Genomic DNA, 48,687 nt, shown 5'->3' with positions numbered 1-48,687 from the left:
TTGCCCAGGCGCCCGTCGATCCGAACGCCCCGCCACCCCCCGACCCGAACGCCGGGCGCCTGGGCAACGCCGTCGGCGGATTCAGCTTCGTGCTGCCCCCCGGCTGGGTGGAGTCGGACGCGTCGCACCTGGACTACGGCTCGGAGTTGCTGAGCAAGACCATCGGCCAGCCGCCGATGCCGAACCAGGCGCCGCCGGTCGCCAACGACACCCGCATCGTCATGGGCCGGCTGGACCAAAAGCTTTACGCCAGTGCCGAACCCAACAACGCCAAGGCCGCCGTCCGGCTCGGCTCCGACATGGGTGAGTTCTTCATGCCGTATCCAGGCACGCGGATAAACCAGGCGACGGCGACACTGACCGGCGCCGATGGGCTCACCGGAAGCGCGTCGTACTACGAGGTGAAGTTCAGCGACCCGAGCAAGCCGAACGGCCAGATCTGGACGGGGGTCATCGGGTCAGCTACCGCGAGCCCGCCGCAGCGCTGGTTCGTGGTGTGGCTTGGCACCTCGAACGACCCGGTGGACACGAACGCGGCCACGGCGCTCGCCCAGTCGATCCAGCCCTGGACGGCCCCGCCGGCCGCCCCCGCGCCGGGCGCGCCGGGAGCTCCGGCCCCGGCACCCGCGCCCGCTCCAGGCGCCCCCGCGCCGGCCGCTCCGCCGGCCCAAGCGCCCGCGGGCGAGGCCACCCCCACGCCGGCGCCGCAGCAGACCGAATCCGCCTGAGTTCGTTACGCAAACGGGGTATACCGAAAGCACGGCCCGGTACCTGCACCGGGCTTTGCCAGCGAACGCAAGGAGACCCGGATGGACGTCATGGCAGCAACCGAATTTCTTGCCCGCTCGACAACCCTGACCAGCGTCGGCTGGATCGGCTACATCATTATCGGTGGAATCGCGGGCTGGATCGCCGGCAAGATCGTCAAAGGCGGCGGTTCGGGCATCCTGATGAACATCGTGATCGGCGTCATCGGCGCGTTGATCGGCGGGTTCCTGCTGAGCTTCTTCGTCGACACCGCCGCAGGCGGCTGGTGGTTCACCTTGTTCACCGCGATCCTCGGCTCGGTAATCCTGCTGTGGATCGTCGGGATGATCCGAAGGACCTGACCCACGACGATGCGCGCGTGGCGAGTGCGGCGGCCCGGCCCGATGGAAACCGGTCCGCTCGAGCAGGTCACCGCCGACGTGCCGCGCCCCGAGCCGTCCGAGTTACTGGTGGCCGTGCGCGCGTGCGGTGTGTGTCGCACGGACCTGCATGTGGCCGAGGGCGACCTGCCGGTGCACCGCGAGCGAGTAACGCCCGGCCACGAGGTGGTGGGCGAGGTCATAGAAGTCGGCTCAGAGGTCGGTGCGGGGGCGGCCGGTGACGGCTTCGAGGTGGGCGACCGGGTGGGCATTGCCTGGCTGCGCCACACCTGCGGCGTCTGCAAGTACTGCCGCCGGGGCACCGAGAACCTGTGTCCGGAGTCGCGCTACACCGGCTGGGACGCCGACGGGGGATACGCCGAATTCGCCACGGTCCCTGCGGCTTTCGCGCACCACCTGCCCCGCGGCTACAGCGACAGCGAGCTTGCCCCGCTCTTGTGCGCCGGCATCATCGGGTACCGCTCCCTGCTGCGCGCCGAGCTACCGCCGGGCGGCCGGCTGGGTATCTACGGCTTTGGCGGCAGCGCCCACATCACCGCGCAAGTCGCGTTGGCCCAGGGCGCCGAGGTGCACGTGATGACCCGCGGAGCCGAGGCGCAGGAGCTGGCGATGAAGCTCGGGGCCGCGTCGGCGCAAGGCGCGGCCGATCCGCCGCCGGTGCCGCTGGACGCCGCAATCCTGTTCGCGCCGGTCGGCGATCTGGTGCTGCCCGCGATGGAGGCACTCGACCGTGGCGGGACTTTGTCGATCGCCGGGATTCACCTGTCCGACATTCCGAGCCTCAACTACCAACGCCATCTGTTCCAGGAGCGCGAGATCCGGTCGGTCACGTCGAATACGCGGGCCGACGCGCGGGCCTTCCTCGCCTTCGCCGCCGAGCATCACATCGAGGTGACCACGCCGGAATACCCGCTCGCACAAGCGGATCGGGCGCTGGCCGATTTGGCCGGCGGGTGCATCGCCGGCGCCGCCGTGCTGCTGGTCTGACCCGGCGTCAGGTCGACAGGTGCCAGACCAGCGCGGCGGCCAGGGCGCCCAGCCCGTTCAGCGACCAATGCAAGGCGATCGGCGCGATCAGGCTGCCGCTGCGCCGGCGTAGCCAGCTGAAGACGAATCCGGCTGTCGCGGTGGCCAATACGGCCAGCGTCACCCCGGCCAGCATCCCGACGAAACCCCCGCCGAACACCCGCGTGAAACCGACGTTGCTGCTCGTCAGCCCCAGCGACGTCGCGACGTGCCACAGGCCGAACAGCAGCGAACCCGCCAGCGCGACTCCGCGAAATCCCCAGGCCCGGCTCAGCGCGCCGTGCAGCACACCCCGAAACGCCAACTCCTCGGGGATCACGGTTTGCAGCGGAATGATGACCATCGAGGCGATCAGCGCGCCCGAGATCGTGGCGTAGTGATTGTTCATGAACATCGGCCGGGTCATCGGCAGCAGCACACCGACCGCGATGACCGACGCGACCACGCCCACCGCGGCAAGCGCATAGCCGAGCCCGGACTTCCAATGTTCACGGCCCAGGCCCAGGTCGGCCCAGTCCAGACCGTTGGCCCGCATCAACAACGCCAGCCCGACCGCGGCGGCGGGGACGGTCGCGACGCTCGCCCAGGGCGTGGTGAAGTGCGCGATCAGGTTGGTGAGCACCAGCACCACGACCACGACGGCGATGTCGAGGTGGACCCGGAAGCGGTGCAGCGCCGAAAGCTGCGACACCACCGGATGGGTGTGGGCGGCCGTCGTCGCGTCGGGCATCGGGCAAGTTTACCCGCGGCTCGCGGCGGCCCTGCTCACTTCGATTGAGGCGACTCCCAGGTCCAGCCGGCGATCGCCGGATCGTCCTCGCCGTGCTCGCGGGTGTAGAGGCGGGCGGCAAGGCGCGCGTCCACCATCCGCTGACGAAGCACCGCGGCCCGGTTGGCCAGACCGTCCACCCGGTCGATGACATCGGTGACCAGATGGAAACGGTCGAGGTCGTTGAGCATCACCATGTCGAACGGCGTCGTCGTGGTGCCCCGCTCCTTGAACCCGCGCACGTGGATGTGGTGGTGGTTGGTGCGGCGGTAAGTGAGCCGGTGGATCAGCCACGGATAGCCGTGGTAGGCGAAGATCACCGGCTTGTCGCGGGTGAACAGTGCGTCGAATTCGTTGTCGGGCAAGCCATGTGGGTGCTCGGAGTCGGGCAGCAGCCGCATCAGGTCGACGACGTTGACCACCCGAACGGCCAGGTCGGGCAGTTCGCGACGCAGGACGTCGGCGGCGGCCAGCGTCTCCTGCGTCGGGATGTCCCCGGCGCAGGCGAGCACAACGTCGGGCTCGGCGGTGGCCGTGCTCGCCCACTGCCAGATCCCCAGCCCGCGGGTGCAGTGCGCGATCGCGTCGTCGATAGCCAGGTAGCTCAGCGCCGGCTGCTTGCCGGCGACGATGACGTTGATGTAGTCGCGGCTGCGCAGGCAGTGGTCGGCGACCGAGAGCAGCGTGTTGGCGTCCGGCGGCAGGTAAACCCGGACGATCTCGGCCCGCTTGTTGGCGACCAGGTCGATGAACCCGGGGTCCTGATGGGACGCGCCGTTGTGGTCCTGGCGCCACACGTGCGAGCTCAGCAGGTAATTGAGCGACGCGATCGGCTGGCGCCACGGCAAGTCGCGGCTGGTCGACAACCACTTCGCGTGCTGGTTCAGCATCGAGTCGACGATGTGCACGAATGCCTCGTAGCAGTTGAACAGCCCGTGCCGGCCGGTCAGCAGATAGCCTTCCAGCCAGCCCTGGCACAGGTGCTCTGAGAGCACCTCCATCACGCGGCCGTCCGGCGCGAGGTTTTCGTCATCGGGCCCGGTCTCCGAAAGCCAGACCTTGTCGGTGGATTCGTACACGGCGTCCAGTCGGTTCGACGCCGTCTCGTCGGGCCCCATGAGCCGGAAGCGGTCCGGGTTGCGGGCGATGACGTCGCGCAGGAACGTGCCCAGCACCCGGGTGGCCTCGTGCATCGCTGACGCCGGTTGTCCGACCTCCACCGCGTAGTCGCGGAAGTCCGGGAGGTCCAACTCGCGCAGCAACAGCCCGCCGTTGACGTGCGGGTTGGCGCTCATCCGGCGGTCACCGCGCGGTGCGATCGCCCGCAGCTCGGCGCGCAGCGCGCCGCTCTCGCCGAACAACTCCTCGGGGCGGTAACTGCGCAGCCACTCCTCGAGCTGCGCGCGGTGCTCGGGGTTTTCGTGCGTCGCGGCCAGCGGCACCTGGTGCGATCGCCAGGTGCCCTCGACCCGCTTTCCGTCCACCTCTTTCGGTCCGGTCCAGCCTTTGGGCGTGCGCAGCACGATCATCGGCCACACCGGCCGATCGGTCTGACCACCAGAGCGCGCCGCGCGCTGAATGGCCGCGATGTCGTCGAACGCGTCGTCGAGGGCGGCGGCCAGCTGCTGATGCACCGACGCCGGGTCGTCTCCGGCCACCGTGATCGGCCGGTATCCGTAACCGCGCAACAGGGATTCGAGCTCGGTCTGCGGGATTCGGGCCAGCACCGTCGGGTTGGCGATCTTGTACCCGTTGAGGTGCAGGATCGGAAGCACCGCGCCGTCGACGGCCGGGTTGAGGAACTTGTTCGAGTGCCAACTGGTCGCCAGCGGCCCGGTCTCGGCCTCGCCGTCGCCGATGACGCACGCGACCACCAGATCCGGGTTGTCGAACGCCGCACCATAGGCGTGCACCAGCGCGTAGCCGAGTTCACCGCCCTCGTGGATCGACCCGGGAGTCTGCGCGGCCACGTGGCTGGGGATGCCGCCGGGAAAGGAGAACTGACGGAACAGCCGGCGCAGCCCTTCGGTGTTCTCCCCGATGCCGCTGTACACCTCGCTGTAGGTGCCCTCCAGGTACGCGTTCGCCACCAGCCCGGGCCCACCGTGACCGGGCCCGGTGACGTAGATGACGTTGGCGTCGCGGTTGCGGATGACCCGGTTCAGGTGCGCGTAGATGAGGTTGAGTCCCGGCGTGGTGCCCCAGTGGCCCAACAGCCGCGGTTTCACGTGTTCGGCCGACAGCGGCTCGGTCAGCAGCGGGTTGTCCAGCAGATAGATCTGCCCGACCGACAGGTAGTTGGCAGCGCGCCAGTACTTGTCGATGAGGCCCAGTTCGTCGTCGGAGAGTTTCGTGGTCGCGGTCGTTGCGGTTTCTAGGCTCACCCGGCCGATTGTCCGCGCTTCCGATGAACGCGCGCTAGGCGGCGCTCATTCTTCGCCGCGGGCGCGGGCTTCGTAGGCGCGGCGCTGTTCGACGTCGACCTCGTCGGTGAAGACGTGCTCGCCGCCGAGCAGGCGGTTGAGGCCCTCGCCCAGCCGGCGCGGCATGAACTTCTGCGACGCGACCATCGCGCCGGCCGCCCTGGTGACGCGCACCCGCGGCCGCGGGCGAACCACCAACCCGACGATCGCATCGGCGATTTCCGAGGGCTCGGCGTTGCGGAATCCCTTGGCGCCCTTGGTGCCCGCGGTCAGCTCGGTGTTGACGAACGACGGCAACACCATCGAGAAGTGCACGCCGGCCGAGCGGTATTCGAGCCGCGCCGAGTCGGTGAACGCGACCACCGCGTGCTTGCTCGCGCAGTAGGTGGCCAGCCCGACGGCGTAGATCTCCCCGGCCAGCGAGGCGACGTTGATGACGTGTCCGGATCCGCGGGGGACCATGCGCTGGACCGCCAGCTTGCTGCCCAGCATCACGCCGTAGACGTTGATGTCCAGAATGCGGCGGGTGACCGCGTCGGGCTCGTCGATGATCCGGCCGACCGGCATGATGCCGGCGTTGTTGACCAGCACATCGATCGGTCCGAGCTGCCGCTCGACGTCGTCGAGGAACTCCGAAAACGAGTGTGGGTCGGTGACGTCGAGCTTGCCGTGGACGTCGAGGCCGAGTGCGGCGCCCGACTCCTTCACGCACACCTCGTCGATGTCGCCGATCGCGACCTTGGCGCCCAGGTTGTGCAGCGCGGTCGCGGTGGCCAACCCGATGCCCCGCGCGCCGCCGGTGATCACGATGACCTTGTCGCGAACCTTCAGGCCTACTGCGCTGTCTGCCATGTTGGTCCTCCCCAAGTTCTTAACAGGTGTCAACTATGCGATCGGGTAAGCACAGCACTCGACGCCGGGGTGCGCAATAAGCGCCTTCTCAGCGCAGGGTCAGCCAGGCCAGGCTCGCGGCGCCGACCAGGGCGCAGTAGATGGCAAACGGTGTCAGGGTGCGCGTCTGGAAGTACCGGGTGAGATAGCGCACGGCGAGGTAGGCGCAGACGAACGACGCGATGCTGCCGGCCAGGACCTGCCCGCCGATACCGCTTCCCAGGGGCCCGAACAGTTCCGGGATTTTGTAGACCCCGGCGGCCAGGATGATGGGCGTCGCCAGCAGGAACGAGAACCGGGCGGCATCTTCGTGGGACAGGCCGCGCCACAGGCCGGCCACGATCGTGATGCCGGAGCGGCTGATGCCGGGCAGCAGGGCAAGGATCTGCGCCGAGCCGATCAGCACACCCCGGCCCAGGGGCACTTCGGCCAGCCGATTGTCGATGGCCTCGCCGCTGTGCGCGGCCTCGTCGCGGTGTGCGGCCTCGTCGGCCGGTGGCGGGTCGTCGTGGGCGGGCGCCACGCGGCGGCGCAGGACCTCGCCCGCGTACAGGGCGATGCCGTTGAGGAGCAGGAACGCCGCCGCCGGAATGGGTTTGCCCAGCGTGGTGCGGAACAACTGTTCCAGCGCCAGCCCGGCCAGGCCCACGGGAATGGTGGCCAGCACGATCAGCCAGGCCAACCGCTCGTCAGGAGTGCGGATTCGGCGATACCGCAATGAGGAGAAGAAGCCCGCCAGGATGCGCAGCCAGTCGCGCCAGAAGAACACCAGCAACGCCGCGGCCGTCGCAACGTGCAGGCCGACAATGAACGCCAGGTAGGGCGATTGGGGAGCCGACACGTTGAGGTCTTCGGCCCATTGACCGCCGACCAGTGCCGGCACCAGCACCGAGTGCCCGAGGCTCGAGACCGGGAACAGTTCGGTGATGCCCTGGGCGGCGCCGACGATCACGGCTTCGACATAGCTCAAGTGCGCGCTCATGGGTTGGCGGTCTCCATCCGATCGTGGGTCGGCCTGTGACGATAGCCAAAGCCTCGTGGCTTCCCCATGGCCGATGCCCGCGGCCGGGCGGCGTCGACCCCGCGATAGGTTCATCGGGTGACCGTCGACCCCCGCACACCGGTGCTGATCGGCTGCGGTCAGGTCAACCATCGCGACGACATCGACCCGCAAACGCGATCCGTGGAACCGGTCGACCTGATGGCCGCCGCGGCGCGACAGGCCGGGGGTCCCCGGGTGATCGAGGCCGTCGATTCCATCCGGGTGGTGAACGTGCTGTCGGCGCGCTACCGCGATCCCGCGCTGCTGCTCGGCGAACGGATTGGCGCCTGCGGCTTCCGCACGCTGTACAGCCCGGTCGGCGGCAACGTGCCGCAGTCGCTGGTCAACCAGGCGTGCCGGGACATCCAGGCGGGCCGGGCCGGCGTAGTGCTGCTCGCCGGCGCCGAAACGTGGCGGACCCGACGCGGTCTGAAGGCCAAGGGCGGCAAACTCGAGTGGACGGAACAGGACGACTCCGTCCCGCTCGCCGAGGTCAGCGGCGACGACGTCCCGATGGCCGGCGACGCGGAGATCAGGATCGGCCTGGACCGCCCCGCCTACGTCTACCCGCTGTTCGAGCAGGCGCTTCGCATCGCCCGCGGCGAATCCGTCGAAGACCACCTCGACCGCGTCGCCGAATTGTGGGCGCGCTTCAACGCCGTCGCGGTCGGCAATCCCAACGCCTGGATCCGTAAGCCGGTGACCGCGGCGGAGATTCGGCGGCCCGGTCCGCAGAACCGGATGATCAGCTGGCCGTACACCAAGTTGATGAACTCCAACAACATGGTGGACCAGGGCGCCGCGCTGATTCTGACGTCGGTCGAGCAGGCGCAACGCCTGCGGATCCCGGACGACCGTTGGGTTTACCCGCATGCGGGCACCGACGCGCACGACACGCCCGCCATCGCCGAACGTGACGAGCTGCACCGGTCCACCGCCATCCGGATCGCGGGCGCCCGGGCGCTGGAGCTCGCGGGCCTGGGCATCGACGACGTCCACTATGTCGACCTGTACTCGTGCTTTCCGTCCGCCGTTCAGGTCGCCGCGGCCGAACTGGCGCTGGCCGTCGACGATCCGGCGCGTCCGCTGACCGTCACCGGCGGCCTGACGTTCGCGGGCGGCCCGTGGAGCAATTACGTCATGCATTCGATCGCCACCGTCGCCGAACTGCTGGTGGCCAATCCGGGACGGCGCGCCCTGATCACCGCCAACGGCGGTTACCTGACCAAGCACAGCTTCGGTGTCTACGGCACCGAACCTCCTTCCGAATTCCGTTGGGAGGACGCGCAATCCGCGGTGGATCGGGAGCCCACCCGCGACGGATTGGTCGAATGGGAGGGCGTCGGCACCGTCGAAGCCTGGACGACACCGTTCGACCGGGATGGGCGGGCGGAGAAGGCATTCGTTGCTGTGCGCACGCCCGACGGGTCGCGAACGTTGGCCGTGATCACCGACGGCGCCGCGGCGCAGGAAACCGTGCATGAAGACATCGGTGGCGCCAAGGTTGCCGTCGCCGCGGACGGCAGCGCCACGCTGCGGTAGCCGGCCGCGGGAATACCGCCAGGCCAGAGCCCCGTTTGGGGAGTAACAGTCGCGCAAATGACAGCGACTTGCCTATTGTCGAGGGTGACGTTGGGGGAGGTGAGCCCAGGTGCAGATCCTGGTTACCGACGCCACCGGCACCGTCGGGCGGCTGGTCGCACGCCAGCTCATCGCGGCTGGCCACACCGTCAGCGGCATTGCTGAGCGCCCGCATGCCTGCCTGGACCCAAACGTCGAATTTGTTTGCGCGCCGCTGAGCGACCCCGTCCTGCAGCAGCTGGCCGACGAGGCAGACACGGTCATCCACCTGGCCCCGGTCGACGCGACCGCCCCCGGCAGCGCGGACATCGACGGCGTCGCGCGGGTGACCCACGCGGCCGCCCGCGCCGGCGCGCGACTGCTGTTCGTCTCCCAGGCCGCGGGCCGGCCCGACCTGTATCGACCCGCCGAGGAGCTGGTGTCCACCAGCTGGGCGCCGAGCGTCGTGGTCCGAATCGCGCCGCCGGTCGGCCGTCAGCTCGACTGGATGGTGTGCCGCACCGTGGCCACGCTGCTGCGCAGCAAGGTTTCCGCACAGACCATGCGGGTGCTGCACCTCGACGACCTGGTGCGGTTCCTGGTTTTGGCGCTGAACACCGACCGCACCGGTGTCGTGGACCTGGCCACACCGGACGCCACCAACGTGATCACGGCCTGGCGGGTGCTGCGATCCGCCGATCCGCGTTCCCGGCCGTATGGGGTTCGCAGCTGGTCACAGTTGATTCCGGAGATGGATATCACTGCGGCACAAGAGGATTGGGGGTTCGAGTTCGGCTGGCAGGCAATCGAGGCGGTCGCCGACACCGCGCGCGGACTCGCCGGCCGCAAACTCGGCCCCGGCGGTGCGGTCCACCATGGGGGGCGACTGGCGCTGCCGGTGGAGGTACTCCCGCGGCACGCGCCGCCCGGTTCGCTGCGCAACGCCGCACCGGAGGGCGTGGAGGGCGAATTCGACGACATGATCGATCCGCGGTTCCCGGTTTTCAGTGCGACCGGCCTCGCCGAGGCGCTGCCCGGACCGCTGACCCCGATAACCCTGGACGTCCAGTTGAGCGGGCTGCGAACGGCCGGCCGGGTGATGGGTCAGGTGCTCGCACTCGGTGGCGTCGTGGGTGACGAATGGGGGAGCAGGGCCATCGCGGTGTTCGGTCATCGCCCCTACGTCGGGGTGTCGTCCAACGTCGTTGCCGCCGCGCAGCTCCCGGGGTGGGACTCCGGCGCGCTGGTCCGGCGCGCCCTGATCGACCAACCACAGGTCGGTGACCTGCTGCCGTTCGGTCCACCCCAGCTGGCCGGCGGGGCGGTGGGGACGGTCGCCAAGGCGGTCGCCGCGGCACGATCGCTCGCGATATTGCGTCATCTGCGGACCAACACGCGCGCCTACGGCGCCGCCGCCGCGGCGGAACACCTCGATGACGCGCAGCTGAGGCTGCTGCCCGATGCCAGCCTCGGGGTGCGGCTACGGCTGCTGCGCGACCGGATTCACCAGGGCTGGATCCTGACGGCGTTGTCGTTGATCGACACCGGCGTGACGGCGGCCGCGCTGGAACGCACCGGGGCGGGAACCAGGGTGCCGGGGCTGGGCATGATCCTCGAGGGTGGCCGCGTAGCGGCCGAGATCGCCGAGCTGGCAACGATATTGCGCGCCGACCCGCCGCTGGCCGCCCTGGCCCGGGACGGCAATCTCGACAGCATCCGCGCCCTGTCTCCGGGTACCGCCGCCGCGCTCGACGCCGCGGTCGCCCGCATCGGATACCGCGGGCCAGGGGAAGCCGAGCTGGCCAGCACGGTGTTCTTCGACGACCCGGCGATGCTGCTGGCGGCGGCCGCCGAAGCCGCCGACGCCCCCGCCGAGCCGCCGCCGCCCGAGACACTGGCCCGGCGTCTCGCCGACAATGCTCGCGTGTCGCGCGAGCTGGCTCACGACGCCACCATCCGATTCACCCATGAGCTTCGAACGGCGTTGCGCGAGTTGGGTTCTCGACGGGTGGCGGCGGACCTGATCGACGTCGTGGCCGACGTGTACTACCTGACCTGCGACGAGCTGGTCACGATGCCGGCCGATGCCCGGTTGCGGATCAAGCGCCGGCGCGCTGAGCGGGAGCGCCTGCAGGCGCAACGCCCGCCCGACGTTATCGACGGGACGTGGGTGCCCGCCGAGGCGTCAGCTCACTAGGTCGGCAAGCGGGGACTGCGGATCCGCCAGCCTGTCGGGGTCGACGGAAGTCGCGGACCTGATCAGCGCTTTGACGTCGTCGAGCACATCCCAGATGTTGACGTTCATCCCGGCCAGCACCCGGTTTTCGCCGTCGAGCCAGAACGCGACGAATTCGCGTCCGGCGACGTCACCCCGGAACACCACCCGCTCGAAGCTGGGTGCGTGCCCGACGTACTCCATCCCGAGGTCGTACTGGTCCGTGAAGAAGTAGGGCAGCTCCGCGTATTCGCCTGGCTCGCCTCGCATTCCGGCGGCTGCCACCGCGGGCTGCTTGAGCGCGTTGGCCCAGTGCTCGGTGCGAATCCGGCAGCCGAACAGCGGATGCTCGGCCGCGGCGATGTCCCCGACCGCGTAGATGTCAGGGTCGCTCGTGCGCAGCGACGCGTCGACCAGCACACCGCCGTCGCCCATGGACAACCCCGCCTGCTCGGCGAGTTCGACGTTCGGCTGGGCGCCGACGGCCACTAACACCGCATCGGCGGGGAGCGTCGACCCGTCGCGCATTTTCAGTCCGGTGGCTTTGCCGCCCTTCGTCGTGATCTCGTCGACCTGCGCCTCGAGCCGTAAGTCCACCCCGTGATCGCGATGTAGGTTGGCGAACACTTCGCCCACCGATTCGCCGAGCGCGGCCAGCAGCGGCTGTTTGGCCGTCTCGACGACGGTCACGGCGACGCCGCGCTGTCGGGCGCCGGCGGCCACCTCCAGCCCGATCCATCCGGCTCCGACCACGGCCAGCGAAGACCCCTCGGCGAGAACAGAATTCAGCGCCACGGCGTCGTCATAGGTGCGCAGATAGTGGACCGCGCCGGCGTCGGATCCGGGTATCGGCGGCCGCCGCGATGCCGATCCGGTCGCCAGCAACAGCTTGTCGTACCGCACCGCGCTGCCGTCTGGGAGTGTGACGGTATGTTCGGCGGGGGTCAGGGTCTGCACACGCGAGCCGAGTCTCACGTCGACGTCGTTGTCGCGGTACCACTCGGAATTCTGCACGGTGAAATCGGTCAGCGATTTCTTGCCGGCGAGATACTCCTTGGAGAGCGGTGGTCGCTCGTAGGGCAGGTGTTCCTCTTCGGCGAAGAGGATGACTTGGCCGTCAAAGCCGCTGTCGCGCAACGCTTCTGCGGCCTTGGCTCCGGCAAGTCCGCCGCCGACGATGACGAATGTGGTCGAGCTGGCCATGATTGCTGCTCCGTTCTTTCCTCGACATTCCCAGCCTACGCGGGCCGGCTCAGGCCAAGAGTTCTTGCAAGGTCAGGGCATTGCGGACGGCGTGGCCGCCGAGATCGTTGTTGAAATACACCCACACGTCCCTGCCGTCGCGGTCCCAGCCGGCGATCCGGTCGGCCCAGCACCGCAGGTCGTCGCCGGAATAGCAGCCGGCGTAGATCGAATCCTGATCCGGGCCGTGCAGCCGGACGTACACCAGATCGGCGGTGGCGCGCGGCACGCACGCCAATCCGGCGCCGCTCATCACCACATAGGCCGCGCGGCGGCGTTCGAGCACCTCGTACACCGCGGGATCGTTCCAGGATGGATTCCGCAACTCCACGGCCACCCGGATCGACGCCGGCACCTGCCGCAGGAACGAATCCAGCCGCGCGTCGTCGCGCTGCTGCTCGGGGTGCAGCTGAACCAGCAGCACACCGCGCCGATCACCCAGCAGCTGCCAACAGCGCTCGAACCGTTCGATCCAGGGCTCGGGGGAGGCCAGTCGGCGGTAGTGGGTCAGTCCGCGATGGGCCTTGACCGACATGGTGAAGCCGGCCGGCAATTGGTCGCGCCACCCCGCGAACGTCGAATCCTTGGGCCAGCGGTAGAAGCTCGCGTTCAGCTCGACGGTGTCGAACACCTCGACGTAGCGCGCCAGCCGCTTGCCGGCCGGCAGGCCGGGCCGGTACAGCACGTCGGTCCAGTGCTGATACGACCAGCCCGACGTGCCGATCCGCACCGTCACAGGGGGCTCAACCGGTCACCCGCCGGCGCAGATCGTCGTCGAGTGCGACCCGCACCAACGCGGCGGCCAGCCGGGCGTTGGCACGCGGAGCGAGCGAGGCCAGCTTTGCCGCGTCGGCAGGCAGGCCCAACCGCTTGGCCGCGGTGGTGGCGCGGTCGTCGAAATACGGGCGAACCCAGGTCCAGACGTCCTGCACCTCGCGTAGGTAGATGTCGGCGCCGGTTTCACCGATCCCCTTGAACGTCTTGAGCATTCGCTTGGCCTCGCCGATGTCTTGGTGGCTGCGACCGTCGAGCTCGCGGAGGTCGCCGGCGTACTCGTCGCAAACCCGCCTGGCCATGTCGGTGAGGCGGGTGGCCGAGCTTTCGTCGTAGCGCACGTAGTGAGCCCGGCCGAACGCGCTGATCATGGTCCGCCTGTCCGAGGCCAGGACGGCCTTCGGGGTGCGCAGGCCCGTCTTGAAGAGCTCACGGGCCGCACGCGTGGCGGTAGTGGCATCGATCGGCTTGCTGGCCAGCATGCACAGCACCAGGAGCTGAAACAACGGCATCGGTTTGTCGTTGACCCGAATGCCCGCCTCGGCGGCGTACGTGGTGCCGGCGACGTTGAGCAGTCGCCCCACCAGTTCTTCGCGCCCGCTCATACCGCACCGCGTACCCGCGCGGTTCCCGCGCAAACCGGGCCGGGCGTTGCCGCCTATTTGGCTGGCAGGCTGCGCGCGTAGCCGACGCCTCGGCTCACCCAACCCTGAAGCTGGCGCTTGGTTTTCACACCGTCGGCGTCGACGCGCAACCAGCCCCGGGCTTCCCGCCCCGCCATCACCATGGCGCTGACGTGGTCGCGTTCCAGCAGCTTGTCGGTGTCGTCCGGCGGCACCCGCACCAGCAATCCGCCCTGCCCGCTGGCGGCGACGGACATGTTGCCGTTGACTAGGAACGCGAGGCCACCAAACATGCGTTTTTCCTCGACGCCACGCTCGGATCCGAGCAGTTCGCGGATCCGGTTGGCCAGGTCTTCGTCGTAGGCCATGCGCCGACCTTAACGCCGGCGACCGACACGCGCCGAGCCTGTAATTTTGCAGGCCGCTACTCGTACTTCTGCTGCGGATTTACAGGCTCGGCGAAGTGGCGAACGCCTTGTCAGTCCAGATCCACTCGAATGGTGAGCAGGTCGCTACCCATCAGTCGCACGACTGCGCTGTTAAGCCGGGGGAGGTTGCCCAGCCGCCGCAGCGCGTCGTCGTCGGGCATGAGGTGAGCCGTTCCGTTTCGCCACCGACCGCCAACGCGCACCCGAACGGCGGAGTTGGCCTTGATGTTTCGGACGTAGTCGGAATGCTCACCGTGCTCGGAGACCATCCAGAACTGGTTGTCCACCACGCGACCGCCTACCGCGGTGCGCCGCGGCTGCCCCGACTTGCGGCCGACGGTCTCGAGCATGGTCACCGGCAGTTGCCGCCCCACCGGATTCACCACCAGACGTTGAACGCGGTGGACGACTTGCCGCTTCAAATCCCTCAGGTCGGTCATGTCCCCGATTGTGGCAGCATCCGGCAGGGCTATGCGGGCCGGCGGGCCGGGACGCCGACGGCGCGCAGGACCCACTCGCGGGGCACGTCGAAGGCCAGCGACCGGCGGGGGATGGTGGTCAGCACCGCTTCGGGGATGGCCGTTTTGTAGCGCAGTGACAGGTGACCGGAGAACGCGGGGTCGACCTGGCTGACGTCGACGTCGAGTGCGAGACCGCTCTCGGAGAACTCCGCCTTGACCGGTCCGCTCTGGGGCGCGTCCCAGCGCTGGTCGATGGCTCGACCCGCCAATTTCGGCACGGTCGACAACGTCCCGAGAACCCGCTGAGGGGTAAGGGCCAGGGAACCGGCATAGCTGCGGATGTTGTTGCCCTTGACCACGAAACCCGGTACCGAGCCGTTGAATCGGAAAGTGACGGGGACGAACTCGGCGAGATGGAGTATTCCCTCCGATTCGACTTCGGCCCGCATATCGGCGGGCAGTTTGCCGATGCGGAGCATCTTGCGCAGGATCACGGCCATTCCCGCACAGTAACGGCCTTGCGCGGCCCCTGCGCCGTTTTGCCGCAGACGAGGACAGCCGCCGCGCATTGGCGGCGGCTGTCTCGTTCTGCCTGTTAGGTCGTCGCGTACGCCACGAATTGGCCGCCAGGCAGGAAGACGCCCCACTGGTTCAAGGCCGGGTTAAATACGACTGGGTAGTCGACCGGTTGACCCGGTGGCATCCAGCGCGCCGGGAGCCCGTAGCCGATCGGGTCGTTGTAGTGGCCCGGCGGCGGGAATCCGTTCTGTCCCGGTGGCAGCGGCGTGCCCGGCCCGTTGCAGTTGACGCCCGGGCCGCCGTTACAAATCGGCTGTCCAGGTATGCCCGGTCCCGGCACATTCTGGCCCGGCACGTTCGGTCCAGGCACATTCGGACCAGGCACCGGACCCGGCACATTCGGGCCGTTCGGATCGGCTTGCGCCAATCCGGCACCAAATCCGAGCGCACCGGACGTCAAAGCACCTGCAATCGCGGCGCTAGCAGCAATTCTGTTCAACCTCATGGTGAACTCCTTATCCAGCCGATCGGCCGCCATCCGGCAGCCTCTCAGCAGCGATTTGTTGTTCGTCACCCGCGCAGTTGCTAAACGTCGGGGTAGAGGTGAACCCCCCGGCCGGTTCTCCCTCTGCTCCAAGGCCTACCCAGCCACGGGGGAGGCCAAAACCTCCACAGCCGCATTAGGCCGCGACGGTTGCCGTCTCGGCCACCGGTTCCAGGGCCCGCGCGACGATCTCGGCGACGTCGGTCATCGGCGTGACCGTCAGCGCCTCGAGCACCTCGGCGGGCACGTCGTCCAGATCGGGCTCATTGCGCGCTGGGATGAAAACCGTTGACAGCCCGGCACGTTGGGCGGCCAGCAGCTTCTGCTTCACCCCGCCGATCGGCAGCACCCGCCCGTTCAGCGTGACCTCACCGGTCATGCCGACGTCGGAGCGGACCTGGCGTCCGGTGGCCATAGAGACCAGCGCGGTCACCATCGTGACACCGGCCGACGGGCCGTCCTTGGGCACCGCCCCGGCGGGCACGTGGACGTGGATGCGCCGGTCCAGCGCCTTGGGGTCGACGCCCAGGTCGGCGGCGTGCGAGCGCACGTAGGACAGCGCGATCTGCGCCGACTCCTTCATCACGTCACCCAGCTGGCCCGTCAACTGCAGGCCCGGTTCGCCGTCGGTGGCCCCGGCCTCGATGTAGAGCACGTCGCCGCCCAGCCCGGTCACGGCCAGGCCGGTGGCCACGCCGGGCACCGCGGTGCGTTCGGCCGACTCGGGCGTAAACCGCGGCCGGCCAAGGTAATCCACCAGATCGGGCTCGTCCACGATTATCGGGGTCACCGGTTCCTCGGCGATCTTCGTCGTGACCTTGCGCAGCGCCTTGGCCAGCAGGCGTTCGAACTGCCGCACCCCGGGTTCGCGGGTGTAGTCGGCGGCGATCTTGCGCAGCGCGGCGTCGGTGACGGTGACCTCGTCGTCGTTCAGCGCCGCCCGCTCGCGCTGCCGTGGCAGCAGGTAGTCGCGGGCGATAGCGACCTTGTCGTCCTCGGTGTAGCCGTCGATAGCCACTAGCTCCATCCGGTCCAGTAGGGCCGACGGGATGGTCTCGATCACGTTGGCAGTGGCCAGGAAGACGACGTCGGACAGGTCCAGGTCCAGATCCAGGTAGTGGTCGCGGAACGTGTGGTTTTGCGCCGGGTCCAGCACCTCGAGCAGCGCCGCGCTCGGGTCGCCACGGTAGTCGGAACCGACCTTGTCGATTTCGTCAAGCAGCACAACTGGATTCATCGATCCCGCCTCGCCGATCGCGCGCACGATCCGGCCGGGCAGCGCGCCCACGTAGGTGCGCCGGTGCCCGCGGATCTCGGCCTCGTCGCGCACGCCGCCCAGCGCGACGCGCACGAACTTGCGGCCCAGCGCGCGCGCGACGCTCTCACCCAGAGACGTCTTGCCGACGCCGGGCGGACCGGCCAGCACCATCACCGCACCCGAGCCGCGGCCGCCGACGACCTGCAGCCCGCGCTGCGCACGCCGGGAGCGCACAGCCAGGTATTCGACGATGCGGTCCTTCACGTCGTCCAGCCCGTGGTGATCGGCGTCCAAGATTGCCCGCGCCGCGGCCAGGTCCGTCGAATCCTCGGTTTTGACGTTCCAGGGCAGGTCGAGCACGGTGTCCAGCCAGGTGCGGATCCAGCCGCTTTCCGGGCTCTGGTCGCTGGAGCGTTCCAGCTTGCCGACCTCGCGCAGCGCGGCCTCGCGCACCTTCTCGGGCAGGTCGGCGGCCTCGACGCGGGCCCGGTAGTCGTCGGATCCATCGGGCTCGCCCTCGCCCAATTCCTTGCGGATCGCGGCCAGCTGTTGGCGCAGCAGGAACTCCTTCTGCGTCTTCTCCATGCCCTCGCGCACGTCGTCGGCGATCTTGTCGTTGACCTCGACCTCGGCCAGGTGCTCGCCGGTCCAGTCGATCAGCACGCGTAGCCGCTCGCCGACGTCGACCGTCTCCAGCAGCTGGCGCTTCTGCACATCGCTCAGGTAGGACGCGTAGCCGGACGTGTCCGCCAGCGCCGACGGGTCGGTCAGGCTGTTGACGTAGTCGATGATCTGCCAGGCGTCGCGCCGTTGCAGCATGGCCAGCAGCAGCTTCTTGTATTCCGCGGCCAGCGCCTTGATGTCGTCGGTCGGCTCGGCCTCGGTGACCTCGGTCACCTCGACCCATAGCGCCGCGCCCGGACCGGTGGCGCCGGCCCCGATCTGCGCCCTGCGCTCGCCGCGCACGACGGCGGCGGTGCCACCGCCGGCGATGCGGCCGACTTGCAGGATCTTCGCGATCACACCGTGGGACGGGTAGCGGTCCTCGAGCCGCGGGGCGACCAGCAGCTGCCTCGATTCGCTGGCCCGGGCTGCGTCGATGGCCGCGCGTGCGGCGTCGTCCAGTGCGATCGGCACGACCATTCCGGGTAACACGATGGTGTCGGTGACGAACAGCACCGGGACTGAATTGGCTTGAGACACTCGTCCTCCAAAGGTTTAGTCTGTTGCGCTCAACCCTGGTTGGAGGTGCTTTGTTCCCGGGGGAACCGGGGCGATCTTCGCGTCAGTGGGCCGCCGCGCGCTGGCGCGCCCGAAACGCCTGGACCTTCACCTTGTTTCCGCAGGTGCTCATCCCGCACCAGTGCCGGTTTTTCGCTCTGGACGAATCGACGTAAAGGCGCGTGCACCCGGGATGTGCGCAACGTTTGACGTTGTCGAGGTCGGGTCCGGCAATGAGGTCGAGCAGATCCGCGGCGAGGCTCGCGAGCAGTCGCGGCGCGGTGCCCTCGCGGCGGGTGGCGCCGGTGCGCAGCAATCGCGGCGCAAGCTGCGGTCGCGACGCCCACTCGTTGAGCACGTCGACGTCGGCGACCTGGGGTCGGCGCCCCTCGAGGCGCGCGACGACGGTCCGGTAGCTCGCCTCGCGCAGTTCAATCGCCGCGACGAGCTCGTCGTCGGTGACGTCGATCGCATCGTCCAGCAGACCCGCCTGAACCGCCCAGTCCGACAGCAGCCGGGGGTCGGCCAGCAGCTCCTCGCGCGCCGACATGCGGTGTTTCACCGTGCCCGCGAAGTCCAGGCACCGCCGACCACTCACGTAGACGAACTTCATGTAACCACCTTGACAGGTTTCACGACTCGGAGCAAGATGTAACTATCTAAGCCGGTTACATGGCTAGTAGCGAAACTGTTAGGAGCCTTCGACATGATCACGAAAATGCTTGTCAGCGCAGCGATCTTCGGCTCTGCTATTGCGGGAGCGGCGCCGGCCAGCGCCGACCCGAGCCAGTCGGACCAAAACATATTCGGCAGCCTGACCTGCAACTGCCAGCAGACACCCCCAGCCGGCGGCGCGGTCCAGAACGACGAGATTGATCGCGGAATCTGGGCGGGCCTCAGCCGCGGCTGACGGTCAGCGCGCAGGGGGCTCGACGGGGCCCAGCCGCCGCAGCTGCGTCACGTGCTTGGGCGAAAGCTCCTCCAGGCAGGTCACGCCCAGCAGCCCCATCGTCCTGATCAGACCGGTCTGCAGGATTTCGATGGCGCGGTCGACGCCCGCCTCACCGCCGGCCATCAGCCCATAGAGATAGGCCCGCCCGACGAGCGCGCATCGCGCCCCCAACGCAATCGCCGCGACGATATCCGCGCCGGACATGATTCCGGTGTCCACCAGGATCTCGGTGTCCTTGCCGACCTCGCGAGCGACGACGGGCAATAGGTGAAAGGGCACCGGGGCCCGATCCAGTTGGCGGCCACCGTGATTGGACAACACGATGCCGTCTGCTCCGCGGTCGACGACGGCGCACGCATCGTCGAGGGTCTGGATACCTTTCACGACGAGCTTTCCCGGCCATCGGGCCTTGATCCACTCCAGGTCCGCGAAGGTGAGGCTGGGATCGAACATCGTGCTCAGATACTCGCCGACCGTCCCGGACCAGCGGTCCAGCGACGCGAACGCCAGCGGCTCGGTGGTCAAGAGATCAAACCACCACTTCGGGTGCGGCACCGCGTCGAGGACGGTTCGCAGCGTCAGCGCCGGCGGGATCGTCATGCCGTTGCGGTTGTCGCGAAACCGGGCACCGGCGACCGGCACGTCGACGGTGACCAGCAGGGTGTCGAAGCCGGCGTCGGCCGCGCGTTGCACCAGCGCCATCGAGCGCTCGCGGTCGCGCCACATGTACAGCTGAAACCACTTCCGCCCCTGCGGAACAGCGGTCACCAGGTCTTCGATCGCACAGGTACCGAGTGTGGACAGCGAGAACGGAATCCCGGCCCGGGCCGCCGCCCGTGCGCCCGCGATCTCGCCCTCGGTGTGCATCAGGCGGGTGAACCCGGTCGGCGCGATCCCGAATGGCAGCACAACCGGTTGGCCGAGCACGTTCCAGCCGGCGGTCACGTTGCTGACGTCGCGCAGGATCGTCGGATGAAATTCGATGTCGCGGAACGCTTGTCGGGCACGTTGTAGGGACAACTCGTCTTCGGCGGCGCCGTCGGCGTAGTCGAACGCCGCCCTCGCGGTGCGCCGCTTGGCGATTCGCCGCAGATCCTCGATGGTGAAGGCGGAGTCGAGGCGCCGCTTCGTCGCGCTGAACTGGGGCCTCCTGAATTGGATCAGCGGTGCCAGATGGCGCACTTTGGGCACTCGCCGTTTGACCGCCATGTGTGCAACCGTAGTCGTATGGCGTCGGCAGCCGACCCCTTCGACCTGAAGCGTTTCGTCGATGCTCAGGCCCCGGTCTATCGCAGCGTCGTCGACGAGTTGCGCGGCGGGCGCAAGCGCGGTCACTGGATGTGGTTCGTGTTTCCGCAACTTCGCGGGCTGGGCAGCAGCCCGATGGCGGACCACTACGGCATCGCCTCGCTCGAGGAAGCCCGCGCCTATCTGCGGCACGACCCGCTCGGGCCGCGATTGCATGAATGCGCCCAGCTGGTCAACGAGGTGCGAGGCCGTTCGATCGCGGAGATATTCGGTTCCCCCGACGACCTCAAGCTGCGTTCGTCGATGACGCTGTTCGCCCGTGCGGCCGAGGACAACGAGGACTTCGTAACGCTGCTCGACCGGTACTACGGCGGCGAGGAAGACCAGCTGACCGTGGCGCGGCTGAGGCGTTCCTAGACGGGGCTCAGGATGCGCCAGCCGTGGGCCTCGACGGCCACCGTCTCCACGACGTCCTGGGGCGGGGCCGCCGATCCGGCGACAACGTGAGCCCGCGCCGCGCCGAGTTCGGATAGGGGCAGCTGGAGGGGCTTGTCGTCGATGTTGAGCGCGACGAGCAATGCGTTCTCGCCGCTGCGCGTCTCGTAGACGTAGTGCCGGTTGGTCAGCCGCAGTGCGGTGGTCGACGCCGAATGCAGCCAGGCGTGGCGGCGCCGCAGCCCGACGAGGTATTGGTGCAGCGCCCACACGTCGGTGCCGAATGCGTCCAATTGCACTGGGGGAGAGCCGAACTCCGGGCGCACCGCGTCGTCTCCGCCGTAGCGCTCTTCCTTCACCCCGCGAAACGCGAACTCGTCGCCGGCGTACACGCTGGGCACGCCGCCCACCGTCAGCAGGATCACCAGCGCGTGAGCCAGGTGTGCGGAGTTCTCCAGCCGGCTGGCGATGCGGGTGACATCGTGATTGCCGATGAATGTCAGCGGGGCGAAGCTGGCAAGGAAAGTGTTGTGTCGCTGCAGCGCCCAGTCCAGCTCGAAGAAGTTGGCGTCGTTGAGCGCGCTCCAGATGGCCTTCCACAGCTCGTATTGGGTGGCGGAGTCGAACCTGGCCGCATCGACGACCGCGCCGTAGTCGCCGTGGATCAGCTCACCGACGAACCAGGCATCCGGATGTAGTTCGCGGACCTTCGGCAGAGTTGCAGCCCAGAAGTGTTGCGGCACAATGTACGCCGCATCCAGGCGCCAGCCGTCCGCGCCGCGGCGGAGCCAATGCGCCATCACGTCCGCCGTGTACGCGACGACCTCGGGATTGTCGTGGTTGAGGGTGATGAGTTCGGAATGGCCCTCGAAGGTGTGGAATCGGCCCGGGCGCCCGCGAAACCAGCGTGCCGCCTCGTCGTTGTGCGGCGCCTCGCGATACCGCGGGAAGTCGACGCCGACGTGGTTGAACACGCCGTCGAGCAGGATGCGCAGCCCGCGGCGGTGCGCCTCGGCGACGAGGTAGTCGAAGTCGGAGTCGTCGCCGAGGCGCGGGTCGATGCGGTAGTGATCGGTGGTGTCGTAACCGTGTGTGCGCGAGGCGAAGATCGGCCCCAGCGCGATCCCGGACGCCCCCAAGGCGATGGCGTGGTCGAACCAATTCACCAGTCGCCGCAGCCGGTGTTCCCCGGGGTCCGGCGCGTCGGTCGCCGGAAAGGCGCCGACGAACCCCAGGGGATAGACCTGCCACCAGATCGCGTGGGGTACCCAGGACGGGGTCACGTCGCGGCGATCAGCCGACCGCCGCTAGTGTCTGCGACGCGGTAATCGCCTGTGCCACACCGGCAACGATCGCGGCAGCCTTCAACGCTTCCAGAATGGCCTCGCGGCTCGTCCCCGCCTCGCGCAGCGCGTGCTCGTGGGCGACCATGCAGTGTGAGCAACCGTTGATCGACGACACCGCGAAGCACCAGAGTTCGAAATTCGCCTTGTCCACACCCGGATTGCCGATGACATTCATGCGCAGTCCGGGCCGTAGATCGTCGTAGGCGCCTTCGAGGAAGCCGCGACCGCGGTAGAAGACGTTGTTCATGCCCATGATGGACGCGGCGGCCAGCGCGGCTTCGTATGCCTCGGCGGACAAGTTGTCGGCGGCATCCGTGCCGATCTCGTTCAGCACCTGGGGGTTTCGCGTGGCCACGGCGCTGGCCAACAAGGTGCCCCACAGCTGCTCGGAGTCCAGGACGGTGCTGCGGGTGATCGTGCCCAGGTTGAGCTTGAGGTCCTTCGCGTACTCGGGCAGGGCAGCCTTGAGCGTCTCTACGGTCATGTCGCGTCTTCCAATCGTGATCAGGCCTGGGATCAGGCGGAGGCCTTGAGCAACTCGCCAGCGTCCAGCGTCGGGTCGCCCTTGCGCCAGTTGCACGCGCACAGCTCGTCGGACTGCAGGGCGTCCAGCACGCGCAGCACCTCGTCCACGTTACGCCCTACGGATCCCGCGGTCGCCGACACGAATTGGATCTCGTTGTTGGGGTCGACGAGGAAGGTCACCCGGTCCGCGACGCCGTCGGCGTTGAGCACCCCGGTAGCTTCGACGAGTTCCCGCTTGATGTCGGACAGCATCGGGAACGGCAGCCGCTTGAGGTCTTCGTGCTGCGCGCGCCACTGGAAGTGCACGAATTCGCTGTCGATCGAGACACCGAGGATTTGTGCGTCGCGGTCGGAGAACTCGTCGTTCAGCTTGCCGAACGCCGCGATCTCGGTCGGGCACACGAAGGTGAAGTCCTTCGGCCAGAAGAACACCACGCGCCACTTGCCGGGGTGGTCCTCATTGGTGATCGTGGTGAAGTAGTCGCCGGGTTGTTGGGCGTCGACCTTCGACAGGTCGCCGCCGATCAGCGCGGTGAGCTGGTAGGCGGGGAATTGGTCGCCGATCGTCAGCAAAGCCATGTCCGCTCCTTATCTGGACTTAATCAAGATTAGCTGTCTTCCCTAATGCTGCCGTGAGCTCGATCTAAAGTAAAGGTGATATATCCCACTACACTAATAGGTATGACCGATAAGAGTTTTCAGCCCACCGTCGCCGGGCTGCGCGCCTTCGTCGCGGTGGCCGAAAAGCAGCATTTCGGCAGTGCGGCAACCACTCTCGGCGTCAGTCAGTCGACCCTCTCACAGGCCTTGGCGGCGCTGGAAGCCGGCGTCGGCACCCGTCTCGTAGAGCGATCGACGCGGCGCGTACGCGTGACGTCCGAGGGGATGCGGCTATTGCCGTTCGCCCAGGCCGTCGTCGAGGCGATGGGGGCTTTCAGCGCCGCGGCCGCGGGGGCATCCGACCCGCTGCAAGGCACCATGCGGTTGGGACTGATCCCGACCGTGGCGCCCTACGTGTTGCCGTCGGTGTTGGCGGGGCTGGCGAGCCGCCTGCCCGCGCTCACGCTCCGGGTGATCGAAGACCAGACCGAACGACTCCTCGCGGCGCTGCGCGACGGCGCGCTGGACGCGGCGTTGATCGCGTTGCCCTCCGATGCGGCCGGCGTCACCGAGATCGCCATCTACGACGAGGATTTCCTGCTCGCGGTGCCGCCCGGGCATCCGCTTTCGGGCAAGCAGCGCGTGCTCACCGGCGCGCTGGCGGAGCTGCCACTGCTCTTGCTGGACGAGGGTCACTGCCTGCGCGATCAGGCCCTGGACGTCTGCCAGAAGGCAGGCGTGCGGGCGGACCTCGCCGATACCCGGGCCGCGTCGCTGGCGACCGCCGTGCAATGCGTGACGGGCGGGTTGGGCGTCACGCTGATCCCGCAGAGCGCGGCGCCGGTCGAGGCCGCGCGCAGCCAACTCGGACTCGCGCAGTTTGCGACTCCCCGCCCCGGTCGACGAATAGGCCTGGTGTTCCGCTCCTCGAGCGGTCGTGACGAATCCTATCGACGGCTTGCCGGGATCATCGGCGAGTCGATCAAGGCTGAGCACAAGGTCCGGCTGATCAAATAGCGGCCCTGTAGGTCGTGGGGCCCAAGCAGTAGGTTCAGCCCATGGAGAAGGTAATCGCCGTACTGATGCGCGCCGACGCCGACGAAGATTGGTGCGCCCGCCAACGGGGCCCCGTCGCCGACACACTGCTTGGGCTGGGGCTGCCCGGGTTGTCGGTCAATGTCCGGGACGGCGCGGTGCGCCATTCGCTGATGACGTTGACGACCCTCGACCCGCCGGTCGCCGCGGTGGTGAGTTTGTGGACCCAGCAGTGCTACGGCGACCAGACGGCTGCGGCGCTCGACCTGCTCGCCAAGGAGTGTGAACAGCTGGGCGCGTACCTGGTGACGGAGTCGGTCCCGCTTGCCGCGCCGGCCGTCGAATCCGGTACTCGCACACCGGGTTTGGCTAACATCGCCCTGCTGCGCCGCCCCCCGGCCCTGGATCAGGAGACCTGGCTGACCCGCTGGCAGCGCGAGCACACCTCGGTGGCCATCGAAACCCAGTCGACGTTCGGCTACACCCAGAACTTGGTGGTTCGAACGCTCACCGAAGGCGCGCCGGGAATCTCGGGCATCGTCGAAGAGTTGTTCCCCGCGGAGGCAATCACCGACCTGAAGGCGTTCTTCGGTGCCGCAGACGACGCGGACCTGCAGGACCGGGTCAGCCGGATGGTCGCCAGCACAACTGCATTTGGCGCCAACGAGAACATCGACACCGTGCCGACCAGCCGGTACGTGTTCAAGGCGCCCTTTGGGAGTGAGGACAGCGGATGACGACACTCGACGACGCGGTAGCGCTGGCGGCGGGGGAAAGCGGTCTGGCGGTGATATCCACCGTTCGTGGCGATGGCACCGTGCAGGCTTCGCTGGTCAACGTCGGCCTGCTGCCGCATCCGGACACCGGCGAATCGTCCCTTGGCTTTACCACGTACGGCAAGGTCAAGCTCGCCAACCTGCGGGCGCGGCCGCAACTGGCCGTCACTTTCCGCAACGGTTGGCAGTGGGCCACCGTCGAGGGACGCGCCGAGCTGGCCGGCCCGGACGACGCGCAGCCCTGGCTGAAAGACGCCGACCAGTTGCGGCTCCTGCTGCGGGATGTCTTCACGTCGGCGGGCGGCACGCACGACGACTGGGACGAGTACGACCGGGTGATGGCCACCGAGGGGCGTGCCGTGGTGTTGATCGCGCCGACCCGCGTCTACAGCAACGGCTGAATTCACCAACCGTTAGGCTGCAGCCGTGACGCTGCAGATCGACGACGAAAAGCGGGTACGCACGCTTACGCTCAACCGGCCCGACGCGTTGAATGCCTTCAACGAAGCCCTCTATGACGCGACGGCCGAGGCGCTGTGGGCCGCCGCCGACGATCCCGAGGTCGCCGTCGTGCTACTGACCGGCGCCGGGCGCGGCTTCAGCGCCGGTACCGACCTCGCCGAGATGCAGGCGCGGATCACCGACCCCGATTTCACGCCGGGAAAGCACGGCTTCGTCGGCTTGATCGACGCGCTCAGCGCGTTTCCGAAGCCGCTGATCTGCGCAGTGAATGGCGTCGGGGTGGGAATCGGCGCCACGATTCTTGGCTACGCCGACCTGGCGTTCATGTCCTCGACCGCGCGCCTGAAGTGCCCCTTCACCAGCCTGGGCGTCGCGCCCGAGGCCGCGTCCTCGTATCTGCTGCCGCAGCTGGTGGGCCGGCAGAACGCCGCCTGGTTGCTGATGTCCTCGGAATGGGTCGATGCCGAAGAGGCGCTCCGGATGGGCCTGGTGTGGCGGGTCTGCGCTCCGGAAGAGTTGTTGCCCGAGGCCCGTCGGCACGCCGAAATCCTTGCGGCGCGGCCGATTTCGAGCCTGATGGCCGTCAAGCACACGATCGTCGAACCGATTCGTCCGGAGATCGCGGCGGCCAGCGCGCGGGAGAACGCCCATTTCGCCGAGTTGATGGGCGCTCAGGCTAACGCCGCCGCTCTGGCGGACTTCAACAAACGCTAACCGGAGTTATCGCGAGCGAGCGGGCTCTAGTTGGCGCGCGGATTCGATGATCGCGCGCAACGTGCGCCGGCAGCGCCCGCAGTCGGAGCCCGCCCCGCATGCGGCGGCAACTTCCTTCGACGTGCAGGCGCCCCGCGCCACCGCGTCGCACACCGTTTGATTGGTGGCCCCCACGCACAGGCATACGTACATCAGCGCATCCCCCGCGTGCGCGCGTAAGCCGTGCTAACCAGCCTCATATTAGTGGAGTCTAACCTAACTAGATTAGTTGAGTCTAACCTAACGATGGGTGACCTAAGTCATGCCGATGAGCGCAGCCATACCTTGCTGAGCGCAGCCATACCTTGCTGGAAGATTCGAAATTGGCGTGGCAAAGTGCTGCTACAAGCCCGGTTCGGTGTGCTTCAGCCCAGCCCGCCGTCCGCGCTGAGACATGACGGCCTTCAAACCCCTAAGGAGCGATCGTGCAAGGTGACCCGGACGTTTTGCGCCTGCTCAACGAGCAGTTGACAAGCGAGCTCACCGCAATCAACCAATACTTCCTGCATTCCAAGATGCAGGACAACTGGGGCTTCACCGAGCTCGCCGAGCACACCCGCGCCGAGTCCTTCGACGAGATGCGCCACGCCGAGGCGATCACCGATCGCATTTTGCTGCTCGACGGCTTGCCGAACTATCAACGCCTCTTCTCGCTACGCATCGGCCAAACGCTGCGCGAGCAGTTCGAGGCCGACTTGGCCATCGAATACGAGGTGATGGACCGGCTCAAGCCCGGCATCATCATGTGCCGGGAAAAGCAGGACAGCACCAGCGCCAACCTTCTCGAGGAGATCGTGGCGGACGAGGAAAAACACATCGACTACCTGGAGACGCAGCTGGAGTTGATGGAGAAGCTGGGCGAGGAGCTGTACTCGGCGCAATGCGTCTCGCGGCCCCCGAGCTGACGTTCGAGTTCGATCCGACGCGGTCGCTCTCGCGGCCGTCGCTAGCGGCAGCAGCTCGGGTCGAGCACAGCGCACAGGGCTGCCAGGGCATCGTGGCGCGGCCGATGGTAGACGTTCATGCCACGCCGTTCCGACTCCACGATCCCTGCCCGCCGCAACTGCGCGAGATGGTGACTCGCGGTTGACTCGGCGACGCCAACCGCCGCCGCCAGGTCGCAATTGCAGACCGCGCCGGCGTCCGAGCTGAACAACAATGAGACGAGTTTGACCCGTATCGGATCGGCTAACGCCTTGAGGCGCAATGCAATCTCCAATGCCGCATCGTCGTCAACGGGCCCGGCGGCCATGGGAGAACAGCAGACCGGGCCGGAGAGGTCCACCACGGGCAACGTCTTCGGCATACCGACCATCTTGCCATACCTTGTTGACATATGTCGAAAAGGTGGCAGGATCGGGGTTGCTGCAAGTTCGATATAAGTCACAGAGGTAGGGAGGCCCGTCGTGCCCCGCGCTCAGCTCGCACTCAACGTCGACGACCTCGACGACGCGATCACCTTCTACTCCAAGCTGTTCAACACCGCGCCGGCCAAGGTCAAACCGGGCTACGCCAACTTCGCGGTCGCGGAGCCGCCGTTGAAGCTCGTCCTCATCGAAAACCGTGGCCAGGGTGGCACGCTCAATCACTTTGGCGTGGAAGTGGAGTCGAGTGACGCGGTGCACTCCGAGATTGCGCGCCTGGCCGATGAAGGCATGCTTACCGCAGAGGAAATGGGAACGACGTGTTGCTACGCGACTCAGGACAAGGTGTGGGTGACCGGACCGAGCGGTGAAAGGTGGGAGGTGTACACCGTGCTGGCCGACGCGGAGTCGTTCAGCGGCAATCGACGAGACGGGGAGAATATTGATGGCCGCGCGGCCTCCTAAGCCGGCCGGCGCAACGCGCCCGCGCAGGCGATGAGTTTCTGGCGTGAGATTGCCATTGGCTGACCCTGGGCATCCGTAACCATCGGGCGCCGACGGGAAGGCAGGCATGACGAGGGCGACACCATCAGCGATCCCGGCCAGACCGGCTGCCGAGCACGTACCGGGCGACGTCGCGGTCGATCCGCAGCGACGGAATTTCATCTTCGTGGCGGTCTTGCTCGGCATGCTCATGGCGGCGCTGGACCAGACGATCGTGGCGACCGCGCTGCCGACCATCGTCGCCAATCTCGGTGGGGCGGGCCATCAATCGTGGGTTGTCACCAGCTACCTGCTGGCGTCGACCATCATGACCGCCCTGGTCGGCAAGTTCGGTGACCTGTTCGGCCGCAAGCGGGTGTTCCAGGCGGCCGTCGTGTTCTTCGTCGCCGGCTCGGTGCTCTGTGGGCTTTCGAGTTCGATGGGCATGTTGGTCGCGTCGCGCGCGCTGCAGGGCATCGGCGGCGGCGGGCTCATGGTGACCGCCATGGCGTTGATCGGCGAGGTGATTCCGCTGCGGGATCGCGGCCGCTACCAGGGAGCGATGGGCGCGGTGTTCGGCGTCACCACCGTGATCGGGCCGTTGCTCGGCGGGTACTTCACCGATCACTTGACGTGGCGCTGGGCGTTCTGGATCAACGTGCCCATTTCGGTCGTGGTTTTCTTCGTAGCAGCCGCCGCGATCCCGGCGCTATCCGAGCGCACCAAACCGGCAATCGACTACACCGGGATCCTGTTGGTCGGCCTGGGCGCCTCGGGGCTGACGCTGGCCACCAGCTGGGGCGGCACCACGTATCCGTGGGGCTCGGCGACGATCGTCGGGCTCTTCGCGGGTTCCGCTGTGGCCCTGGGGATCTTCGTCTGGGTGGAAAGCCGCGTCGCCGCGCCGATTCTGCCGACCCGGCTGTTCGGCAGCCCGGTGTTCACGGTGTGCTGCGTGCTGTCCTTCGTCGTCGGGTTCGCAATGTTGGGCGCGCTGACGTTCCTGCCGACCTACATGCAGTTCGTCGACGGCGTCTCGGCGACAACGTCGGGCCTACGCACGCTGCCGATGGTCGTGGGGATGCTGACCACCTCGATGGGCAGCGGCGCCCTGGTCGGCCGCACGGGCAGATACAAGGTCTTCCCGGTCGCGGGCACCGCGGTGATGGCCGTGGCGTTTTTCCTGATGTCGCGCATGGACCCGTCGACATCGACCCTGGTGCAATCGGTATTCCTGGTCATCCTCGGCGCGGGCATCGGGATGTGCATGCAGACGCTGGTCCTGATCGTCCAGAACACCTCGAGCTTCGACGACCTCGGCGTCGCCACCTCCGGCGTCACCTTCTTCCGCACGATCGGCAGTTCGTTCGGCGCGGCCATCTTCGGCTCGCTGTTCAACAACTTCCTGCACAGCCGGATCGGTCCGGCGCTGGCCGCCAGCCACGCGCCCGCCGCCGCGGCCGCTTCGCCGGCGGCCCTGCACCGGCTGCCGCATACGGCGGCGGCCCCGATCGTGGCCGCCTATGCCGACTCGCTCACGCGCGTGTTTCTCTGGGCGGTGCCGGTCGCGGTGGTCGGGTTTGTGCTGGCGCTGTTTCTGCGCGAAGTGCCGTTGCGGGGGATCGGCAACAACCGCGGCGACATCGGCGAGGCGTTCGCCATGCCCACGAGCCAATCGCCCGACGAGATGCTGGAGACCGCGATCGGCCGGCTGCTGCGGGGCGCTCCCGGCATGCGGCTGCGCAGCATCGCCCTACGGCCGGATTGCCGCCTCGACGTCGCCGGGCTCTGGGGCGTGCTGCGCATCAATCGCTATCAGCAGATGTACGGCACGGCCCGGCTCACCGATATCGGCGACTCGCTGCGGATCCCCTTCGAGGTGCTGGAGCCCACGTTCGGCCGCCTGGTCGCCGGCGGTTTCGTGCAGGGCGACGGCGACCAGATGTGGTTGACCCAATCCGGCGTCCAGCAGGTCGATTACGTGTACTCGCTGCTGGTGGCCTGGATCCTCGACAAGCTGGCCCGTTCACCGAGTTTCGAGGGCCGGCCGGACCGCCGTCAGGTGGAGGCCGCTCTGGAACGTGTCGCGCATCGGGTTATGGCACAACGCGAGTGGCACGACGAACAGCCGACGATCGCCATACCACAAGCGGGCTAGGGCGTACCATCACGCCATGAGCCGAATCGGAACCTTCGCGGACGACGACGTCTACAGCTGGGCCACGAAATCGCCTGACCTTGGCGGCGCGATCGCCAACTTCAGCCAGGCGGTCTACACGAAGAACCGGTTGCCGATGCGCACCCGCGAGCTGGCCCGGACGGTGATCGCGCACGACAACGAATGCACCGTGTGCATGAACACCCGCGATGCCGACGGACCCGCGGCGGGAGTCGACGAAGAGCTCTACGAGCACGCGCTGGAATGGCGCACCTGGCCGGGCTACAGCGAACAGGAGCGCCTGGCCGCCGAGTTCGCCCACCGCTTCGGCACCGAGCACACCAAGCTGCGCGACGACGAAGACTTCTGGAGTCGGTGCAACGAGCACTTCTCCGAGGAACTGCTCGCCGACCTCGCGATGTCCTGCGCCCTGTGGGTCGGCATGGGCCGGATGCTGCGGACCCTCGACATCGGCCAAGCCTGCAAGCTGACCTTGCCCAGCCGCGCCTGACCAGCACGCGACCTTTCGGGCGTCGCGCTCAACTGCGCCGCGACACATAAACGTCGGCGACGACACGCCGGAAAGCGTCGCAGCCGTTTATGTTTCGCGGGCTTAAAGGACACCCTGCCATGACAGCCACACCGCTTGCCGCCGCGGCGATCGCCCAACTCGAGGGCGAGGGCGTCGACACCGTCATCGGCACCGTGGTAAACCCGGCCGGGCTCACCCAAGCCAAAACGGTGCCCATCCGGCGGACCAACACATTCGCCGGCCCAGGCTTGGGTGCCAGTCCTACGTGGCACGCGTTCGCCATCGACCAGACCGGCATCGCCTTCACCGACGACGTCGGCGTGGTCGGCGATCAACGTCTCCGCATCGACCTGTCGGCGCTGCGCATCATCGGCGACGGGTTGGCCTGGGCGCCGGCCGCGTTCTTCGAACAGGACGGCACACCCGTTCCCGGATGCAGCCGCGGAACCCTGACGCGAATCGAGGCCGCACTCACCGACGAGGGCATCGAGGCGGCGATCGGCCACGAAATCGAATTTTTACTGGTCGAGCCGGACGGTGCGCGGCTCTCGTCGGTGTTGTGGGCGCAGTACGGCCTCGCCGGCGTGCTCGAACACGCGGCTTTCGTCCGTGATGTCATCGCGACGGCTAGCACCGCCGGCGTCGGGATCGAGCAGTTTCACCCCGAATCCGGGGCCAACCAATTCGAGATGTCGTTGTCGCCGCTACCGCCGGTGGCCGCGGCCGATCAATTGGTAGTGGCCCGGATCATTATCGGCCGGGCCGCCCGACGCCATGGGCTGCGCATCAGCCTGTCGCCGGCGCCGTTTGCCGGCAGCGTCGGATCCGGTGCACACCAGCACTTCTCGCTGATCACCCCCGACGGACCGCTGTTCTCCGACGGAACCGGGGCCGCCGGCATGACACCCGCGGGGGAGAGCGCGGTTGCCGGGGTGATTAGCGGGCTGCCGGAGGCGCAGGGGGTGCTGTGCGGATCGATCGTGTCCGGCCTCCGGATGCGGCCCGGTAACTGGGCCGGCGCCCACGTGTGCTGGGGCACCGAGAACCGCGAGGCCGCAGTGCGATTCGTCAAGGGCGGCCCGGGCAGCGCGCACGGCGGCAACGTCGAGGTGAAAATCGTCGACCCCTCGGCCAACCCGTACCTCGCGTCGGCGGCGATTCTGGGACTGGCCCTCGACGGGATCCGGCGCGACGCGGCACTACCGCCGGAAACGACGGTTGATCCGGCGAAGCTCTCCGCCGCGGAGCGCAAGCGCATCGGCGTGCTGCGGCTTGCGGAGGATCAGGTGGAAGCGATTGCCGCACTGGATAATTCGAAGCTATTGCGCGGCATCCTGGGCGATGCCGCCGTCGACATGGTCGTCGCGGTACGCCGTCTGGAGCATGAGCGATACGGCGCCCTGGACGCCGAGCGCCTGGCGGACAAGTTTCGGATGGCCTGGAGCCTGTGACGGTGCCCGGCTCGTCGGACCTGGAGCACCACATCGGCGAAGCGCCCTTGATCGATCAGCACGTCCACGGGTGCTGGTTGAAGACGGGGGACCGGGGCCGCTTCGAGAACGCGCTCAACGAGGCCAACACGGAACCGCTGACGTACCCGGGCTTCGACTCGCAACTCGGCTTCGCCGTGCGCGCCCACTGCGCTCCTATCCTAGGATTGCCCAAACACGCTGACCCCCAAGCGTATTGGGAGAGGCGCAGTCAGGTCACCGAGGACGAGCTGGCCCGCCGGTTTCTGCCGGCCGCCGGGGTGAGGGACTGGCTGGTGGACACCGGCGTCGGCGGCGACGTCGCGGATGTCGAGAAGCTGAGCGCGCTGTCCGGCAACCGCGCTCACGAGATCGTTCGGCTCGAGCAAGTGGCCGAGCAGGCCGCCCAGGCACCCGGCGACTACGCATCGGCGTTCGAGGAGATCCTGCAGCGGCGGGTGGCCACGGCCGTCGGCACCAAGTCCATCCTGGCCTACCGGGGCGGGTTCGACGGCGACCTGAGCGAGCCTTCGCCGGCGGAGGTGGCCGAGGCCGCCGGCCGGTGGCGCGATTGCGGCGGCGTCCGGCTGCAAGACCGCGTCCTGCTGCGTTTCGGGTTGCATCAGGCGCTGCGGGTGGGCAAGCCGCTGCAATTCCACGTCGGCTTCGGCGACCGGGACTGCGATCTGCAGAAGGCCAATCCGTTGTATCTGGTCGACTTCCTCCGGCAGGCCGGCGACATCCCGATCGTGCTGCTGCACTGCTATCCCTATGAGCGCGAGGCCGGCTACCTGGCCCAGGCGTTCAACAACGTCTACCTGGACGGCGGGTTGAGCGTGAACCACCTGGGCGCACGGTCGCCGGCTTTCATCGCCCGGACGCTCGAGATGGCGCCGTTCCGGCGAATTCTGTATTCCTCGGACGGGTTCGGCCCCGCGGAGTTGCACTTTCTCGGTGCGGCCTTGTGGCGCAAGGGCATTCATCGCGTGTTGAGCGCGTTCGTCTCCGACGGGGACTGGAGCGAGGTCGACGCGGTTCGGGTCGTCGACCTGATCGCCCATGAGAACGCCGCCCGCATCTACCGCGTTTGACCCCCGGTGACACCGGGGTATCCCTGCGGATATGCCGTCCGTGGGGGATGTCTTGGAGTGGGCCCGCGACCAAGTGGTGTCGCGGGTACCGAAGGCCGACCTCGACCAGCGCGATCCCGACTATATCCGCGACCAGCTTCCCGGAACGTGGCTGCTCGCGTCGCTGTACTTCAGGGCCGACGTGCGGGGCCTGGACCGGATTCCGCCGGAGGGCCCGGTGCTGCTGGTCGGCAACCACAGTGGCGGCAACGTCCCTCCTGACACATTCGTCTTCACGCTGGCGTTCTGCTCGTACTTCGGCGTCGAGCGGCCCTTCTACCAGTTGGCCCACAACCTCGTCGTCTCCGCGCCGCCGCTGGGCTGGCTGCGTAAATTCGGCACCGTCGCCGCAAACCACGAGAACGCCCGGTTGGCGCTGGAGTCCGGGGCGGCGCTGCTGGTCTATCCGGGCGGCGACTACGAGGTGTTCCGGCCGTCGTGGGAACGCCACACGGTCGACTTCGGCGGGCGCATGGGTTACGTGCGGCTGGCCCGGGAGGCGGGCGTGCCGATCGTGCCCGTCGCCAGCGTCGGCGGCCAGGAGAGCGCGCTGTTCCTCGACCGGGGGCAGTGGCTGGCGAAGCTGCTGATGACGGATAAGTTGTTGCGGCTCAAGAGCATTCCGATATCGCTGGCGCTGCCGTGGGGCCTGAACATCAGCGACCTCGCCGGCCACATCCCGCTGCCCACCAAGATCGCGATCGAGGTGCAGGAACCGATCGAGGTCGACGGCGACGACCAGGCGGTACACGACAAGGTGATGGCCAGCCTGCAGAGCGGCGTCGACCGCCTGGCCGCCAAACGCCGATTTCCGGTGATCGGATAATGCGCGTAGAACGCCGATGCGTAATCAACGCGGACCGCGACGCGGTCTGGAAGATCGTCAGCGACCCTGACTGCTACCCGTCGTTCATGACGAGCCTCGAACGCTGGGAGACCGCCGGTGAACAGCGCAGCGGGGTCGGCGCGCGCTACACCGTGCACTGGAAGATCGGCTCGGTTCCCGTCGGCGGCCTGATCGAGGTGGTCGAATTCGACGACCGCCGAGACCTGGCTTGGGTCGGCATCACGGGCGTCAACCTGCGTGGCCGGATCCGGCTGCGTGAGTGCGGGGAGGGCAAAACGAGGGTGACGTTCCGGCTCTCGTATCAGGCGCCCGGCGGCATCTTGGGCTACATCGCCGACCGGATCGCGGTACGTCAGGTGGGTCGCAATCTGGCCGCCACGCTGAAAAGCCTGAAGGGGCTCATCGAGGGTTAGCTGCCTTTTTAGCTGGCTTCTTAGTTGCCTTCTTAGCTGCCTTTGGGCGCGTACTGCGGGCAATACTCTTTGATGCTCACGCCCACGAAGTAGCCGGAATGGTAGGCGGGCATGCTGCTACTGTTCAGCACGTCGGCCGCCACCTGGTTGGGCGTCATGCCCTGGTCGAGTTTCTGACAAACCATGTGACCGGCCTCGATCGCGTGGCTGGCCGATACGTGGTCGGTGATGCCCTCGGACTTCAGCGCTTTGAGAAATTTGTCGTCGTTGGTGTCGGCATGAGCGATCGGCACCGCCGCGAATGGGCCGAGCAGTGCGACCATCACAGCTACGAACAAGCGGATAGCCATATCGGATTCACCCCCAATGTGGCCGCAGGCATCGCTGCTACTAGCTGCGGCCCAGCCTCTTTCGAAAGTCGCTATTCCCCTTAACGACTCACCGACGGCTATTAGCCTCTATCCCCGCCGGTTACACCCGCAATCGACAGAGTTCACGCGCTATGCACTAACCGGTAACCGCTCAGACAAGGCCGGTCGCATCGAACACCCAGCTGGTGTCCCCGGCAAGGCCCTCGAAGTGGTTGGGGGGCGCGAAGCTGACGAGGCTGTTCATGTCCCAATAGTCTTTCCAGACAGTAATTTTCCCGTCGATGACCTTGTGGACCGTGACGAACCTCAACACGCCCTGCTCGCCCGTCGCGAAAGTCCAAGTCTCCGAATGCTCGTAGATGGCATCGGGGCCGTTGGAAACGAGCAGCCCGTCGTGGTTCTCGTAGCCCGCGAGCGGCTCGAGCCCCATTTTCAGCCGTTTCACGATGTTGTCGGGACCCCGGGCCGACAGTGCGGGGACCGGCATGTCGGCGTACAGGCAGTCGTCTGCCAGGAACGTCTTCACCGCGTCCCAATCGCGCCGCGAAAGTGCCTGCCACAGCCCGCTTACGACGTCTTCGACCGCGATCATAGAAGCCTCTGTCATAGCGGCCAATAAACTCTGTCGCCGGGCGGATGTCAACCGCGGCTTTACGGCGGATACTCACCACGTGACCCTGCTGCGGCGCTACCTCGCCGAGGAGATCGCGACCAACGTCGTCGGCGGCCTGCTTCGCCGTCGGCTTCGTTTCGACTGAGCGGGAGACGGTGAGCATGTTTCTCCGGAAGTATGAGCAACGGTTCGAGCCGCAACTGTCATCGGCGCTCGGCGAACCGATCCTGCGCTGCATCGCGCTGAACGCCGCGACGATGAGCGACAGGATGTCAGCGGATAGCCTCGCTCCCTGGTGGCGGCCGTCGTTGATGGTCAACGGGCAGCCACACACCCGACTGCCGCAAACGATGTTCCTCATCCTGACGCCGACGCGCGTGCTAATCACTGACACCAAAAGAGGCATGACCGGCTACCGGCCCGTCCTCGACTCACCGATCCTCACCCTTCTGCGAGGAGATGCAGAGGTAACCGCGATCCGAGACGACGACGGCTTGTGGCTTTATCGCCTGAAATCCCGCGCCCAATCCGCAGAACTGGACTTGGAACTGGCGTCTGGCGGTCGCGGCATCGCCGCAGAGTTGGCTGGCCAGTTGCAGGAGTTTTCGGTCACACAACACCCCGCTAACGCGACGGCGGGACTGACCGCGCCGCCGGAATCGATCGCCGCGTCACAGATGCTCGATGCCCGCCGACGGCGGCTGACCAAGTCCTATCGGATCGCCAGCCTCGCGGGTGCGGTGCTTTCGGTGCTGTTCCTCGGCTTCGGTACTTACGAGGTGTACGCGCACAACTTCGGCACACCGACCAAAGCGACGATCGTCAGCTGCGGCCGTGGCTCAGAGGATACCTGTCACGGCACATGGATCCTGGACGGCAGGACACATACGGGCCGAATTTGGGGAGACGTCGACGGTCTGGCGGCGGGTTCATCGCTGGATGTGCGTGTGCTTAATGGCTGGGCGTTCGCGCCGCGCTTCCCGAAGTGGGAGTTCATTTGGGGTGCGATTTTCGCGGTCGCAGCTGTTTGGCCATCGTGGCCCAAACGGCGGCGAACAGGCCACGCCGGGCCAGCACAGCGCGGACGGCATGCCGGCCCGTAGTCGCGACTCAACGCTGCTCGGACGACGGCGTCGGCCTGGCCCCTTAGGTGTCGACCTGCGCCATCGCCCGTGCCGGCCCCAGGGCCACCGGCAGCGTCGACCACCCCCGCAGCACGCGCGTGTCACGCCTGCTTCCGGCACCCGCCGCCCGCACGCTGGGGAAGCGGTCGAAGAACGTTCGCAGGCCCACTTCGCCCTCGGCGCGGGCGAGGGCGGCGCCTAGGCAGAAGTGCCGGCCCCCGGAGAACGCGAGATGCTTCCCGGCATTGGGCCGTTCGATGTCGAAGCAGTGTGGATCGGGGAATACCGACGGATCCCGGTTGGCCGCGGCGAGGTAGACAACCGTCAACTCCCCACGCTCGACCCGCTGGCCTGCCACCTCGACATCGTTGCGGGCCACTCGCGCGGTGAGCTGCACCGGCGATTCCAGCCGCAGGATCTCTTCAACGGTGTTGGGCCACAACTCCGGACGCTGCCGCAGCGTCTCAAGGTGCTCGGGCGCATCCAGCAACATGCGAATCCCGTTGCCCAACAGGTTCACCGTCGTTTCGAACCCAGCGGCCAGCACCAACCCGGCGATCGCCTGAAGCTCCGTCTCGTCCAGATATGTTTCGGCAGAGCCGCTTTCGGCCGTTTGGATCAACTGGCTCATCAAATTGTCGCCGGGGGAACGCCGCAATTGCCGCAAATGGTCGGCGAGCCAGGCGTTGAATCCGGCGATGCCCTGCTGGACGGTCCGGTATTGCCGCCACGGCAATGCGATGTCCAGGCTCGGCGCGGCCAACTCACCGAATTCCAGGATGCGGCCCCGGTCCCGCTCGGGCACACCGAGGATGTCGCTGATGATCGAGACCGGAAGCCGCGAGCAATAGCGTGCGACGACGTCGATGACACCGGGCTCGCCGGCCAGCTCGTCCAACAGATCGGTCGCGGTCTGCTCGACCCGATCCCGCAACGCGGCGACGGCTCGGGGCGTGAACACGGCCGACACCGTCTTGCGATAGCGCGTGTGGTCCGGCGGCTCGACGGCCAGCAGCGACGGCGCGCGCAACGGATGCAGAAGGTCGTCGCGGGTGCGACCCTCCAGCCATCGCATCGGCGCCGGCAGATTCGATCCGAATATCAGCACCCGGAAGTCGTCCGATCGCAGCAACTCATGGGCGATCGCATGGTCGGCAGTGATGAGGCTCGCCCGGCACTTCACCAACGGGCCGTGCGCGCGTACTTCGTCGTAGAACGACACCGGGTCGGCGGCCACCTTCGGATCGATGATCAGCCTGCCCTGCAAATCTCCTCGTCGGGCCCCGATCGCCGCGAGGCTCCTGATCAACCCGTGCATCGCAAGCCAGTGCAATCTCTGCTTCATGGCGTCAACACTCGGCGCTGATCTTGAAGTCCGTCGTGACGACCTTGTTGGGATTGCGGCTGTTGATCCCGTACGCGCTGCCGGAAATGGTGTACGCCCTGTCGGTGAGTTCGACGTGCGCGCTTCCGACGCCGCCTTGCCAGACGCTGCCGGTGAACCCGTCGATATTGCGGATCTTCACCCACTGGGGGATGGCGCGGTAGCCGCTGAGCAGCACCACGGCTTCCACCTGGCCGTCGCGGTCGGGGATCTCGATGGTCCGGTACGACTGCAATTGACTGCACGCGGGAGGTCGGGCGCTGTGCGTGGTCCCGTCGATGGTCAGGCGGGCGGCCCGCAGTGGCGTCGTCTGCGCCTGCGCGCACCCGGCGACGCTGGCGACTCCGACGCTAAGGCCGAAAGCCATCGCGATCACCCGTTTCTGCACGGATTCACTCCTTCACTGGGGTCTTTTTCCCTGGGGTTTTCGGCATCAGCGCGGGTAGAGATTTCACGATGCGGCCTCGCACGAGCTCCGGGCTGAGGCCCTTGAACAGGTCGATCAAGCGAATGCCCCTGGGCACATACCAATGCAGCCGCCTCGGGTGGTGGTAAGCCTGCCACGCGGCCTCCGCGACGCTGGTCGCCGGCATCAGGCGGAACAAACCCTTTTTCGGCGAGGTGGCGCGGAGTTCCTCGCCGGACATCGTCGACGGGCCGTCGTCGGAGTGGTTGGTCGTCGTGGTCAGGATCGCGGTGTCGATCAGACCGGGAAGGACGTCGGCGACGCGTACCCCGTGTCGCTGCCACTCGACGCTGAGCGCCTCGGTCAGACCCTTGACCGCATGCTTGGTCGACGAATAGACGGCGATGCGCGGCATCCCGTAGGTGCCCGCCGACGACGACGTCGAGAACATCAGGCTGCCCGGAGCCTGCTTCAGGTAGGGCAGTGCGCCGTAGGCCCCGGTCAGCACCGCTTTGTAGTTGACCTCCACCACGCGCATGGCGGCGTCGTACGGCACGTCCTCGAACCAGCCGGATTCACCGATGCCGGCGTTGTTCCACATCATGTCGAGTCCGCCGCCGGTATTGCCCGCGCAGAAGTCGGCCAGCGCGCCGTCGAGCGCGGCCTTGTCCGTCACGTCGACGACCCGGGTCCACAGCCGCTCGGTGCCAAGTTCCCGGCCCAGGGCCGCCAGGCCGTCGCCGTTGCGGTCCACCGCGGCGACCCGCCATCCGTTGGCGTGGAAGAGCTTTGCACCCTCGCGGCCCATGCCGCTGCCCGCGCCGGTGATAAAGATCGATTTCACCCAGGCCGCCTCTAGCCCGCCTCGACCACATCTTTGATGCGGTTCAGCGTTTTGGTCATGTCGCGGATGTTGCGGCGCTTGCGCAGAAAGCCGCCCAGCAACCAATACACACCGAGCCATGGCGCGGGGTTGAGGCGAAACGATTCGGTGACGTCCGTGCCGCCGCCGGAAGGCGCCAATCGGTAGTGCCAATTGTTGACCGCGCGGTCGCCGAGCATGACCGCGAAGCCGAACTCACGACCGGGTTCGCACGCGGTCACCTTGCACGTCGTCCAGTACACGGGGCCAATCTCGTTGCGTCGGACGTGGCCGCGGAATTTGGCGCCCAGCGTCGGGCCGGCGGCATCACCGAGCCACTCCGCCTCAATGACTTCCGGGGAGAACCGCCCGGTGTTGCGGACATCCGCGATCAGTTGCCAGATCTTGTCCGCGGGCGCCGCCATATGTACTGTCGCCGAACCTTCCATGGCCTGATCCAAACACAGCTTTGTGCTCGCTCATAGACCGTGGGCGGTCATCGGTCATCAGTGCGGGATGCTCGCCTGAATGATCCCGTTGATGATTTGTTTGATGCCCTGCGCGGGATGCGAATACAGCCCGATCGGAAGGCCCGAAGCGGCGCCGCACTTCGGCCATGCCTCGACCCCCTGGTCGGCAAAGACCCGGTTTGCAACCGCGATCTGTTCCTCCCTGGATGCGGCCGCCGGGTTACCGACGCCGCCGTATCTGGTCCAGGTGGCTGGTTTGAACTGCAGCCCACCGTATTCTCCGTTTCCGGTGTTGGCCTGCCAGTTCCCGCCGGATTCGCACTGCGCCACCGCGTCCCAGTTGGGGGTGACGGGCGCGGCGTTGGCCTCGACGGTGGAAGTGGTCAGCGACGCTGCAACAAACCCGCCGGCCATGACGGACTTGACGAGAGGCTTGCAGAGTTTACTCATGTCAAACAATTCGGCCGCTGTGTCCGAAGCGTTACCAATTCGAAAATCGGCCGAGATAGGCCGTCTATCAGCCGAAATCGGTTCTCACCAGCCGAAAGACAGCTTTAGAGATTCGTAAGAAATGACTAAATCAGCCCTGACAGTACGAGCTGGTCGCCAACGAGAGGGCCTGCCGATCGACGCCGTCGAGCTGGCGCGCCGCGATCGCGCCGCTGTTTGCGGCGTCGAGCTGCTGGGCGCACGCCGGCGAATGCAGCAGGCCCCAGTTGGCCGAGATCTGGGCCAACATCGTCTGGTTGAGGGCGTCGATCGCGCTCCGCAACGCGGGCAGGTCGGGCGTCCCGGCCGGCACGGTGGCCGGGTCGAGCTTCCACGCCGCGAACCGGCTGTATTCGATTGCCTCGGTCGCGTGGATCTGGTCGCGGAAGACCCGCGTGACGTATTCCGGGTCGACGTGCCGGGCGGTGGCTTCGGCGCCCACTTTGGCGAGTTCCTGTTCCACGCGGCCCGGGTCCTCGATGGCGCCGTGCGTCCGCCACTTGACGGCGGCCACCGGCTCGGCGAGCTGCAACCGCTGCGCCGCCGCGTCGACCAACTCGGTCAGTGCGCTGTCGGCGCGCGCCTGCGGCGCCAGGGCCGCGATCAGGAGGGCAGGCGCCGCTAACAGAACGACCCTTAACGCGCTACTGCGCCTGACGGTAGCGTCAAGCGCAGTAGCGATGTTCGGACTCCGAGGGGTTATCCGCCGCCCCCGGGGGTGGCACCCAAGCTGCTCTGCAGGTCACCCTTCATGGCGTTGAGCTGCGCTCCCCAGTACTCCCAGCTGTGGGTTCCGTAGGCGGGGAAGTTGAACACGGCGTTGTGGCCACCCGCGGCGTTGTAGGCGTCCTGGAACTTCTTGTTGACGCCGATCATGAAGTTGCTCTCCAGGAACGTCGCCGGCAGGTTGGCACCGCCCAGCTCGTTCGGAGTTCCGTTGCCGCAGTACACCCAGAGCCGGGTGTTGTGTTCGACGAGCAGGTTGACGTTGACCAAGGGGTCGTTGCGTTGCCACGCCGGGTCGTTGTCCGGCCCCCACATGTCTTCCTTCTTGTAGCCGCCAGCGTCGCCCATCGCCAAACCGATCCAGCCCTGCCCGGTGGACGGGCTGAGGTAGCCGGACAGCGAGCCGGCGTAGACGAACTGGCCCGGGTGGTAATTCGCCAGGTTCATCGCCGACGCACCGGCCATCGAGATGCCCACCGCGGCACTGCCGTTCGGCTTGACGCCCTTCTGCGACGACAGATACCCCGGCAGCTCGCTGGTCAGGAACGTCTCCCACTTGTAGGTCGAGCAGCCGGCCTTTCCGCACGCCGGGCGGTACCAGTCGGTGTAGAAGCTGGACTGCCCACCGACCGGCATGACGATCGACAGGCCCGACTTGTAGTACCACTCGAACGCGGGCGTGTTGATGTCCCAGCCGTTGTAGTCGTCCTGAGCGCGCAGACCGTCGAGCAGGTACACCGCCGGCGAGCCGCTTCCGCCGCTCTGGAATTGGACCTTGATGTCGCGGCCCATCGCCCCGGACGGAACTTGCAGGTACTCGACCGGCAGGCCCGGGCGCGAGAACGCACCCGCGGTCGCCGTGCCCCCCGCAAGACTGATCAGGCCCGGGAGGGTGACGGCCGCTGCTGCACCGACCAATAGCCGCCGTCTCCAGGCCCGAATCTTTTCGCTCACGTCTGTCATACCTGCCCCTTAGTCGTGTGTTCGTCGGGTGCCCCCGGCAGAATTTACCGTGTGAATACGTCAAATGTCGATTAGGACGCGAAGTAATCTCGGTTTGATATCGGTTAGCGCCCGTCAATTAACCACCGCTGCTCCGTGAGCCTTCGACCTCCCTGACCGCCAGGAGCGCCAGGCAGCGCGTAATACATAAAGGCTGTCTAATCAAAATGTCGGACCCGATTTCGCGGAGTTCGATCGCGCCCGGCAATCCGGCATGGATGTCGCTGCATCGCCGCTGCGTCGCCGCTGCGTCGCCGCGGTTTCGGCCGCGGCGAGTCGACACGCTGGCTCAATCTGCGCGTTTGTCCGGGATCCCGCACTGGCGCGGCCGAACTTGAACCGACCGCGTAGGCTCTGTCGGAGCAAGCCGATGGAGACCAACCCCTCCTGGTCCGTTCCGGCTCTCACGAATCACCGCACCAGCGGACTCCCTGGTGCGCGCGGTGGTTTGGTCGAGGGCGTTGGAGGCCCGGGAACGATCGAGGTGCAAGTTTGGACGCGGTACTAGGGCTATCACTGACGCCGACCACCGTCGGGTGGGTCCTCGCTGAGGGGCACGGCGCAGACGGCACCATCGCGGACCATCTGGAATTAGCGCTGCAGGCCGGGCGCGGTGTGCGCGCCGTATGCACCGCGGAGCAGGTGGCAGACGAGGTATTGCGGGTCAACGCGCTGGCGGCCGCAGGGGAGCGCCACCTGCGTGTCATCGGAGTCACCTGGAACGACCAAGCGTCCGCGCAGGCCGCCCTTTTGTTGGAAGCGCTGACCGACGCGGGTTTCCACAACGTCGTGCCGGTTCGATTGCTCGACGCCGTCGAGACCCTGGCGCGCGCCATCGCGCCGGTGATCGGTTACGACCAGACCGCGGTCTGCATCCTGGAACATGAGTGGGCGACGGTCGTCATGGTCGACACCAATGGCGACGAGACGCAAACAGTCGTCAAGCATGTGCGGGGCGGCTTCGACGGGCTCACCGAGTGGCTGACCGGAATGTTCGAACGCAACGGGTGGCGTCCGGGCGGAGTCGTTGTCGTCGGCGCGGACACCGATATCGACGGGCTCTCATGGCAACTCGAAAAGGCTTTGCCGGTACCGGTTTTCGCGCAAACCATGGCACAGGTAACGGTGGCGCGTGGCGCGGCCCTGGCCGCGGCGTCCAGCACCGACTTCACCGACGAGCAATTGGTCGCGCAAATCAGTGAACCCGCCGCCGCGCCCGAGCGGAGTCGGCAGCTGTCCTACGCCGGGGCCATGACGGCGTTGGCCGCCGGCACGGTGACCTTCGTCGCGTCGGTCTCCCTCGCTCTGGGCATTCAGCTGGCGCCGGGCGCCCAGCCCGCGGGGCCGAAGCACCCGGTGCACGCGCCCACGCCGCAAGTCGCCGAAGCCGTCGCTCCCGCCGTCGCACCGCCCCGCGAGACCGAGCAGCCGGCCCCTCATTCCAAAGCGCCGACCGGTGAGCCGGTTGGGGAACCGGGCGCACCGGACGAACCGCAAGGCGCACCGGCGGAGCCGCAGCCCGACCCGAATGGGCAACCGTATTTGACCAGGATGCTCGAGCACATCCCCGGCGGCACCGGCGATTCCGGGCCGCACGCGCCGACCCAGCCTTAGTCTCCGCCGCGCTCGGCCTTCGGGTGCACCGCGGTGAAGGACACCGTCACGTCGTCGGCAACCTGCACCGAGCCCATCAGCAACGAGTAGGGCTTGACGCCGTAATCGCTTTGGCGAACCGTGGATTCGGCGGACATTCGCCACGAATCACCGAGATCCTCTGTGCGCAAGTCGATTACGTGCTCTCGGGACTTTCCGTTGATGTGAAGATTGCCGGTGAGACGGTACCCGTCGCCGGTCTTGTCGATGGCCCCGGCATCGGCGGTGAAGCGGATCTCCTGGAATCGCCCCGCGCCCAACGACTTCAACGCGTTGGACCGAATCAATGCCTTCTCGGGACCGGACAGACCCTTGACGCCACCGTCGCCGCGCAGTACCTCGAACGAATCCGTCTCAACCGCGAGCTGGACGGCGACGGGTTCGGCACCGGCCCAGCTCACGGTGGCGTGCCACCGCGTCATCGCGATGGTGAGCCGATGACCCATCCGCGCGGCCCTGCCCTTGACGCCGGTACGAAGTGACAGCTCCCCGTCGGATGCGTCCAGGGCCCACCGGTCGGTCACGGACCGACCTTATCGGCGCCCTTGTTCACATGGTCAAGACGGTGCGGTAGTGCGCCCGACCGCCTTCCAGCGCCGCATAGCCCTCGCCGGCTTGCGACAGCGGGAGTTCCTCGATCCACGCCCGCACGCCGGACAAGACCGCGAAATGCATCGTGTCCTCGACGTCCTTGGCCGTCCCGGAGGGATGGCCGACGATGCTGACGCCCGGCGTTATCAGCTGCACGGGACTGATGGGCAGCGGTTCGGGCGTGACGCCGATGGTGACCAGTTCACCTTGGGGGAGTATGCCGCCGACCGTGGCGGCCATGGCCTTGGAATTGCCCGCGGTGGCCAGCACGACGGTCGCACCGCCCAAGGCCTTCAGCGCCTCGGCGGGGTCGCTGGCCGTGGAGTCGATGTAGTGATGGGCGCCCAGTTTCCGGGCATCATCGGCTTTGCCGGTACCGCGGTTGATCGCAATGGTCTCGAATCCCATTGCCCGGGCGAACTGCACCCCGAGATGGCCCAGCCCACCGACACCGAGTATCGCCACCCGATCGCCGGGTAGCGCCTTGGTGTGACGTAAGGCGTTGTAGGTGGTCACGCCGGCACAACCCAGTGGGGCGGCTTCGGCGTCGGAGAGCTCTGCCGGTATCCGGGCCAACGCGCTGACCGGCACGGTCACCGACTCCGCGTAGCCGCCGGGATACTGCCAACTCGGCACCTTGCCGTTCTCGCAGTGAATGAAGAGGCCTTTGCGGCATTGATCGCAGCGGTAGCAGCATCCGCCGAACCATCCAACGGCGACCCGATCGCCGATCGCGAAATCCTGGACACCGTCGCCGATTTCGGCGATCTTTCCAGCGATTTCGTGCCCGGGCGTCAGCGGCCACGACATGCCGGGGAACCCGCCGTTGACGAAGTGCGCGTCAGTGCCGCAGATGCCACACGCGGCGACCGTCAGGCGCACCTCGTCGCGCCCCGGCGACAGCGTTTCGACCTCGGCGAGCTCCAGCGACCCGCCCGCGGACTGCACTTGGACGGCCTTGTGAGTCGGCATTGGCTTAGCCCGCGTATCTCAGTGCGCGACAGGGCATTCCGCTGTCCCATTGGTGTGATAGTCCACCTGCCAGTGCTTGATCCCGTTGAGCCAGCCCGAGCGCAGCCGCTCAGGTTTGCCGATCGATTCCAGGTCCGGCATGGCGTCGGCGATCGCGTTGAACATCAGGTCGATCGTCATGCGCGCCAGGTTGGCGCCGATGCAGTAGTGCGCACCCGTGCCGCCGAATCCCACGTGCGGGTTGGGGTCGCGAAGGATGTTGAAGGTGTACGGGTCGTCGAACACGTCCTCGTCGAAATTGGCGGAGCGGTAGAACATCACGACCCGCTGGCCCTTCTTGATCTGCACGCCGGACAGTTCGTAGTCCTCGAGCGCCGTCCGCTGGAACGACGTGACCGGGGTGGCCCACCGGACGATCTCGTCTGCCGCGGTCACCGGGCGTTCCTTCTTGAAAAGCTCCCACTGATCGGGGAAGTCGGTGAAGGCCATCATGCCCTGGGTGATGGAGTTGCGGGTCGTCTCGTTTCCGGCAACCGCCAGCAGTATGACGAAGAAGCCGAACTCGTCGTCGGAGAGCTTGTGCCCGTCGATGTCGGCCTCGATCAGCTTGGTGACGAGGTCCTCGCCGGGGTTCTTCGCCCGGTCGGCGGCCATCTGCATGCCGTACATGATGAGTTCGACGGAGGCGGTGATGGCGTCGTTGTTGGCGAACTCGGGGTCTTGGTCGCCGACCATCTCGTTGGACCAGTGGAAAAGTTTCTTGCGGTCCTCCTGCGGCACGCCCATCAGGCCGGCGATGGCCTGCAGCGGCAGCTCGCACGACACCTGCTCGACGAAGTCACCACGCCCCTCGGCCGCAGCGGTCTCGACGATGCGCCGTGCGCGCTCGGCGAGGTCTTCGCGCAGCCGCTCGACCGCCCGAGGAGTGAAGGCGCGCGAGATGATCTTGCGCAGCCGGGTGTGTTGCGGCGCATCCATGTTCAGCAGCACGAACTTGCCGCGTTCGACCTGCTCGCCGACCGTGCCGTCCTTGTAGCGGGGCAGGGCCGTCTTCTGCAGGCTGGAGAAGATGTCGCTGCGCAGCGAGATCTCCTTGACGTCCTTGTGCTTGGTCACCACCCAAAAGCCGCCGTCGTCGAACCCGCCCGCACCGAGGGGTTGCTCGTTCCACCAAATCGGTGCGACTCGGCGCATCTCGGCCAGCTCCTCCACGGGCAGCCGCTCGGCGTAGATGTCCGGGTCGGTGAAATCGAACCCGGCAGGCAGATTGGGGGCTGGCATGAACCACTCCTCGATACGACGTGTTCTAGTGCCAATAAACCATTGCAACACCCCGGTTGGGAAGCACCGAAGCAAGATCGACACTCGCGAACTGCAACATGTTCAGCGGCGATGAATTTTCCTGACGCCGGCGGTCTGCACAAGTGAGCACCGACCAACGGGACCGAGCAAACGAAAGGGCGTGACCGATGCGCATTGTGCTGAGCGACTTCATGAGCCTCGACGGCGTCGTCCAAGCACCGGGCGGGCAGGGCGAGGACACCGAGGGCGGATTCGCGCACGGCGGCTGGTCGATGCCCTACTTCGACCCCGCGACGATGGGCCCGGCCGTCACCGAAACCATGGCGTCCACGGAGGCCCTGCTCTTTGGCCGGCGCACCTGGCAGACCATGGCCGCGGCCTGGCCGGACCGCGCCGGTGATCCGTTCGCCGACCGAATGAACGAGATTCCCAAATACGTGGCGTCCCGCACGCTCACCCAGGATGATGTCACTTGGCCTGGCTCGCATCTGCTACCCGCCGACGACGCAATCGGCGCCATCCGCCGGCTGCGAGAGCAGAGCGGCGCCGCGATGCAGGTCATGGGCAGCGCGTCGTTGGCCGCGCAGCTGATCGAGCAGGACCTGGTCGACGAGTACCGCCTGATGATCGAGCCGATCCTGCTCGGTGGGGGCAAGCGGGTGTTTCCAAGCGACGGCCGGGCCCGCGCGCTCGAGCTGGTTTCCGTCACCACGACCGGCACCGGCGTTCTCATCTGCACCTACCGCCGGGCCGGCCGTTCGGAGTAGCGCCCCGCCCGGAAGCAATACGACCTTGTGGCCCGCGGCTCAATGGATATGCTTTGGTGCAGGTCACCGGCGACAAGTGGGGTGGAACATGATTCGGGCACTGCTCAGCGCCGCTTCGATAGCGGGCATCACGATCGGCATGGCGCCGTGCGCGGCCGCCGGTTACGACGGCGACGTGCCAGGCATGAACTATCAGGCTTCGCTGGGCGCGCCCTGCGATAATTACGAGCGCTTCATTTTCGGGCGAGGACCAAGCGGCCAGGCCGAGGCCTGTCATTTCCCGCCCCCGAACCAGTTCCCCGCGGCAACCACCGGCTACTGGGTCATCTCCTACCCCCTGTACGGGGTGCAGCAGGCCGGCGCGAAGTGCCCGGGCCCGCAAGCGGCGGCACAGTCGGATCGCGGGCTTCCGATGCTGTGCCTGGGAGATCAGGGCTGGCAAGAGGGATGGTTCACCGGGGCAGGGTTCTTCCCGCCCTCTTCGTAGCGGGTCGGCCGATGAATGACGTCCGGCCGCCCGCCCCGATCCCGCGGTGGCTGCGCTTTGTCCTCGCATCCGATCGCACGGGCTCGGCGTGGTACATCGGGACCGGCTTCTTCTTCGCCCCGCTGCTCGCCGTGCTGTCGCCGTGGCCCGCAGTCACCGCCGTGCTGGGGGGTATCATCGGCGTCGCAGGGCTATGGCTGGGGCTCCTCGGGGTGGCGATGGCCATCGGCCTGGCGCGAATATTGCGGTCCGGAGCCGAGATTCCGGAAGACTACTGGCGCAGCCTGGTCAACTACTGACCGAGCGGGTCGCCGGGCGCCCGTCTAGAGTCGTACCCAGGTTCTACAACCAAGGGGGACTCCGATGGCCATCACCGCCAAAGATGTGGTCGACGCCGCCAGGGACATCGCGACCAATGCCGTCGAAAAGACTTCGGACATAGTCGAACACGCCAGTGACATCATCCGCGGCGACATCGCCGGGGGTGCCAGCGGCATCGTTCACAATTCGATCGACATCGCCACGCACGCGGTGGACCGGGCGAAAGAGGTGTTCACCGGCAAGGGTGCGGTCGACGTCGACGACGATTAGCCGCCGTCGGACGTTGACCGCTCGATGGTGGCCGCTAGACGGTGGCGGCCTCGTTGAGCTCGTCTAGCCTGTTCGTGGCCTCCAGGTACTCCTGCACCCAGCGTTCGATCACCGTCGAGGTCTTTTCCACCTTGTTGAACTGACCGACGACCTGGCCGACGGGGTTGAATGCGACGTCGACGGTCTCGTTCGGGTACTTGTTCGT

57 protein-coding genes (1 of these 57 only partly in view) are annotated in these 48,687 nt (G+C 67.2%); 25 read left to right on the top strand and 32 right to left on the bottom strand.

All coding sequences use genetic code 11. The features are described from left to right. The 3 genes from ACQI5H_RS09415 to ACQI5H_RS09405 form a co-directional block, all read left to right on the top strand. Positions 1-728: APA family fibronectin-binding glycoprotein (locus tag ACQI5H_RS09415; protein WP_427079110.1), on the top strand; the 728-nt coding region annotated here is incomplete at its 5' end. A gap of 81 nt (positions 729-809) precedes the next feature. Further along, positions 810-1,109, top strand: a complete 300-nt coding sequence (locus tag ACQI5H_RS09410) for a GlsB/YeaQ/YmgE family stress response membrane protein (RefSeq protein ID WP_076058058.1) — start codon at positions 810-812, stop codon at positions 1,107-1,109. A gap of 9 nt (positions 1,110-1,118) precedes the next feature. After that, positions 1,119-2,135 carry a zinc-binding alcohol dehydrogenase family protein gene (locus ACQI5H_RS09405; protein WP_427079109.1) on the top strand — a complete coding sequence of 339 codons (1,017 nt, stop codon included), beginning with the start codon at positions 1,119-1,121 and terminating at the stop codon, positions 2,133-2,135. A 7-nt stretch (positions 2,136-2,142) separates the two neighbouring features. Here ACQI5H_RS09405 and ACQI5H_RS09400 read toward each other — a convergent pair whose 3' ends face one another. The 4 genes from ACQI5H_RS09400 to ACQI5H_RS09385 form a co-directional block, all read right to left on the bottom strand. After that, positions 2,143-2,904, bottom strand: coding sequence for a CPBP family intramembrane glutamic endopeptidase (locus ACQI5H_RS09400; RefSeq protein WP_427079108.1), 762 nt, complete (start codon positions 2,902-2,904; stop codon positions 2,143-2,145). A gap of 35 nt (positions 2,905-2,939) precedes the next feature. Further along, positions 2,940-5,327, bottom strand: a complete 2,388-nt coding sequence (locus ACQI5H_RS09395; protein ID WP_427079107.1) for a phosphoketolase family protein — start codon at positions 5,325-5,327, stop codon at positions 2,940-2,942. A 45-nt stretch (positions 5,328-5,372) separates the two neighbouring features. Next, positions 5,373-6,218, bottom strand: coding sequence for an SDR family oxidoreductase (locus ACQI5H_RS09390; protein WP_427079106.1), 846 nt, complete (start codon positions 6,216-6,218; stop codon positions 5,373-5,375). A gap of 88 nt (positions 6,219-6,306) precedes the next feature. After that, entirely contained in the window at positions 6,307-7,239 is a 933-nt protein-coding gene (locus tag ACQI5H_RS09385) for an undecaprenyl-diphosphate phosphatase (protein ID WP_427079105.1), read from the bottom strand. A gap of 117 nt (positions 7,240-7,356) precedes the next feature. Between ACQI5H_RS09385 and ACQI5H_RS09380 the strand changes: the two genes are divergently transcribed. Both ACQI5H_RS09380 and ACQI5H_RS09375 read left to right on the top strand, forming a co-directional pair. Further along, positions 7,357-8,841, top strand: a complete 1,485-nt coding sequence (locus ACQI5H_RS09380; RefSeq protein ID WP_427079104.1) for an acetyl-CoA acetyltransferase — start codon at positions 7,357-7,359, stop codon at positions 8,839-8,841. Between the two features lie 109 nt (positions 8,842-8,950). Then, a complete protein-coding gene (locus ACQI5H_RS09375) occupies positions 8,951-11,056 on the top strand; it encodes an NAD-dependent epimerase/dehydratase family protein (RefSeq protein ID WP_427079103.1) in 2,106 nt (701 codons plus the stop codon). Here the strand turns inward: ACQI5H_RS09375 and ACQI5H_RS09370 are convergent. From ACQI5H_RS09370 to ACQI5H_RS09330, 9 genes are all read right to left on the bottom strand, one after another. Next, complete coding sequence (locus ACQI5H_RS09370; protein WP_427079102.1) at positions 11,045-12,277, bottom strand: NAD(P)/FAD-dependent oxidoreductase; 1,233 nt, start codon at positions 12,275-12,277, stop codon at positions 11,045-11,047. The genes ACQI5H_RS09375 and ACQI5H_RS09370 overlap by 12 nt on opposite strands. A gap of 49 nt (positions 12,278-12,326) precedes the next feature. Next, positions 12,327-13,052 (bottom strand): DUF72 domain-containing protein, encoded by a 726-nt coding sequence (locus ACQI5H_RS09365; protein ID WP_427079101.1) that lies wholly within the window; start codon positions 13,050-13,052, stop codon positions 12,327-12,329. Between the two features lie 7 nt (positions 13,053-13,059). After that, entirely contained in the window at positions 13,060-13,695 is a 636-nt protein-coding gene (locus ACQI5H_RS09360) for an endonuclease (protein WP_427079100.1), read from the bottom strand. A 53-nt stretch (positions 13,696-13,748) separates the two neighbouring features. Beyond that, a complete protein-coding gene (locus tag ACQI5H_RS09355; RefSeq protein WP_427079099.1) occupies positions 13,749-14,081 on the bottom strand; it encodes a TfoX/Sxy family protein in 333 nt (110 codons plus the stop codon). A gap of 110 nt (positions 14,082-14,191) precedes the next feature. Then, a complete protein-coding gene (locus ACQI5H_RS09350; RefSeq protein ID WP_427079098.1) occupies positions 14,192-14,581 on the bottom strand; it encodes a nitroreductase family deazaflavin-dependent oxidoreductase in 390 nt (129 codons plus the stop codon). A gap of 29 nt (positions 14,582-14,610) precedes the next feature. Then, the gene (locus tag ACQI5H_RS09345) at positions 14,611-15,102 is read right to left on the bottom strand and encodes a hypothetical protein (protein ID WP_427079097.1); all 492 of its coding nucleotides are present in this window, start codon (positions 15,100-15,102) and stop codon (positions 14,611-14,613) included. 95 nt (positions 15,103-15,197) lie between these two features. Further along, entirely contained in the window at positions 15,198-15,626 is a 429-nt protein-coding gene (locus ACQI5H_RS09340; RefSeq protein ID WP_427079096.1) for a hypothetical protein, read from the bottom strand. 175 nt (positions 15,627-15,801) lie between these two features. Then, positions 15,802-18,126, bottom strand: a complete 2,325-nt coding sequence (gene lon, locus ACQI5H_RS09335; RefSeq protein ID WP_427079095.1) for an endopeptidase La — start codon at positions 18,124-18,126, stop codon at positions 15,802-15,804. Between the two features lie 82 nt (positions 18,127-18,208). Further along, positions 18,209-18,757, bottom strand: coding sequence for a CGNR zinc finger domain-containing protein (locus ACQI5H_RS09330; protein WP_427079094.1), 549 nt, complete (start codon positions 18,755-18,757; stop codon positions 18,209-18,211). 93 nt (positions 18,758-18,850) lie between these two features. On the opposite strand from ACQI5H_RS09330, the gene ACQI5H_RS09325 reads away from it, so the two are divergent. Next, positions 18,851-19,054 (top strand): hypothetical protein, encoded by a 204-nt coding sequence (locus ACQI5H_RS09325; protein ID WP_427079093.1) that lies wholly within the window; start codon positions 18,851-18,853, stop codon positions 19,052-19,054. Positions 19,055-19,057: 3 nt separating this feature from the next. Here the strand turns inward: ACQI5H_RS09325 and ACQI5H_RS09320 are convergent, their stop codons facing one another. Continuing rightward, on the bottom strand, positions 19,058-20,305 hold the full coding sequence (locus ACQI5H_RS09320) for an alpha-hydroxy acid oxidase (RefSeq protein ID WP_427079092.1): 1,248 nt from the start codon (positions 20,303-20,305) through the stop codon (positions 19,058-19,060). Positions 20,306-20,323: 18 nt separating this feature from the next. Between ACQI5H_RS09320 and ACQI5H_RS09315 the strand changes: the two genes are divergently transcribed. Then, entirely contained in the window at positions 20,324-20,761 is a 438-nt protein-coding gene (locus tag ACQI5H_RS09315) for a DUF1810 domain-containing protein (RefSeq protein WP_427079091.1), read from the top strand. Here ACQI5H_RS09315 and ACQI5H_RS09310 read toward each other — a convergent pair. From ACQI5H_RS09310 to ACQI5H_RS09300, 3 genes are read right to left on the bottom strand one after another with little or no spacing between them, the layout of a single operon-like run. After that, entirely contained in the window at positions 20,758-22,062 is a 1,305-nt protein-coding gene (locus ACQI5H_RS09310) for an alpha-amylase family glycosyl hydrolase (protein ID WP_427079090.1), read from the bottom strand. The two genes, ACQI5H_RS09315 and ACQI5H_RS09310, sit on opposite strands and share 4 nt — an antisense overlap. Before the next feature lie 10 nt (positions 22,063-22,072). Next, positions 22,073-22,609: an alkyl hydroperoxide reductase gene (locus tag ACQI5H_RS09305; RefSeq protein WP_427079089.1), complete on the bottom strand. Its 537-nt coding sequence runs from the start codon at positions 22,607-22,609 to the stop codon at positions 22,073-22,075. A gap of 32 nt (positions 22,610-22,641) precedes the next feature. Next, positions 22,642-23,229 carry a peroxiredoxin gene (locus tag ACQI5H_RS09300; RefSeq protein ID WP_076123253.1) on the bottom strand — a complete coding sequence of 196 codons (588 nt, stop codon included), beginning with the start codon at positions 23,227-23,229 and terminating at the stop codon, positions 22,642-22,644. Between the two features lie 102 nt (positions 23,230-23,331). Here ACQI5H_RS09300 and ACQI5H_RS09295 point away from each other — a divergent pair, with 102 nt between their 5' ends. From ACQI5H_RS09295 to ACQI5H_RS09280, 4 genes are read left to right on the top strand one after another with little or no spacing between them, the layout of a single operon-like run. Further along, positions 23,332-24,267 carry a hydrogen peroxide-inducible genes activator gene (locus ACQI5H_RS09295; protein ID WP_427079088.1) on the top strand — a complete coding sequence of 312 codons (936 nt, stop codon included), beginning with the start codon at positions 23,332-23,334 and terminating at the stop codon, positions 24,265-24,267. A 41-nt stretch (positions 24,268-24,308) separates the two neighbouring features. Further along, complete coding sequence (locus ACQI5H_RS09290) at positions 24,309-25,022, top strand: EthD domain-containing protein (protein WP_427079087.1); 714 nt, start codon at positions 24,309-24,311, stop codon at positions 25,020-25,022. Then, a complete protein-coding gene (locus tag ACQI5H_RS09285) occupies positions 25,019-25,462 on the top strand; it encodes a TIGR03618 family F420-dependent PPOX class oxidoreductase (RefSeq protein WP_427079086.1) in 444 nt (147 codons plus the stop codon). The genes ACQI5H_RS09290 and ACQI5H_RS09285 overlap by 4 nt, the downstream gene beginning before the upstream one ends. Positions 25,463-25,487: 25 nt before the next feature. After that, positions 25,488-26,237, top strand: a complete 750-nt coding sequence (locus ACQI5H_RS09280; protein ID WP_427079085.1) for an enoyl-CoA hydratase/isomerase family protein — start codon at positions 25,488-25,490, stop codon at positions 26,235-26,237. A gap of 6 nt (positions 26,238-26,243) precedes the next feature. On the opposite strand, the gene ACQI5H_RS09275 is transcribed toward ACQI5H_RS09280, so the two are convergent. After that, on the bottom strand, positions 26,244-26,429 hold the full coding sequence (locus ACQI5H_RS09275) for a (2Fe-2S)-binding protein (RefSeq protein ID WP_427079084.1): 186 nt from the start codon (positions 26,427-26,429) through the stop codon (positions 26,244-26,246). A gap of 272 nt (positions 26,430-26,701) precedes the next feature. On the opposite strand from ACQI5H_RS09275, the gene bfr reads away from it, so the two are divergent. Then, positions 26,702-27,181 carry a bacterioferritin gene (gene bfr / locus ACQI5H_RS09270; protein ID WP_076058007.1) on the top strand — a complete coding sequence of 160 codons (480 nt, stop codon included), beginning with the start codon at positions 26,702-26,704 and terminating at the stop codon, positions 27,179-27,181. A gap of 41 nt (positions 27,182-27,222) precedes the next feature. On the opposite strand, the gene ACQI5H_RS09265 is transcribed toward bfr, so the two are convergent. Then, on the bottom strand, positions 27,223-27,582 hold the full coding sequence (locus ACQI5H_RS09265) for an Rv2640c family ArsR-like transcriptional regulator (RefSeq protein ID WP_427079133.1): 360 nt from the start codon (positions 27,580-27,582) through the stop codon (positions 27,223-27,225). 100 nt (positions 27,583-27,682) lie between these two features. Here ACQI5H_RS09265 and ACQI5H_RS09260 point away from each other — a divergent pair, with 100 nt between their 5' ends. The 7 genes from ACQI5H_RS09260 (at position 27,683) to ACQI5H_RS09230 (ending at position 34,672) form a co-directional block, all read left to right on the top strand. Continuing rightward, complete coding sequence (locus ACQI5H_RS09260; RefSeq protein WP_427079083.1) at positions 27,683-28,105, top strand: ArsI/CadI family heavy metal resistance metalloenzyme; 423 nt, start codon at positions 27,683-27,685, stop codon at positions 28,103-28,105. A gap of 106 nt (positions 28,106-28,211) precedes the next feature. Continuing rightward, positions 28,212-30,281, top strand: a complete 2,070-nt coding sequence (locus ACQI5H_RS09255) for an MDR family MFS transporter (protein ID WP_427079082.1) — start codon at positions 28,212-28,214, stop codon at positions 30,279-30,281. Between the two features lie 16 nt (positions 30,282-30,297). Beyond that, positions 30,298-30,792 carry a carboxymuconolactone decarboxylase family protein gene (locus ACQI5H_RS09250; RefSeq protein WP_076123265.1) on the top strand — a complete coding sequence of 165 codons (495 nt, stop codon included), beginning with the start codon at positions 30,298-30,300 and terminating at the stop codon, positions 30,790-30,792. Between the two features lie 119 nt (positions 30,793-30,911). Beyond that, on the top strand, positions 30,912-32,264 hold the full coding sequence (locus ACQI5H_RS09245; RefSeq protein WP_427079081.1) for a glutamine synthetase family protein: 1,353 nt from the start codon (positions 30,912-30,914) through the stop codon (positions 32,262-32,264). Further along, positions 32,261-33,373, top strand: coding sequence for an amidohydrolase family protein (locus ACQI5H_RS09240; RefSeq protein ID WP_427079080.1), 1,113 nt, complete (start codon positions 32,261-32,263; stop codon positions 33,371-33,373). The genes ACQI5H_RS09245 and ACQI5H_RS09240 overlap by 4 nt, the downstream gene beginning before the upstream one ends. Positions 33,374-33,404: 31 nt before the next feature. After that, complete coding sequence (locus ACQI5H_RS09235; RefSeq protein WP_427079079.1) at positions 33,405-34,238, top strand: lysophospholipid acyltransferase family protein; 834 nt, start codon at positions 33,405-33,407, stop codon at positions 34,236-34,238. Next, positions 34,238-34,672 carry an SRPBCC family protein gene (locus ACQI5H_RS09230; RefSeq protein WP_427079078.1) on the top strand — a complete coding sequence of 145 codons (435 nt, stop codon included), beginning with the start codon at positions 34,238-34,240 and terminating at the stop codon, positions 34,670-34,672. The genes ACQI5H_RS09235 and ACQI5H_RS09230 overlap by 1 nt, the downstream gene beginning before the upstream one ends. A gap of 32 nt (positions 34,673-34,704) precedes the next feature. On the opposite strand, the gene ACQI5H_RS09225 is transcribed toward ACQI5H_RS09230, so the two are convergent. Then, positions 34,705-34,995, bottom strand: coding sequence for a DUF732 domain-containing protein (locus tag ACQI5H_RS09225; RefSeq protein ID WP_427079077.1), 291 nt, complete (start codon positions 34,993-34,995; stop codon positions 34,705-34,707). A 199-nt stretch (positions 34,996-35,194) separates the two neighbouring features. Next, positions 35,195-35,635 (bottom strand): nuclear transport factor 2 family protein, encoded by a 441-nt coding sequence (locus ACQI5H_RS09220; RefSeq protein WP_427079132.1) that lies wholly within the window; start codon positions 35,633-35,635, stop codon positions 35,195-35,197. Between the two features lie 182 nt (positions 35,636-35,817). Between ACQI5H_RS09220 and ACQI5H_RS09215 the strand changes: the two genes are divergently transcribed. Next, on the top strand, positions 35,818-36,759 hold the full coding sequence (locus tag ACQI5H_RS09215) for a hypothetical protein (RefSeq protein ID WP_427079076.1): 942 nt from the start codon (positions 35,818-35,820) through the stop codon (positions 36,757-36,759). Between the two features lie 43 nt (positions 36,760-36,802). Here the strand turns inward: ACQI5H_RS09215 and ACQI5H_RS09210 are convergent, their stop codons facing one another. The 7 genes from ACQI5H_RS09210 to ACQI5H_RS09180 form a co-directional block, all read right to left on the bottom strand. Further along, positions 36,803-38,125, bottom strand: coding sequence for a cytochrome P450 (locus ACQI5H_RS09210; RefSeq protein WP_427079075.1), 1,323 nt, complete (start codon positions 38,123-38,125; stop codon positions 36,803-36,805). A gap of 4 nt (positions 38,126-38,129) precedes the next feature. Continuing rightward, complete coding sequence (locus ACQI5H_RS09205; protein ID WP_427079131.1) at positions 38,130-38,531, bottom strand: lipoprotein LpqH; 402 nt, start codon at positions 38,529-38,531, stop codon at positions 38,130-38,132. 25 nt (positions 38,532-38,556) lie between these two features. Continuing rightward, positions 38,557-39,414 carry an SDR family oxidoreductase gene (locus ACQI5H_RS09200; RefSeq protein WP_427079074.1) on the bottom strand — a complete coding sequence of 286 codons (858 nt, stop codon included), beginning with the start codon at positions 39,412-39,414 and terminating at the stop codon, positions 38,557-38,559. Between the two features lie 11 nt (positions 39,415-39,425). Continuing rightward, the gene (locus tag ACQI5H_RS09195; RefSeq protein ID WP_427079130.1) at positions 39,426-39,899 is read right to left on the bottom strand and encodes an SRPBCC family protein; all 474 of its coding nucleotides are present in this window, start codon (positions 39,897-39,899) and stop codon (positions 39,426-39,428) included. A gap of 39 nt (positions 39,900-39,938) precedes the next feature. After that, positions 39,939-40,352: a resuscitation-promoting factor RpfC gene (gene rpfC / locus ACQI5H_RS09190; protein WP_427079073.1), complete on the bottom strand. Its 414-nt coding sequence runs from the start codon at positions 40,350-40,352 to the stop codon at positions 39,939-39,941. A 130-nt stretch (positions 40,353-40,482) separates the two neighbouring features. Continuing rightward, on the bottom strand, positions 40,483-41,073 hold the full coding sequence (locus tag ACQI5H_RS09185) for a chorismate mutase (RefSeq protein ID WP_427079129.1): 591 nt from the start codon (positions 41,071-41,073) through the stop codon (positions 40,483-40,485). Positions 41,074-41,090: 17 nt separating this feature from the next. After that, a complete protein-coding gene (locus ACQI5H_RS09180) occupies positions 41,091-42,080 on the bottom strand; it encodes an esterase family protein (protein ID WP_076123289.1) in 990 nt (329 codons plus the stop codon). 531 nt (positions 42,081-42,611) lie between these two features. On the opposite strand from ACQI5H_RS09180, the gene ACQI5H_RS09175 reads away from it, so the two are divergent. Then, complete coding sequence (locus ACQI5H_RS09175; protein ID WP_427079072.1) at positions 42,612-43,733, top strand: DUF7159 family protein; 1,122 nt, start codon at positions 42,612-42,614, stop codon at positions 43,731-43,733. On the opposite strand, the gene ACQI5H_RS09170 is transcribed toward ACQI5H_RS09175, so the two are convergent. Genes ACQI5H_RS09170 through ACQI5H_RS09160 form a run of 3 tightly spaced genes read right to left on the bottom strand, consistent with a single transcriptional unit; the run spans position 43,730 to position 46,616 of the window. After that, a complete protein-coding gene (locus tag ACQI5H_RS09170) occupies positions 43,730-44,296 on the bottom strand; it encodes a YceI family protein (protein WP_427079071.1) in 567 nt (188 codons plus the stop codon). The genes ACQI5H_RS09175 and ACQI5H_RS09170 overlap by 4 nt on opposite strands. Before the next feature lie 25 nt (positions 44,297-44,321). After that, positions 44,322-45,335, bottom strand: a complete 1,014-nt coding sequence (locus ACQI5H_RS09165) for an alcohol dehydrogenase (protein WP_427079070.1) — start codon at positions 45,333-45,335, stop codon at positions 44,322-44,324. Between the two features lie 18 nt (positions 45,336-45,353). Further along, positions 45,354-46,616 (bottom strand): cytochrome P450, encoded by a 1,263-nt coding sequence (locus ACQI5H_RS09160; protein ID WP_427079069.1) that lies wholly within the window; start codon positions 46,614-46,616, stop codon positions 45,354-45,356. Between the two features lie 188 nt (positions 46,617-46,804). Here ACQI5H_RS09160 and ACQI5H_RS09155 point away from each other — a divergent pair, with 188 nt between their 5' ends. The 4 genes from ACQI5H_RS09155 to ACQI5H_RS09140 all read left to right on the top strand — a co-directional run bounded on the left by ACQI5H_RS09155 (position 46,805) and on the right by ACQI5H_RS09140 (position 48,482). After that, the gene (locus ACQI5H_RS09155) at positions 46,805-47,404 is read left to right on the top strand and encodes a dihydrofolate reductase family protein (RefSeq protein ID WP_427079068.1); all 600 of its coding nucleotides are present in this window, start codon (positions 46,805-46,807) and stop codon (positions 47,402-47,404) included. Positions 47,405-47,492: 88 nt separating this feature from the next. Continuing rightward, a complete protein-coding gene (locus tag ACQI5H_RS09150; protein ID WP_076123445.1) occupies positions 47,493-47,891 on the top strand; it encodes a hypothetical protein in 399 nt (132 codons plus the stop codon). 11 nt (positions 47,892-47,902) lie between these two features. Further along, the gene (locus ACQI5H_RS09145) at positions 47,903-48,190 is read left to right on the top strand and encodes a hypothetical protein (RefSeq protein WP_427079067.1); all 288 of its coding nucleotides are present in this window, start codon (positions 47,903-47,905) and stop codon (positions 48,188-48,190) included. Positions 48,191-48,254: 64 nt separating this feature from the next. Then, positions 48,255-48,482: a hypothetical protein gene (locus tag ACQI5H_RS09140; RefSeq protein ID WP_427079066.1), complete on the top strand. Its 228-nt coding sequence runs from the start codon at positions 48,255-48,257 to the stop codon at positions 48,480-48,482. A gap of 34 nt (positions 48,483-48,516) precedes the next feature. On the opposite strand, the gene ACQI5H_RS09135 is transcribed toward ACQI5H_RS09140, so the two are convergent. Next, on the bottom strand, positions 48,517-48,687 hold the end of the coding sequence (locus ACQI5H_RS09135; RefSeq protein WP_427079065.1) for a nitronate monooxygenase. Its footprint extends 960 nt past the window's final position; only the last 171 of its 1,131 coding nucleotides appear in the window; the start codon falls outside the window, past its right edge — the gene reads right to left on this strand; its stop codon occupies positions 48,517-48,519.

The sequence above is a fragment of the Mycobacterium heidelbergense genome (assembly GCF_050205645.1).
In the GTDB taxonomy this organism is placed as follows: Bacteria; Actinomycetota; Actinomycetes; order Mycobacteriales; family Mycobacteriaceae; genus Mycobacterium; species Mycobacterium heidelbergense_A.
This window is presented reverse-complemented; position numbering and strand designations above follow the sequence as displayed.

Bases quoted from the DNA above. Each gene is read 5' to 3' on its own strand.
- ACQI5H_RS09410 (WP_076058058.1), top strand. From the start codon at position 810: ATGGACGTCATGGCAGCAACCGAATTTCTTGCCCGCTCGACAACCCTG.
- ACQI5H_RS09405 (WP_427079109.1), top strand. From the start codon at position 1,119: ATGCGCGCGTGGCGAGTGCGGCGGCCCGGCCCGATGGAAACCGGTCCG.
- ACQI5H_RS09400 (WP_427079108.1), bottom strand. From the start codon at position 2,904: ATGCCCGACGCGACGACGGCCGCCCACACCCATCCGGTGGTGTCGCAG.
- ACQI5H_RS09390 (WP_427079106.1), bottom strand. From the start codon at position 6,218: ATGGCAGACAGCGCAGTAGGCCTGAAGGTTCGCGACAAGGTCATCGTG.
- ACQI5H_RS09385 (WP_427079105.1), bottom strand. From the start codon at position 7,239: ATGAGCGCGCACTTGAGCTATGTCGAAGCCGTGATCGTCGGCGCCGCC.
- ACQI5H_RS09370 (WP_427079102.1), bottom strand. From the start codon at position 12,277: ATGGCCAGCTCGACCACATTCGTCATCGTCGGCGGCGGACTTGCCGGA.
- ACQI5H_RS09360 (WP_427079100.1), bottom strand. From the start codon at position 13,695: ATGAGCGGGCGCGAAGAACTGGTGGGGCGACTGCTCAACGTCGCCGGC.
- ACQI5H_RS09355 (WP_427079099.1), bottom strand. From the start codon at position 14,081: ATGGCCTACGACGAAGACCTGGCCAACCGGATCCGCGAACTGCTCGGA.
- ACQI5H_RS09350 (WP_427079098.1), bottom strand. From the start codon at position 14,581: ATGACCGACCTGAGGGATTTGAAGCGGCAAGTCGTCCACCGCGTTCAA.
- ACQI5H_RS09345 (WP_427079097.1), bottom strand. From the start codon at position 15,102: ATGGCCGTGATCCTGCGCAAGATGCTCCGCATCGGCAAACTGCCCGCC.
- ACQI5H_RS09340 (WP_427079096.1), bottom strand. From the start codon at position 15,626: ATGAGGTTGAACAGAATTGCTGCTAGCGCCGCGATTGCAGGTGCTTTG.
- ACQI5H_RS09330 (WP_427079094.1), bottom strand. From the start codon at position 18,757: ATGAAGTTCGTCTACGTGAGTGGTCGGCGGTGCCTGGACTTCGCGGGC.
- ACQI5H_RS09325 (WP_427079093.1), top strand. From the start codon at position 18,851: ATGATCACGAAAATGCTTGTCAGCGCAGCGATCTTCGGCTCTGCTATT.
- ACQI5H_RS09320 (WP_427079092.1), bottom strand. From the start codon at position 20,305: ATGGCGGTCAAACGGCGAGTGCCCAAAGTGCGCCATCTGGCACCGCTG.
- ACQI5H_RS09315 (WP_427079091.1), top strand. From the start codon at position 20,324: ATGGCGTCGGCAGCCGACCCCTTCGACCTGAAGCGTTTCGTCGATGCT.
- ACQI5H_RS09305 (WP_427079089.1), bottom strand. From the start codon at position 22,609: ATGACCGTAGAGACGCTCAAGGCTGCCCTGCCCGAGTACGCGAAGGAC.
- ACQI5H_RS09300 (WP_076123253.1), bottom strand. From the start codon at position 23,229: ATGGCTTTGCTGACGATCGGCGACCAATTCCCCGCCTACCAGCTCACC.
- ACQI5H_RS09295 (WP_427079088.1), top strand. From the start codon at position 23,332: ATGACCGATAAGAGTTTTCAGCCCACCGTCGCCGGGCTGCGCGCCTTC.
- ACQI5H_RS09290 (WP_427079087.1), top strand. From the start codon at position 24,309: ATGGAGAAGGTAATCGCCGTACTGATGCGCGCCGACGCCGACGAAGAT.
- ACQI5H_RS09285 (WP_427079086.1), top strand. From the start codon at position 25,019: ATGACGACACTCGACGACGCGGTAGCGCTGGCGGCGGGGGAAAGCGGT.
- ACQI5H_RS09275 (WP_427079084.1), bottom strand. From the start codon at position 26,429: ATGTACGTATGCCTGTGCGTGGGGGCCACCAATCAAACGGTGTGCGAC.
- ACQI5H_RS09265 (WP_427079133.1), bottom strand. From the start codon at position 27,582: ATGCCGAAGACGTTGCCCGTGGTGGACCTCTCCGGCCCGGTCTGCTGT.
- ACQI5H_RS09255 (WP_427079082.1), top strand. From the start codon at position 28,212: ATGACGAGGGCGACACCATCAGCGATCCCGGCCAGACCGGCTGCCGAG.
- ACQI5H_RS09250 (WP_076123265.1), top strand. From the start codon at position 30,298: ATGAGCCGAATCGGAACCTTCGCGGACGACGACGTCTACAGCTGGGCC.
- ACQI5H_RS09245 (WP_427079081.1), top strand. From the start codon at position 30,912: ATGACAGCCACACCGCTTGCCGCCGCGGCGATCGCCCAACTCGAGGGC.
- ACQI5H_RS09235 (WP_427079079.1), top strand. From the start codon at position 33,405: ATGCCGTCCGTGGGGGATGTCTTGGAGTGGGCCCGCGACCAAGTGGTG.
- ACQI5H_RS09230 (WP_427079078.1), top strand. From the start codon at position 34,238: ATGCGCGTAGAACGCCGATGCGTAATCAACGCGGACCGCGACGCGGTC.
- ACQI5H_RS09225 (WP_427079077.1), bottom strand. From the start codon at position 34,995: ATGGTCGCACTGCTCGGCCCATTCGCGGCGGTGCCGATCGCTCATGCC.
- ACQI5H_RS09220 (WP_427079132.1), bottom strand. From the start codon at position 35,635: ATGATCGCGGTCGAAGACGTCGTAAGCGGGCTGTGGCAGGCACTTTCG.
- ACQI5H_RS09215 (WP_427079076.1), top strand. From the start codon at position 35,818: ATGTTTCTCCGGAAGTATGAGCAACGGTTCGAGCCGCAACTGTCATCG.
- ACQI5H_RS09210 (WP_427079075.1), bottom strand. From the start codon at position 38,125: ATGAAGCAGAGATTGCACTGGCTTGCGATGCACGGGTTGATCAGGAGC.
- ACQI5H_RS09205 (WP_427079131.1), bottom strand. From the start codon at position 38,531: ATGGCTTTCGGCCTTAGCGTCGGAGTCGCCAGCGTCGCCGGGTGCGCG.
- rpfC (WP_427079073.1), bottom strand. From the start codon at position 40,352: ATGAGTAAACTCTGCAAGCCTCTCGTCAAGTCCGTCATGGCCGGCGGG.
- ACQI5H_RS09180 (WP_076123289.1), bottom strand. From the start codon at position 42,080: ATGACAGACGTGAGCGAAAAGATTCGGGCCTGGAGACGGCGGCTATTG.
- ACQI5H_RS09165 (WP_427079070.1), bottom strand. From the start codon at position 45,335: ATGCCGACTCACAAGGCCGTCCAAGTGCAGTCCGCGGGCGGGTCGCTG.
- ACQI5H_RS09160 (WP_427079069.1), bottom strand. From the start codon at position 46,616: ATGCCAGCCCCCAATCTGCCTGCCGGGTTCGATTTCACCGACCCGGAC.
- ACQI5H_RS09155 (WP_427079068.1), top strand. From the start codon at position 46,805: ATGCGCATTGTGCTGAGCGACTTCATGAGCCTCGACGGCGTCGTCCAA.
- ACQI5H_RS09150 (WP_076123445.1), top strand. From the start codon at position 47,493: ATGATTCGGGCACTGCTCAGCGCCGCTTCGATAGCGGGCATCACGATC.
- ACQI5H_RS09145 (WP_427079067.1), top strand. From the start codon at position 47,903: ATGAATGACGTCCGGCCGCCCGCCCCGATCCCGCGGTGGCTGCGCTTT.
- ACQI5H_RS09140 (WP_427079066.1), top strand. From the start codon at position 48,255: ATGGCCATCACCGCCAAAGATGTGGTCGACGCCGCCAGGGACATCGCG.